The 56637-nt window shown below is 71.8% G+C and carries 52 protein-coding genes, 2 tRNA genes and 2 pseudogenes (2 of these 56 running past the window's edge); 28 read left to right on the top strand and 28 right to left on the bottom strand.

Annotated elements, in window-relative coordinates:
• The 6 genes from gyrA to AAH979_RS27975 form a co-directional block, all read left to right on the top strand.
• Window positions 1-447 carry the end of an intein-containing DNA gyrase subunit A gene (gene gyrA / locus AAH979_RS28000; protein ID WP_346261108.1) on the top strand. 3339 nt of this gene lie to the left of the window's left edge, so 447 of the gene's 3786 nt are visible here — the last part of the coding sequence; its start codon lies off the left edge, out of view; the stop codon is at window positions 445-447.
• A 3-nt stretch (window positions 448-450) separates the two neighbouring features.
• Window positions 451-1515, top strand: a complete 1065-nt coding sequence (locus tag AAH979_RS27995; protein WP_346261107.1) for a DUF3566 domain-containing protein — start codon at window positions 451-453, stop codon at window positions 1513-1515.
• A 169-nt stretch (window positions 1516-1684) separates the two neighbouring features.
• Window positions 1685-1758: transfer RNA gene (locus AAH979_RS27990), tRNA-Ile, on the top strand.
• Between the two features lie 42 nt (window positions 1759-1800).
• Window positions 1801-1929, top strand: a complete 129-nt coding sequence (locus AAH979_RS27985) for a DLW-39 family protein (protein WP_234359542.1) — start codon at window positions 1801-1803, stop codon at window positions 1927-1929.
• A 44-nt stretch (window positions 1930-1973) separates the two neighbouring features.
• Window positions 1974-2049 (top strand) — tRNA-Ala (locus tag AAH979_RS27980).
• A gap of 271 nt (window positions 2050-2320) precedes the next feature.
• Window positions 2321-2578, top strand: coding sequence for a hypothetical protein (locus AAH979_RS27975; RefSeq protein WP_346261106.1), 258 nt, complete (start codon window positions 2321-2323; stop codon window positions 2576-2578).
• A 15-nt stretch (window positions 2579-2593) separates the two neighbouring features.
• On the opposite strand, the gene AAH979_RS27970 is transcribed toward AAH979_RS27975, so the two are convergent.
• The 8 genes and pseudogenes from AAH979_RS27970 to soxR all read right to left on the bottom strand — a co-directional run.
• Window positions 2594-3226: a maleylpyruvate isomerase family mycothiol-dependent enzyme gene (locus tag AAH979_RS27970; RefSeq protein WP_346261105.1), complete on the bottom strand. Its 633-nt coding sequence runs from the start codon at window positions 3224-3226 to the stop codon at window positions 2594-2596.
• A gap of 105 nt (window positions 3227-3331) precedes the next feature.
• Entirely contained in the window at window positions 3332-4585 is a 1254-nt protein-coding gene (locus AAH979_RS27965; RefSeq protein ID WP_346261104.1) for a sigma-70 family RNA polymerase sigma factor, read from the bottom strand.
• 15 nt (window positions 4586-4600) lie between these two features.
• A complete protein-coding gene (locus tag AAH979_RS27960; protein WP_346261103.1) occupies window positions 4601-4999 on the bottom strand; it encodes a YciI family protein in 399 nt (132 codons plus the stop codon).
• A 135-nt stretch (window positions 5000-5134) separates the two neighbouring features.
• Window positions 5135-6880, bottom strand: coding sequence for a protein kinase (locus tag AAH979_RS27955; protein ID WP_346261102.1), 1746 nt, complete (start codon window positions 6878-6880; stop codon window positions 5135-5137).
• 73 nt (window positions 6881-6953) lie between these two features.
• Window positions 6954-7931: an aldo/keto reductase gene (locus AAH979_RS27950; RefSeq protein WP_346261101.1), complete on the bottom strand. Its 978-nt coding sequence runs from the start codon at window positions 7929-7931 to the stop codon at window positions 6954-6956.
• A 518-nt stretch (window positions 7932-8449) separates the two neighbouring features.
• A complete protein-coding gene (locus tag AAH979_RS27945; protein ID WP_346261100.1) occupies window positions 8450-10363 on the bottom strand; it encodes a PPC domain-containing protein in 1914 nt (637 codons plus the stop codon).
• 1639 nt (window positions 10364-12002) lie between these two features.
• A complete protein-coding gene (locus AAH979_RS27940; RefSeq protein WP_346261099.1) occupies window positions 12003-16550 on the bottom strand; it encodes a cation-translocating P-type ATPase in 4548 nt (1515 codons plus the stop codon).
• 288 nt (window positions 16551-16838) lie between these two features.
• Window positions 16839-17273 (bottom strand): annotated as a pseudogene (soxR, locus tag AAH979_RS27935) (redox-sensitive transcriptional activator SoxR); the annotation flags it as partial.
• 126 nt (window positions 17274-17399) lie between these two features.
• Between soxR and AAH979_RS27930 the strand changes: the two are divergent.
• The 3 genes from AAH979_RS27930 (at window position 17400) to AAH979_RS27920 (ending at window position 18838) form a co-directional block, all read left to right on the top strand.
• Complete coding sequence (locus AAH979_RS27930) at window positions 17400-17978, top strand: exonuclease (RefSeq protein WP_346261098.1); 579 nt, start codon at window positions 17400-17402, stop codon at window positions 17976-17978.
• A 30-nt stretch (window positions 17979-18008) separates the two neighbouring features.
• Window positions 18009-18203 (top strand): hypothetical protein, encoded by a 195-nt coding sequence (locus tag AAH979_RS27925; RefSeq protein ID WP_318399774.1) that lies wholly within the window; start codon window positions 18009-18011, stop codon window positions 18201-18203.
• Window positions 18204-18286: 83 nt separating this feature from the next.
• Window positions 18287-18838 carry a YbaK/EbsC family protein gene (locus AAH979_RS27920; protein ID WP_346261117.1) on the top strand — a complete coding sequence of 184 codons (552 nt, stop codon included), beginning with the start codon at window positions 18287-18289 and terminating at the stop codon, window positions 18836-18838.
• Here AAH979_RS27920 and AAH979_RS27915 read toward each other — a convergent pair.
• Entirely contained in the window at window positions 18767-19114 is a 348-nt protein-coding gene (locus tag AAH979_RS27915) for a hypothetical protein (RefSeq protein ID WP_346261097.1), read from the bottom strand. The genes AAH979_RS27920 and AAH979_RS27915 overlap by 72 nt on opposite strands.
• Window positions 19115-19829: 715 nt before the next feature.
• Here AAH979_RS27915 and AAH979_RS27910 point away from each other — a divergent pair.
• Entirely contained in the window at window positions 19830-20912 is a 1083-nt protein-coding gene (locus tag AAH979_RS27910; protein ID WP_346261096.1) for a helix-turn-helix transcriptional regulator, read from the top strand.
• Window positions 20913-21001: 89 nt separating this feature from the next.
• Here AAH979_RS27910 and AAH979_RS27905 read toward each other — a convergent pair whose 3' ends face one another.
• Window positions 21002-21433, bottom strand: a complete 432-nt coding sequence (locus AAH979_RS27905; protein ID WP_346261095.1) for a SufE family protein — start codon at window positions 21431-21433, stop codon at window positions 21002-21004.
• 22 nt (window positions 21434-21455) lie between these two features.
• Window positions 21456-21881 carry a CBS domain-containing protein gene (locus AAH979_RS27900; protein WP_346261094.1) on the bottom strand — a complete coding sequence of 142 codons (426 nt, stop codon included), beginning with the start codon at window positions 21879-21881 and terminating at the stop codon, window positions 21456-21458.
• Between the two features lie 162 nt (window positions 21882-22043).
• Here AAH979_RS27900 and rfbC point away from each other — a divergent pair, with 162 nt between their 5' ends.
• Window positions 22044-22673: a dTDP-4-dehydrorhamnose 3,5-epimerase gene (gene rfbC, locus AAH979_RS27895; RefSeq protein ID WP_346261093.1), complete on the top strand. Its 630-nt coding sequence runs from the start codon at window positions 22044-22046 to the stop codon at window positions 22671-22673.
• 118 nt (window positions 22674-22791) lie between these two features.
• Here rfbC and AAH979_RS27890 read toward each other — a convergent pair whose 3' ends face one another.
• Window positions 22792-24003, bottom strand: a complete 1212-nt coding sequence (locus AAH979_RS27890; protein WP_346261092.1) for an MFS transporter — start codon at window positions 24001-24003, stop codon at window positions 22792-22794.
• Window positions 24004-24126: 123 nt separating this feature from the next.
• Here AAH979_RS27890 and AAH979_RS27885 point away from each other — a divergent pair, with 123 nt between their 5' ends.
• Window positions 24127-25071: a LysR family transcriptional regulator gene (locus AAH979_RS27885; protein ID WP_346261091.1), complete on the top strand. Its 945-nt coding sequence runs from the start codon at window positions 24127-24129 to the stop codon at window positions 25069-25071.
• Here AAH979_RS27885 and AAH979_RS27880 read toward each other — a convergent pair.
• Entirely contained in the window at window positions 25068-26843 is a 1776-nt protein-coding gene (locus AAH979_RS27880) for a proline--tRNA ligase (RefSeq protein ID WP_346261090.1), read from the bottom strand. The two genes, AAH979_RS27885 and AAH979_RS27880, sit on opposite strands and share 4 nt — an antisense overlap.
• Window positions 26844-27025: 182 nt before the next feature.
• Between AAH979_RS27880 and AAH979_RS27875 the strand changes: the two genes are divergently transcribed.
• Window positions 27026-27811: an SGNH/GDSL hydrolase family protein gene (locus AAH979_RS27875; protein ID WP_346261089.1), complete on the top strand. Its 786-nt coding sequence runs from the start codon at window positions 27026-27028 to the stop codon at window positions 27809-27811.
• Window positions 27812-27829: 18 nt separating this feature from the next.
• Here the strand turns inward: AAH979_RS27875 and AAH979_RS27870 are convergent, their stop codons facing one another.
• The gene (locus tag AAH979_RS27870) at window positions 27830-28441 is read right to left on the bottom strand and encodes a pentapeptide repeat-containing protein (protein ID WP_346261088.1); all 612 of its coding nucleotides are present in this window, start codon (window positions 28439-28441) and stop codon (window positions 27830-27832) included.
• Between the two features lie 63 nt (window positions 28442-28504).
• Between AAH979_RS27870 and AAH979_RS27865 the strand changes: the two genes are divergently transcribed.
• Window positions 28505-29413, top strand: coding sequence for a sulfurtransferase (locus AAH979_RS27865; protein WP_346261087.1), 909 nt, complete (start codon window positions 28505-28507; stop codon window positions 29411-29413).
• On the opposite strand, the gene AAH979_RS27860 is transcribed toward AAH979_RS27865, so the two are convergent.
• From AAH979_RS27860 to AAH979_RS27850, 3 genes are all read right to left on the bottom strand, one after another.
• The gene (locus tag AAH979_RS27860) at window positions 29410-30564 is read right to left on the bottom strand and encodes a low temperature requirement protein A (protein WP_346261086.1); all 1155 of its coding nucleotides are present in this window, start codon (window positions 30562-30564) and stop codon (window positions 29410-29412) included. The genes AAH979_RS27865 and AAH979_RS27860 overlap by 4 nt on opposite strands.
• A gap of 69 nt (window positions 30565-30633) precedes the next feature.
• Window positions 30634-31998 (bottom strand): hypothetical protein, encoded by a 1365-nt coding sequence (locus tag AAH979_RS27855; protein WP_346261085.1) that lies wholly within the window; start codon window positions 31996-31998, stop codon window positions 30634-30636.
• Window positions 31999-32084: 86 nt separating this feature from the next.
• Complete coding sequence (locus AAH979_RS27850; protein WP_346261084.1) at window positions 32085-32339, bottom strand: flavin reductase; 255 nt, start codon at window positions 32337-32339, stop codon at window positions 32085-32087.
• Between the two features lie 289 nt (window positions 32340-32628).
• Here AAH979_RS27850 and AAH979_RS27845 point away from each other — a divergent pair.
• Together AAH979_RS27845 and AAH979_RS27840 are read left to right on the top strand one after the other, a co-directional pair.
• Window positions 32629-32775, top strand: a pseudogene (locus AAH979_RS27845) (Scr1 family TA system antitoxin-like transcriptional regulator); the annotation flags it as partial.
• Between the two features lie 99 nt (window positions 32776-32874).
• Window positions 32875-33063 carry a DUF397 domain-containing protein gene (locus tag AAH979_RS27840; RefSeq protein ID WP_346261116.1) on the top strand — a complete coding sequence of 63 codons (189 nt, stop codon included), beginning with the start codon at window positions 32875-32877 and terminating at the stop codon, window positions 33061-33063.
• A gap of 22 nt (window positions 33064-33085) precedes the next feature.
• Here the strand turns inward: AAH979_RS27840 and AAH979_RS27835 are convergent, their stop codons facing one another.
• Together AAH979_RS27835 and AAH979_RS27830 are read right to left on the bottom strand one after the other, a co-directional pair.
• Window positions 33086-33655 carry an NUDIX hydrolase gene (locus AAH979_RS27835; RefSeq protein ID WP_346261083.1) on the bottom strand — a complete coding sequence of 190 codons (570 nt, stop codon included), beginning with the start codon at window positions 33653-33655 and terminating at the stop codon, window positions 33086-33088.
• Between the two features lie 51 nt (window positions 33656-33706).
• The gene (locus AAH979_RS27830; RefSeq protein ID WP_346261082.1) at window positions 33707-34996 is read right to left on the bottom strand and encodes an MFS transporter; all 1290 of its coding nucleotides are present in this window, start codon (window positions 34994-34996) and stop codon (window positions 33707-33709) included.
• A 189-nt stretch (window positions 34997-35185) separates the two neighbouring features.
• Here AAH979_RS27830 and AAH979_RS27825 point away from each other — a divergent pair, with 189 nt between their 5' ends.
• The 6 genes from AAH979_RS27825 to AAH979_RS27800 all read left to right on the top strand — a co-directional run bounded on the left by AAH979_RS27825 (window position 35186) and on the right by AAH979_RS27800 (window position 43983).
• Window positions 35186-36979 (top strand): HSP90 family protein, encoded by a 1794-nt coding sequence (locus AAH979_RS27825; RefSeq protein ID WP_346261115.1) that lies wholly within the window; start codon window positions 35186-35188, stop codon window positions 36977-36979.
• A gap of 2 nt (window positions 36980-36981) precedes the next feature.
• Window positions 36982-40047, top strand: a complete 3066-nt coding sequence (locus tag AAH979_RS27820; RefSeq protein ID WP_346261081.1) for a hypothetical protein — start codon at window positions 36982-36984, stop codon at window positions 40045-40047.
• 144 nt (window positions 40048-40191) lie between these two features.
• Window positions 40192-40800 carry a helix-turn-helix domain-containing protein gene (locus AAH979_RS27815; protein ID WP_346261114.1) on the top strand — a complete coding sequence of 203 codons (609 nt, stop codon included), beginning with the start codon at window positions 40192-40194 and terminating at the stop codon, window positions 40798-40800.
• A 156-nt stretch (window positions 40801-40956) separates the two neighbouring features.
• Entirely contained in the window at window positions 40957-42333 is a 1377-nt protein-coding gene (locus AAH979_RS27810; RefSeq protein WP_346261080.1) for a biotin carboxylase N-terminal domain-containing protein, read from the top strand.
• 61 nt (window positions 42334-42394) lie between these two features.
• Complete coding sequence (locus AAH979_RS27805; RefSeq protein WP_346261113.1) at window positions 42395-43297, top strand: hydroxymethylglutaryl-CoA lyase; 903 nt, start codon at window positions 42395-42397, stop codon at window positions 43295-43297.
• Between the two features lie 38 nt (window positions 43298-43335).
• Window positions 43336-43983: an MBL fold metallo-hydrolase gene (locus AAH979_RS27800; RefSeq protein ID WP_346261079.1), complete on the top strand. Its 648-nt coding sequence runs from the start codon at window positions 43336-43338 to the stop codon at window positions 43981-43983.
• A 69-nt stretch (window positions 43984-44052) separates the two neighbouring features.
• Here AAH979_RS27800 and AAH979_RS27795 read toward each other — a convergent pair whose 3' ends face one another.
• Window positions 44053-44628 (bottom strand): snapalysin family zinc-dependent metalloprotease, encoded by a 576-nt coding sequence (locus AAH979_RS27795; RefSeq protein ID WP_346261078.1) that lies wholly within the window; start codon window positions 44626-44628, stop codon window positions 44053-44055.
• 207 nt (window positions 44629-44835) lie between these two features.
• Between AAH979_RS27795 and AAH979_RS27790 the strand changes: the two genes are divergently transcribed.
• Both AAH979_RS27790 and AAH979_RS27785 read left to right on the top strand, forming a co-directional pair.
• Window positions 44836-46368: an acyl-CoA carboxylase subunit beta gene (locus tag AAH979_RS27790; RefSeq protein ID WP_346261077.1), complete on the top strand. Its 1533-nt coding sequence runs from the start codon at window positions 44836-44838 to the stop codon at window positions 46366-46368.
• 114 nt (window positions 46369-46482) lie between these two features.
• Entirely contained in the window at window positions 46483-47631 is a 1149-nt protein-coding gene (locus AAH979_RS27785) for an acyl-CoA dehydrogenase family protein (RefSeq protein WP_346261076.1), read from the top strand.
• A 102-nt stretch (window positions 47632-47733) separates the two neighbouring features.
• Here AAH979_RS27785 and AAH979_RS27780 read toward each other — a convergent pair whose 3' ends face one another.
• The 4 genes from AAH979_RS27780 to AAH979_RS27765 form a co-directional block, all read right to left on the bottom strand.
• Window positions 47734-48285 carry a DUF1697 domain-containing protein gene (locus tag AAH979_RS27780; RefSeq protein WP_346261075.1) on the bottom strand — a complete coding sequence of 184 codons (552 nt, stop codon included), beginning with the start codon at window positions 48283-48285 and terminating at the stop codon, window positions 47734-47736.
• A gap of 146 nt (window positions 48286-48431) precedes the next feature.
• Complete coding sequence (locus AAH979_RS27775; protein ID WP_346261074.1) at window positions 48432-49217, bottom strand: MerR family transcriptional regulator; 786 nt, start codon at window positions 49215-49217, stop codon at window positions 48432-48434.
• A gap of 251 nt (window positions 49218-49468) precedes the next feature.
• On the bottom strand, window positions 49469-50737 hold the full coding sequence (locus AAH979_RS27770) for a serine hydrolase domain-containing protein (RefSeq protein WP_346261073.1): 1269 nt from the start codon (window positions 50735-50737) through the stop codon (window positions 49469-49471).
• Between the two features lie 152 nt (window positions 50738-50889).
• Window positions 50890-52131 carry a serine hydrolase gene (locus AAH979_RS27765; RefSeq protein WP_346261072.1) on the bottom strand — a complete coding sequence of 414 codons (1242 nt, stop codon included), beginning with the start codon at window positions 52129-52131 and terminating at the stop codon, window positions 50890-50892.
• 110 nt (window positions 52132-52241) lie between these two features.
• On the opposite strand from AAH979_RS27765, the gene AAH979_RS27760 reads away from it, so the two are divergent.
• Window positions 52242-52532, top strand: a complete 291-nt coding sequence (locus AAH979_RS27760) for a hypothetical protein (protein WP_346261071.1) — start codon at window positions 52242-52244, stop codon at window positions 52530-52532.
• Window positions 52529-52930, top strand: a complete 402-nt coding sequence (locus AAH979_RS27755) for a hypothetical protein (RefSeq protein ID WP_346261070.1) — start codon at window positions 52529-52531, stop codon at window positions 52928-52930. Before AAH979_RS27760 ends, AAH979_RS27755 begins: the two co-directional genes overlap by 4 nt.
• A gap of 56 nt (window positions 52931-52986) precedes the next feature.
• On the opposite strand, the gene AAH979_RS27750 is transcribed toward AAH979_RS27755, so the two are convergent.
• Window positions 52987-53454 (bottom strand): hypothetical protein, encoded by a 468-nt coding sequence (locus tag AAH979_RS27750; protein WP_346261069.1) that lies wholly within the window; start codon window positions 53452-53454, stop codon window positions 52987-52989.
• A gap of 175 nt (window positions 53455-53629) precedes the next feature.
• Between AAH979_RS27750 and AAH979_RS27745 the strand changes: the two genes are divergently transcribed.
• Entirely contained in the window at window positions 53630-54436 is an 807-nt protein-coding gene (locus tag AAH979_RS27745; RefSeq protein ID WP_346261068.1) for a helix-turn-helix transcriptional regulator, read from the top strand.
• Window positions 54427-54624 carry a DUF397 domain-containing protein gene (locus AAH979_RS27740; RefSeq protein WP_346261067.1) on the top strand — a complete coding sequence of 66 codons (198 nt, stop codon included), beginning with the start codon at window positions 54427-54429 and terminating at the stop codon, window positions 54622-54624. The genes AAH979_RS27745 and AAH979_RS27740 overlap by 10 nt, the downstream gene beginning before the upstream one ends.
• 133 nt (window positions 54625-54757) lie before the next feature.
• Here the strand turns inward: AAH979_RS27740 and AAH979_RS27735 are convergent, their stop codons facing one another.
• The 3 genes from AAH979_RS27735 to AAH979_RS27725 form a co-directional block, all read right to left on the bottom strand.
• Window positions 54758-55063, bottom strand: a complete 306-nt coding sequence (locus tag AAH979_RS27735) for a helix-turn-helix transcriptional regulator (protein ID WP_346261066.1) — start codon at window positions 55061-55063, stop codon at window positions 54758-54760.
• Window positions 55053-55433 carry a type II toxin-antitoxin system RelE/ParE family toxin gene (locus AAH979_RS27730; protein ID WP_346261065.1) on the bottom strand — a complete coding sequence of 127 codons (381 nt, stop codon included), beginning with the start codon at window positions 55431-55433 and terminating at the stop codon, window positions 55053-55055. The genes AAH979_RS27735 and AAH979_RS27730 overlap by 11 nt, the downstream gene beginning before the upstream one ends.
• A 90-nt stretch (window positions 55434-55523) precedes the next feature.
• Window positions 55524-56637: the 3' portion of a multidrug effflux MFS transporter gene (locus tag AAH979_RS27725; RefSeq protein ID WP_346261064.1), read on the bottom strand. The gene runs 191 nt beyond the window's last position; only the last 1114 of its 1305 coding nucleotides appear in the window; its start codon lies beyond the right edge, outside the window — the gene reads right to left on this strand; its stop codon occupies window positions 55524-55526.

Here is a 56637-nt window from a genome sequence, read left to right as displayed (position 1 = left end):
CGGTTCAACGCCACCGATGAGGCGCTCCGGCCGATGGGACGGGCCACCTCCGGCGTGATCGGGATGCGATTCACCGACGACGACGTGCTGCTGGCGATGGAGGTGGTCCGCGAGGGCATGGATCTGGATGTCCTCGTGGCGACGAACGGGGGTTACGCGAAACGTACCCCGATCGAGGAATACCCCGTGCAGGGTAGGGGAGGTAAAGGGGTGCTGACCGCGAAGATCACAGAGCGCCGCGGCGGTCTGGTCGGCGCGGTCGTCATCAGCCCGGACGACGAGCTGTTTGCCATCACCAGCAACGGCGGCGTGATCCGGACTCCGGTGAAGCCTGTACGCCGAACGCGTGACCGGAACACAATGGGGGTCAAACTGATGGACCTACCAGACGGCGTGACTATTGTGGCGATTGCTCGCAATGCCGACGAGCCTGACGAACAGGACTAGTTGATGACGGAGACACAGGCGAAGTCGGGGGCTGCGGGGACCTCGACCAACCCGGTCGACGAGGAGGCCGCCGCGGGCGGTGCACCAGCGACCGGCCGCGCGGCCGTCGGCCGGGCGATGGTCAGCGCCGACACGCCGTCCCCCAAGTTCACCCGGGCGCCGGGCATGCCGCCGCCACCCGACCAGCTGCCCGAGGAGTCGACCACGCCGTCGGCCGGGGCGGCCGAGGACGGAGAACCGGTGTCTGCCACGACGGAAGCCGCGACTGCCGCGACGTCTCCGGCGGCGACCGCCGCGGCTTCCCGAGGCAGTTCCGGGGTGAACCGCTCCGATCAGGCGGGCAACAGCGATGCGACCGTGACGAGCCGGCTGGACCAGCCCGGCGAGGCGGTCCGTACCGAGCGGATTCCCGGCCGGACCGACCGGCCGGGCTCCTCCGGTGCCGCCCCCGGCGCCGAGGCGACCCAGCCGATCTCCGGCGGCGCACCGCAGGGCGCGTTCCGGCCGGGTCGGGCCGGTGGGAGTGCCCAGACAACACCGGGCACCGGCCGGTTCGGCCTCGGCGGCGCGGCGGCGCGTACCGCGACCGGAGCCGCGGGCGCGGGTGCGCCCGGTGGCGCCGGCGCGGTCGGTGCGGCCCGGGTGACCGAGGCGGTCCGCGCCGCCCGCAGTACGGTCAGCTCCGCCGCCTCGCGTGGTCCCCGTCGGGCCCGGCTGAACCTCAAGCGGATCGACCCGTGGTCCGTGATGAAGTTCTCGTTCGCGGTCTCGCTGGTGCTGTTCATCGTGGTGATCGTCGCGACCTCCGTGCTCTACCTGGCGCTCGACGCGATGGGCGTCTTCGACAGCGTGAACGGCACGTTGACCGACATGATCAGCGCGAGTGGCGGGCAGGGCACCGGCGACACCTTCCAGATCACGGCCAAGGGCGTCATCCTTACCTCCGGTCTGATCGGGCTGGTGAACGTGGTGCTGTTCACCGCGCTCGCCACCCTCGGCGCGTTCATCTACAACGTCTGCGCCGACCTGGTCGGCGGCGTCGAGCTGACCCTCGCCGAGCGCGACTGAACGGTCGACAGCAGCTTCGCCGATGCCGGGGCGCCGCAAAGCGGTGGCCCCGGCATTCGCCGTTCCGGTACGGTCTGCGTCGTAGCTGGTACGACGGCTCGGGTCGGCGAACCGCCGCCCCGAGTTGGGATCGGCACCGGAGGTACGGTAACCTTGCTCGTCGCAACGGGGGGCTATAGCTCAGTCGGTTAGAGCGCAGAGCTGATAACTCTGAGGTCGATGGTTCGATTCCATCTAGCCCCACTTCATACCGTCCGACGGCTCGTCGAGCGTGAGGATACGTCCATGTTGAAGAAGATCCTGCTCGTTGTCGGCGTGGTGGGCGTCGCGGCCCTCGTCTACAAGAAGGTCAGGGAATCCAACGACGAGCGCGCCCTCTGGCACGAGGCCACCACCGCACCCGACCTGAGGTAGGGCGTCGACTGGACTGCCATCCCCGGGACGGCATCGTCCCGCCCGGGGCCGTAGCTCAACTGGCAGAGCACTGCCTTTGCAAGGCAGGGGTTAGGGGTTCGAGTCCCCTCGGCTCCACCAGCACGAATACCTGTCGACCTCGGTCCGGGTACGGCCATCTGCACAGCTCGTCTTCGCCAGGCGGAAGTGAACCAGTCCGCGCTCGGCGCGCTGTGGCGCCTGGGACCGGCATCGGTCAGCCGCCGAGCACACTGAGGTTGGCTGCCGGTGGCTGCCGAAAGAATCAACCACGGTGGTCGCCCTGGTACACGATGGGTTCATGACGGAATGTCGGCACTGCGGGTGGTCGGTCCCGCTCCGGCGGATGGCTGGGATCGGTGGCCCTACGGCGATGGCCCGTAGGAGGTCCGCCCTCGGCGCTGCCAGCCTCGGCGCATCAGCTGTCGGCGCGCTCGCCGTCGGCGCCGTCGCCGTCGGTGCGCTGGCCATCGGCCGGTTGGTGATCCGTCGCGCCGTCATGCGGGAGGTACGCCTCTACTCGGTACGAGTCGGCCGATTGGAGATCAACGATCTGGTTCTGGCACAGCAGGCGACCGGTACGCGTCCGATCGGGGAGTCCCCTGGTGACGTGGCTGCTCGGGCCGAGTAGACAAGAGCGCGCCGGCTATATGGTGGCGGCGATGCGTTCGGCGCCCCGGCCGGAGAGCGTGGCGAGGCCGGCGGCCCGCCCTGTGGCCAGCATGAGCAGGTCGGCGACGGGTCCGCGTACCTCGTCGGGGCCGTCGCCCGCCGACCAGTCCAGGTCGGTGGCGACCAGCCGGGTGCCCCGGAAGCGCTTGCGGGCACCGTAGAAAGAGCTGCGTCGGGCGTATTCGAGGCCGGCGAGCGCCGGCTCCAGCGGCATCGTCCGGACCCGGCCGAGTGGCCGGGCAATGTCCTGGCCGTGCACCAGCGCGTCGACGAGCGGATCCAGCGGCCCCGACCCGGGAGAACGCCGGCGGGAGCGGGCACTCTCCCGGAACTGGGCGACGAGTTCGGCGGGCCCGAACCGGGCGGCCCGCTCGCGCGCCATCCTGGCCTCCATCCTGTTGAAGCTGCCGCCCGAGCTGATCACGCCGACCAGGAGGTCACGGACGCTGGTCCGGGTGGAGAGCGTCAGGTGCGCCACCACGTCATGCACCGTCCAATCCGGGCAGAGCGAGGTCACCCGCCACTCGTGCTCGTCGAGTCCGTCGAGGAAGTCGGCGAGGCTGAGCCGTTCCGCGACCGTCCACTCGAAGATCTTTTCCGGGTCCATCCGCCACTTCCCCCCTCGGGGCGTACGCCTTTCGCAGAGGTCGGAGCGGTCCGTCCCGGCTCGACATGCCGCACGAACCAAATCACCGGAATCTCCGGCCGGGCACTACCGGCCGTCCGGGGTCAGCCGGGCCGCCCGGTTCTGGAGGTACTCCTGTTCGGGCAGGCTGGTGGTCAGCCGGGCGGCGGTCAGATAGCAGCTCCGGGCGCCCTCGCGGTCACCGGCCAGCTCCAGCAGGTGGGCCCGGACCGCGTGCAGCCGGTGGTGCCGGGCCACCCGATTGTCGGCGTCGAGCGGTGCGAGGAGAGCCAGTCCGGCCTGCGGACCCTGGGCCATCGCCGCCGCCACGGCGTGGTTGAGCGTCACCATCGGGTTCGGCGCCAGGCGTTCGAGGAGCTGGTAGAGCGCGAGGATCTGCCGCCAGTCGGTCTCCTCGGCCCGGTCCGCCTCAGCGTGTACGGCGGCGATCGCGGCCTGGAGCTGGTACGGCCCGAGCGGCGCACGGGAGAGCGTACGCGTGATCAGCGCGACCCCCTCGTCGACGTACGCCCGGTTCCACCTGCTCCGATCCTGCTCGGCCAGCGGCACCAGGCCGCCGTCCGGACGGGTACGCGCCGGGCGCCGCGCGTCGGTGAGCAGCATCAGCGCGAGGAGCCCGGCGGCCTCGCCGTCGTCGGGCCGGATCCGGGTGACGGTCCGGGTGAGCCGGATCGCCTCGGCGGCCAGGTCGGCACGGTGCACCTCCGGTCCGGCCGTGGCGGTGTAGCCCTCGTTGAAGATGAGATACAGCACGTGCAGCACCGCCCGGAACCGTTCCGTCCGCTCCGCCTCCGGCGGTGGGTGGAACCGGCCCCCGGCTGCCCTGATCCGCTGCTTGGCGCGGCTGATCCGCTGCGCCATGGTCGCCTCGGGGACGAGGAACGCCCGGGCGATCTCGGCGGTGGTCAGCCCGCCGACGGCCCGCAGGGTCAGCGCGATCTGGGAGGCCGGGGTGAGGCTGGGATGGCAGCAGAGCACCAGCAGGGTCAGCGTGTCGTCCGCACCCCGGAGGTCGGCGGCGTCGGCGGCGGGCGCGAACAGCTCGTCCGGCACGGACCGGGCCGCGACCGTCGCCTCCCGGCGCCGGCGGGCCAGCTCGCTGCGCAGCTCGTCGGTCAGCCGGCGCGAGGCGACCCGAATCAGCCAACCCAGCGGACTCTCCGGTACCCCGGTGCCGGGCCACTGTGTCGCGGCGGCCAGCAGCGCCTCCTGGACGGCGTCCTCGGCGGCCTCGAAGTTCCCGTAGTGCCGGACCAGCGCGGCCAGGGCCCGCGGCGCCAGCCGGCGCAGCAGGTCCTCGGTGCCGTTCTCGGGCCGCACGGCCGGGTCAGGTCCTCACATCTCCTGGCCGGACCGCTCCATGATCGCGCGTACCTCCACGGCGCCGCCGAACCGGGTGTCAGGGAACCGGGCGGCGATCTCCGTCGCCCGTTCCAGGCTCTCGCAGTCGACGATGAAGTACCCGGCGAACTGCTCCTTGGCCTCGACGAACGGACCGTCGGTGACCGCCGGTACGCCGTCGCGTACCCGGACGGTCCGGGTCTGGGCGGGGTCTGGCAGCGCCTCGGCGCCCACCAGCTCACCGGACTCGTGGATCTCCGTGAGCAGCGTCTCGAACTGTCGGGACAGCTCGGCCCGCTCCTCGGGCGACATCGCCAGCGCCTCCGCGGTACGCAGGAAGGTCGGATGCCCCCAGTTCTGCGGGTTGGCGTGGATCAGCAGCATGTACTTCATCCTCGACTCCTCACCTCACAGCCGACCCGGCCACCCGGCCCGAGGTCGGCCACCTTCACCCCCGGAGATCGGAGCGGAGCGCCCGGCCTCGACAATTCTGGCCGATCGGGGTCGGCGGAGTCGGTACGACCGATCTCAGTCGCAGTGCTCGAAGGGACTGTGGTAGCTGACCCCGCCGGCCGACCCGCCCCACCTGACGCAGGTTCCGGCCGCCTTGGCCCGTACCGGGCCCGCGTAGTACTCGTACGCGCCGCCGTCGGTGTGCCGGCTGCCGCCCTGCACCTCCAGGTACGCCAAGACCTGGCTCGCGGCGCCGACCGAACTGGTCTTGATGGCGACCGTGCAGTTGTTGCCGTTGCTGTTGTTGTAGAGCAGGTACACCCGGGCCAACTGGGCCCCGTTCGGGCCGTTCAGGGTCGCCGAGTCGATGATCTCGTACCCGCTGCCGCAGACCTTGCCCGGGGTGTGCGGGTTCTTCTCCGGCTCCGGACGGGTGGCACCGGGCTTCGGGTCCGGCGCGCCGGCACCGCCCGGCTGACCGGGGCGGGCCGCCGCCGAGCGGTCCGGCCCGCCGGGTGTGCTCGCCGACGGGTTCGGCCCGGCGCTCGCGCTGGCCTGGGCCGCCGGCTCGGTCTCGTCGACCCCGGTCCCCGGGTCGCCGCTGGTCGACGTGCCGACCCGTACCCGGTTCTGCGGCCCCGCCGTCGACTCCTCCGGCCCGGGCTGCAGGACCAGCAGCGCGACCAGGCCGACCACCGCGACGGCGACGGTGGCCGCCACCCCGGCCAGTACGGCGGTGCGGCGCCGGTTGCCGCCGGTGGTCGCCGAGTCGACCGGGCCAGGCCGGACGGGCAGGGTCGGCCCGGTGTGCCCGGGCCCGCCCGGCCAGCCCGGCGGAAACGTCGACGGCGAAACCCCGGCCGGCGGCAGCGGTCCGGCTGGCAGCGGCATGGTGGACTGCGGACCGGAGGGCAGCGCCCCGGGCGGCGGCAGCGGCATGGTCGGCTGCGCGGGTGGGCCGGAGGGCAGCCGCACCGTCGAGGAGGACGAGACGGCGTGCCCGGCGGCGCGGGCGGCCTCGGCGAACGCCGCCGCACTCGGGTACCGGTCGGCCGGCTCCTTCGCCAGGGCCCGGTTGATCAGCATCGCCACCGGGGCCGGTACGTCCGGCGGCAGCGCCGGCGGCGCGTCCTGGAGGTGCTGGGTCACGATGTGCAGCGGGTTGCTGCCGGTGAACGGCGGCCGACCGGTCAGGCAGGAGTACGCGACCGCGCCGAGCGCGTACACGTCGGTCGCCGCCGAGACGGGGCGGCCGGCGATCTGCTCCGGGGCCATGTAGTGCGCCGAGCCCAGCACGATGTTGCTGGCGGTGATGCTGGTTACGTTCGCCGACCGGGCGACCCCGAAGTCGACCAGTACGACGGAACCGTCCGGCTGGACCAGCAGGTTGCTCGGCTTGACGTCCCGGTGCACGATGCTGGCCTGGTGCGCGACGTGCAGTGCCTGCGCGGCCTGGGTCAGCACGGAGAGGGTCTCGGCGACGCCCAGTCGGCCCAGCTCCCTGATCCGCTTCGACAGCGACGTCCCGTCGATGAACTCCATCACCAGGTAGTCCACCCGGCGGCCGTCGACCACCGCGTCCTCGCCGTAGTCGTAGACGCCGACGATGCCGGGGTGCCGCAGCGCGGCCATCAGCCGGGCCTCGGTGCGGAACCGGGTGATGAACTCGGTGTCCGAGACCAGCGCCGGCAGCAGCACCTTCACCGCGACCCGTCGCTTCAGCAGGGTGTCGGTGGCGGACCAGACGTCTCCCATGCCGCCGGTCGCGATCCGGTTGCCGAGCAGGTAGCGGTCGTTGAGCACGACTCCCGGAGACAGCATTCGATCACGGTACCGGTCGCCGGACGGCCGGTCCGGCGGCGGTTACCACCCGGCCCGACCGTCCGGCGACCGGTCAGAAGCCTTCCGGGGCGTGCGGTACGTAGTGCTCGCCGAGCCGGCGCAGTTCGTCCTCGCCGAGCGACAGGTCGACGGCAGCGACCGCGTCGGTGATGTGTTCCGGCTTCGTCGCCCCGACGATCGGGGCGGTCACCGCCGGCTGGTGCAGCAGCCAGGCGAGCGCCACCTGGGCCCGGGGAACCCCGAGCGCGCCGGCCACCTCGGCGACCGCGCCGACCACCCGCCGGTCGGCCTCCTCGGCCTGCTTGTAGAGGGTGCCGCCGAAGTTGTCCGTCTCGCTGCGGGCGGTGGTGACCTCCCAGTCCCGGGTCAGCCGGCCCCGGGCCAACGGGCTCCAGGGCAGCACCCCGACGCCCTGGTCGAGGCAGAACGGAAGCATCTCCCGCTCCTCCTCCCGCATGATCAGGTTGTACTGGTCCTGCATGGACACGAACCGGGTCCAGCCGTGCAGGTCGGCGGTGTACTGCGCCTGCGCGAACTGCCAGGTCCACATCGAGGAGGCGCCGAGATAGCGCACCTTGCCAGCCCGTACGAGGTCGTGCAGCGCCTCCATCGTCTCCTCGATCGGCACGTCCGGGTCGTACCGGTGGATCTGGTAGAGGTCGATGTAGTCGGTGCCGAGCCGGCGCAGGCTCTCGTCGACCTGGGTGAGGATCGCCGCCCGGGACAGCCCGCCGCCGTTCGGCCCCGGACCCATCCGGCCGTGCACCTTGGTGGCGATGACCACCTCGTCCCGCCGGGCGAACTCGCCGAGCAGCTTTCCGGTGATCTCCTCGCTGGTGCCGAGGGAGTAGACGTTGGCGGTGTCGAAGGTGGTGATCCCGGCCTCGATCGCCTGCCGGACGAACGGCCGCGCCTCGTCCAGCCCGACCGACCAGGGGTGGGTGCCGCGCTGCGGGTCGCCGAAGCTCATGCACCCGAGGACGACGCTCGACACTTCCAGTCCCGAGCCGCCCAGCCGTACGTACCGCATCAGTACTCCTCGCCTCGTCCGTGGTCGTGCGCGACGACCTCGGCACACCGCACCGGCGAGCCGTCGATCACCGGCTCCAGGCAACGTACCGGCGGGCGGGGCGACCGGGGAACCCGCGCGTGACCATGACGGCGGACACCATCATGACCGGCTCCGGAACGATACGGTCAGCCCTCCGGATCGCCGGCCGGCACCGGGAGCCGCTCCGTGCAGGCGGCGGCCCGCTCGCGCAGCAGGCTCCGCTCCCGGCCGTTGCGGGTCAGCGAGGCAGTCCGGCTGAACCCGGCCCGCGCCTCGGCGCCACGTCCGCCGGCCCGCCCGGCTCACCGCCGGTCGCCCGGCCGGTCGGGTACGCCGGTCAGTCCGGCTCGGCGACCTCCCGCACCTCGACCGTGGCCGGGAATTTCTCCGCCGGCCGTGCGCGCCGGGCGGATCCCCCCCCGGACAGCCGGCGGCCCCTCCCGGTCGGGTGTGACCGGGAGGGGCCGCCGGGAACGGTCGACGGTGCTAGTCGGCGCTCACCGGGTGACGCCGAAGACGATCCGGCTGAGGGTGTCCTCGGTGCCGGTGAAGCCCTCGCCCGGGTTGAAGGTGTCCTCGCCGAAGTCGACGTCGGGGTCGTCGGCGGTGCCGCCGACGCCGTCCGGGCCGACCCCGAACATGAGCGGGAAGTTGCCGCCCTGGTCCATCAGGTTGGCGTGGTCGTTGAACTGGTCGACGTGCCAGTCGCCGAAGAAGTGCCCGGCCTCGTGCGCGGTCACGTTGCCCACCGCCTGGCCGACGAAGCCGATCCGGTCACTGGCCCCGGTGAGGTACGTGTTCAGCGACGCATCGTCACCGGCCGGGTCGCTCAGCACGTCCAGCAGCACCAGGGCGGAGTCCTGGGTGCCGAAGTTGCCCGGGTCGATGAACTGGGCGATCCCGATGGTGGGTACGCCCGACTCGTCGATGCTGCCGCCGATGATGATCCGGCTGACGTTCGCCTGCCCGAACGGGTCCGCGTGGTCCCGGCTGTTCAGGATCCGGATGTCGAAGCGCTGGTTGAGACCACTTTCGATCATGTCCCGGCGAAGGTTCTCCCGGACCTCGGCGACGATCGCGTCGATCACCGCGTCCTCGTCGGCGGCGGTCAGCCCCCAGCGGCCGAGGAAGGCGCGCATCGGGCTGAGGGTGCGTACGCCCGGGCCGCCGAAGATGGCGGTGTTGATCCGCGCGCCGTCGAAGTCGAGGAAGAGCGTCTGCCGCGGCTGCTGCCCCGGCCGGTACGCCTCGACCGTGATGTCGTACATGCCGTCGCCGAGGTTGACGCCGACGTAGTGCCAGCCGGCCTCGTCGGCCACGTGCTCGGTGACCGCGTTTCCGCCGCCCGGGAGCGGGCTGTTCGGCGGATAGAGGGAGGACCCGTCCTGGTCGGAGCCGTGTACCTCGTGGCCCTCCGGGTCGTAGACCGTGATCTTGGCGGCCGAGCCCTCGACCGAGGCACCGAGTACGTCACCCGGCCGCAGCTTGACGGCGAAGAAGTCGGTGTCCTGCTCGGCGGTCCCGATGGTCACCTGGTACGGCCCCTCGCTGCCGGCACCCGCACCGCTGGCCGAGTCGAACGGGTCGTCCGGAATCGTCGGGAAGCCGACCACCGCCACGTAGTAGGTGCCGTCGGCGGCGAACTGGTGCACCAGCAGGCTGTCCAGTCCCTCCGGGCTGTCGTCGTTGAGCGCGAGCAACTCGCCCTCCGCGTCGTAGAGCAGCACGACCGAGTCGAGTTCGCCGGCCGGCGTGTCGATGTCGACCGTCAGGGTCCGGCCGGCGGTGCCGGTCACCTCGTAGAAGTCGAAGTCACCGCTGCCGCTGCCCGCACTGCCGTGCGGGCCGTCCCCGATCGCCGCCGTGGTGGTGACGGCCTGCTCGGCCGCACCGACCCCGGTCTCGCCGGCCAGCGGGATGGCGCCGTCGTCCTCCGGGTTCGGCTCGATCTCCGTCGCGTCCACTGCCTCCGGAGAGAGGGTGCCGAGGATCCGCAACCGGGGATTGTCCTTGCCGGCCGTACCGAATCCGGTGATCCGCTGCGCGGTGGCCGGGGTGTCGTTGCCGCCCCGGATGCCGGCCGGTTCCTCCTCGTCGGCCAGCACCGGCGCGGCGGCTACCGCCCGCTGCTGCGCCCGCAGCCCGGCCCGCTGGTCGCCCTGCTTCGCCAGCCAGTTCTTCCACCCGACGTAGTCCGCCTTGGCGGGATCCGGCAGCAGCGCGAGGAACGGGTTCGGCCCGGCCGGCCGCTTCGCGGCGCTCGGCTTCACCGTGGCGAGGCCGATGGGTGGGGCGCTGGTGGCAGCGCCGCTGGTGCGCTCGTCGGCACCCGGCCGGGCCTGGGCACCGGTGGGTGTCAACCCTGCGGCCACCAACGTTCCGGCGGCCAGAATGGCGATCGTTCGACGCATATGTCCCCCTCCGTCTGCCATCTCTTGGTGGCCCCCGCCACCGATGGCTACCGTGACGCTACTGATCTCGAAGGGAAATTAATAGAAGTAGCGACATATCTGAGTGTGTCGTCGTGTATCTCCGGGGTGTCGTTCCCACCTGTGGCGGTTCGTTGAGGATCAGCCGCTGTCACAGCTGGCGGGCGGGCGGTTGGATGCGACCAAGTGTTCGGCGCCTCTTGGGCCCAGCGGCACGCGGGTGCTGGCCAGTGTGGACAGCGGTTCGGCCGCGTACAGCTCGTGAGCCGGAGCCGGGTGCTGGTCAAATTGGGTGCCTGGGTGTAGAGCGGTGGCCAGCGGTCGGGGCACCGGCCGAAAACTGACCGGTACGCCGTCGACGCTGCGGATGTCGCACAGCGCGGCGAGGACCGCTTGCGCGATGATCTTCGCTTACCCGGCGATACGTTTGTGACCAGGCACGTTGTACATCATCCCGACGGACGCAACCTGCGGAGTCCTGCTGTCGGCTCCTCTTGCCGCGCTTCCCGGGCCCGCGATGGAACATGGGGCACAAGGCTTCCGTGTCGTGGTTATACGTCCGGGTGATCTGCAGAAAGAGGCTTTATGAGCAGAAATCTGGTATGACCAAAAAGTAACGTCTACAGCAGAGAGAAGCGCCTTCATCACTGTTGGTGATGGAGCTGTCAGGGGAGTTGTCGATGTAGGCCGCCGCAAGCCGTCGCTCGGGACCGGCTCGAACATGAACATCTACCAGGATCTACACACGCGACGGTGCGCGAGCCCAACTCTCGCGACTGGTCCACGTAGAAAACGTTGTTACGGCCTACCGCGAGACGCAGCGGACCTAGCGTCACCGCTGTGTGGTTGCGGCGCCGCAAAGCGGCTTCCTCTTTCCCTGGCTATGGGCCATGATCTGTTGCGGCAGATGCCTCCCGATGTCGCATTCCCTCGGGCGGCAATGGAGTGACTGCCGGTCGAAGTAAGCATCGACCTGACAGTGTTTCCGTCCATCCGACAGGAGATTGTGTGGTGCCCAAGAACTCCCGAGCACGCAAGCTGTGCATGCCGAAGAGATTCCTGGCGGGACTGCTGACGGCATTTCTAGCCACCGCCGGCATCAGCGTAGTAACCGCCGCACCGGCGTTTGCTGATCCTTACTGGCAAACGTACTCCAAAACGGGGACCTGGCACTGCGGGGAGTATGTGACCTGGGGTGATGTCGGGCAGTTGTGGGAACAGAACGCAGCCGAGGCGTGCATTGTAGTAAATGGCAACCTGACGCAAGCTGTCGTCATTGCACATAACTACGGTCCGGGAGGGAATGATATTTGGGCCGAGGAGGTTAAACTATGGAAAGATGGCAGCCTCATATATAATCGATTCTGTTACGTCAGTTGGTTGAATACCGGAGCCTCGCGAGCATGCATGGCTCCGACTAATTCCTATCCATGCACAAGCAACGTCCAGGCGCAGATAACTATGCACCACGGGACGTATGTAAAGAACCTGTGGAGCCCGACAACAAGGATGTGTACGACCTAGCATAGGAGGCTACCTGAGACCGCCTAATCGCATCTGATCGAACAGGCGGCGGTCGAAGAAAGCCGTAGTACCGGTTACCACGGAAGGTCGGCCCGGCTCAGCCGCCGGGTCGGCTGGCGCCGGTGGTGCCGTCGTGATTCGCGGCGGTACCACCGGCCGGCGCCGTACCGCCGGTTCCGTCGGGATGCTTGATCCCGTTGGCGTGTCCGTCGGCGGCCGGTGGGGCGATCAGCCGGTCGACGGCGGTGTTGGTGAGGGTGGCGCTCAGCGCGCTGCCGGCGGCGATCCCCCAGCCGACCGGCCCGAGCGGGGTGCAGCCGAAGAACTGGCTCAGCCCCGGGGTCTGGATCACCCCGGCGAGTACCGCCAGCGAGACCACGGTCGAGGCCAGCACACTCGGACTCGCTCCACCGTCCAGCAGGGTCTGGCCGAGCTGGGTACCGACCAGCGAGGCGAGGGCGACCGTGCCCGCCCGGCGGCGGGTGCCGGTGTAGCGGGCCAGGGTCCAGCCGGTGGTCGCACCGAGGGTCGTGGTACCGGCCCGGAGCGCGATCTCCCGGGTGAGGGTGGCGCCGAGGGAGGTCTCCGGCCCCTCGGTGAGCAGGCCGTCCATGCTCTCCTTCCGGGGCGCCCGGACCGCGATCGCCATCGCCGGCGCCAGGTCGGTGAGCAGGTTGACCAGCAGCATCTGCCGGCCGTTCAGCGCGGACCGGCCGGTCAGCGCGGCGGTGAGCACGCTGAACGCGATCTCGCCGAGGTTGCCGCCGACCAGGATGCTCAGCGCGTGCCGTACCGAGGACCACATCGCGCGTCCCTCGACCAGGGTGGCGATGATCGTTTCGAGCCGGTCGTCGGTGACCACCAGGTCGGCGGCGGCCCGGGCGGCCGGGGTGCCCCGCTGGCCGAGCGCGATGCCGACGTCGGCGAGCCGGATCGCGGGCGCGTCGTTGGCACCGTCCCCGGTCATCGCCACCGTACGGCCGCACTTCTGCAACGCCCGGATGATTCGTACCTTGTGCGTCGGCGTGCACCGGGCGACCACGTCGGTCCGGGCCAGCCGCTCGGCGAGCGCGTCGTCGTCGAGCCGGTCGAGCTCGGTGGCGGTGACCACCCGCTGGTCGGTGCCGTCGGTGCTGATGATCGCGGCGATCGCCTCGGCGGTGGCCGGATGGTCACCGGTGATCATGATGGTGTGCACCCCGGCCTGCCGGATCCGGCGTACTGCCGGGGCGGCGCTCTGGCGCACCCCGTCGGAGAGGGCCAGGAAGCCGACGAAGGTCAGCTCCTCGACGTCGGCCTCGGTGACCGTGTCGCCGGGCAGTTCCCGCTCGGCCACCGCGAGTACCCGCTGCCCGGCCCCGGCGTGCCGGTCCAACGTCTCCTGGACGGCCCGCCGGCCGGCCTCGTCCAGGTCCCGGTCGCCGTGCCGGGTGCACCGGGGCAGGATCGTCTCCGGGGCGCCCTTGACGCTGAGCAGGTGTTGCCCCCGATGCCGGCCGACCGTGGCGTGGTAGCCCCGGGACGGCTCGAACGGCAGCGCGTGCTCCTGCTGCCAGGGGTGCGTCCGGGTGCCGGTGCCGACGCCGGCCCGGCGAGCGCCGGTCAGCACCGCCCGGTCGGTCTGCTGATTGACCTCCTCCGGGCAGTCGGCCGCCGGGGTGGCCCGCAGCGCCGCCGCGAGTACGCCACGCAGCGGCTTGTCCAGCGCGTCGAGGTCGGCGTACCGCTCGCCGTCGCCGACTCCGGCCAGCATCAGCTCGCCCTCGGTCAGGGTGCCGGTCTTGTCGAAGCAGAGCACGTCGACCCGGCCCAGCGCCTCGATGGTGCGCGGGTTGCGGACCAGCGCGCCGTGTTCGGCCAGCCGGCGCGCGGCCGCCAACTGCGCGGCGCTGACCAGGAACGGCAACCCCTCCGGTACGGAGGCGACCGCGAGGTTGGCGGCGGTGCCGGCCGACTCCACCAGTGGTACGCCCCGGAGCAGCCCGGCCCCGGCGACCGCCACCGCCGAACTCGCGGCGAGCGGGATCGACAGCTTGGTCAGCCGGCCGAGCCGGGCCTCGACCCCGCTGGTCGGGGCGGCCTCGCCGGCCAGCGCCATGCCCCGGCCGACCTCGGTGTCCGCCCCGGTCGCCACCACCACGGCGAGGCCCCGCCCGGCGGCGACGGTGGTCCCCTCGTAGAGCATCGACCGGCGGTCCGCGACCGCGCCGGCCACCACCGGCTGGCTGGTCTTCGCCACCGGCAGCGACTCCCCGGTCACCGACGACTCGTCGGTTTCCAGGCCGACCGCCTCGACCACCCGGCAGTCGGCCGGCACGGCGTCACCCGGGTCGAGCGCCACGATGTCGCCGGGGACCAGTTCGCCGGCGGCGACGACCCGCTCGGTGCCGTCCCGCCGGACCCGGGCGGTCACCGCCGACCGGGACAGCAGTTCGGCCAGCGACCGTTCGGTGGAGACCCGGTGCGCGGCGCCGATCAGCGCGGTCAGCCCGATCACCCCGCCGACCAGCGCGGCGTCCGCGATCGAGCCGACCGCGGCGGAGAGCCCGGCACCGCCGGCCAGCACCGGGGTGAGCGGGTTCGCCAGCTCCTCGACGAACGCCCGGGGCAGGTCGAGGGTGTCGGCCGGGCCGGTCGCCGCCGTCCGGCCGCGCCGCCCGACCTCCTCGGTGGAGAGGCCCGCCTGGTCGGTGCCGAGCCTCTCCAGCACGGTGCGTACCGGCATCAGGTGCCAGGGCGTCGGCGGGGCCGCGGTCGAGGTACGCCGCTGCGGCAGCCGGCCCGCCCGCCAGACGCCGTGCCCGATCGCCAGTCCAGCGGCGGCGTTGACCGCCGCCATGGCCCGGGCCGGCAGTTGCGCCGGTGCCGCGGTGAACGCCGCCACCGCGCCGAGCCCGCTGCCTCCGGCGGCCAGCGCGATGCTCTGCCGGGCCACCGTACGGGCCAGTCCGGCGGCCTCGACCACCAGCGCCGCCACCCCGAGGTCGGAGCCGACCAGCAGGTGGGCGCCCCACGGCGGCGGCTCGTCGGTGTGCCACATCCCGAGTCCGCAGTCGGCGGCGGCCAGCGCACGAGGATCGCTGGAGACCAGGGCGACCACCGCCCCCTCGGACTGCAACGACCGGATCGACCCGGCAAGTCGTGGCCCGCCGGGCAGGTGCCCGTCCGCGAAGTCGTGGTCGTCACCGTCACCGTCGACGTCGACGGCGACCAGCAGGCGCAGGCCGGCCCGCCGGGCCGCGGCCGGCAGCGCGTCGATTCCGGGGGCGGGTTCGGCGGCCACCCGGACCACCGCCGCGAGCCGGCCGTCGGCGGTCAGGCCGAGCAGGGTGCCACCGTCGGGGCGGAGCCGTGCGATCTGCTCGGCACCGACCCCGGCGGGCAGCCGCAGCGCGTCGAGCGGGCCGAGGGTCCAGCCGTCGGCGTCGCGTACCCGGTCCGGGACCTCCGGGTCGAAGAGGTCGAAGGCCCGTCCCGCCGCCTCCTCGGCATCGACGTCAGGGAGCGGTAGCAGGTCGGTGAGGACGCCCCGAGCGGAACGCAGCGCGGCGGCGTCCAGCACCAACACGTCGAGGCGCTCCAGTTCGCGCAGCACCGTACGGTCCATGGCGATCACGCCCCGGCGGGCGAGCAGCCAGCCGAGCCGGGCCGCGTACGCCTCCCGGCCGGCGACGGCCGCGCTCGGGATGCTGGCCAGGGCCAACGCGGCCGCCCGCTTGCGGCCGGCCATCCAGAGCGCGGCGGCGCCGGCGACGGTGCCGGACTCGAGCACCCGGGCCAGATACCGCTCGACCGGGCCGTCCGGCTTCGGGCGTGGTCGCTCGTCCGGCGGCGGTGCCGCCCGGGCCCGTTCCGGGGTGCCGGCGAGCAGCGGCTCGGTCTTTTCCCAGGCGGCCAACTGGGCCCGGGCCTCGCCCCACTGCAGGACCCGCTGGGCGCCGTCGAGCAGGATCCCGGCCCAGCCGCCGGTCAGACCCTGAGCCAGCACGGTGGCGAGCGGCAGCCAGGAGTCGGCCCGCTGGTCGCCGCGCAGCCCCCGTCCGGCCAGCGCGTGCAGCCTCGGGTGCAGGTCAACCGCGCGGAGCAGGCCGGCGAGTTCGCCCGGTGCCCGGGTGAACGGCATGATCCGGACCGCCGCGGACAGGCCGAGCCCGAACGCGTCCGTGGCGATCCTGGTCATTGCCCGCCGGGTCCGCGGGCCCTCCTCCGGGGGATGCGGTTCCGCGCAGTCCGGGTCGGGCTCCCGTCCGTCGGTACGCTCCACCGCGGCGATCACCGCGATCAGCTCCCGCAGTCGCGGCGCGGGCGGGCCGACCGCCACCACCACCCGCCCGGAGGGGGCGTTGATCCGGGCCCACTCGACCCCGGGCACCTCCTCCAGTGCCTGTTCGATCTGCTTGCCCAGCCGTTCACCGCCGGGCTGGGCGATCCCGCGCACCTCGATGTGGTGCCGGCCGGGCCGGGACCAGACCGCCCGGCGATCGAGTCCGGCGGCCCGGGCCGCCCGGGTCACCATCGACTCGGCGTTGTGCGCGACTCCGGCGACGAGTTGCGGCACGCTGTGCGGCGAGAGGGCTTCGGGCAGGGTGGGCAGGTGGACGCGGCGCAGGTCCACGCCGGGGATCCTCAACCCGAGTCGCGTCATCGACCGGAGCCGCCGGCTGGCCGGCCGCTCCGCCCGGCGGCGGGGCGGCTGTCGCTGGCCGCACTCGGGTACCGCATCTCACCCTCCCAGAGCCGTAGATCGGCCCTGCGTTCCCGGTCAGCGCGGCCTTATACCCTATTCCGGCATGAAATCTCCCTGCCGTCAGACCTGGGCCATCGCGGGGCCGGCGGAGTCCTCCGGGGTGCAGACGTCCGGTCCGCCGCAGGTCCCGCCCGGGGCGTCGACCGGGCCCTCGGGTGCGGGTGCCGGCCCGGTGAGGCCGGCGAGCAGGTGGCGCGGCCCCGGGCCGGTGCTGGCCATCACGTCGTCGGGGTTGGAGAGCGCACACCGGTCCAGGGACAGGCAGCCGCAGCCTATGCAGTCGGAGAGGTCGTCGCGGAGCCGTTGCAGGGCGACGATTCGCTCGTCGAGCTGGCCGCGCCAGTTCGCCGAGAGCCGGGCCCAGTCCGCCCGGGTGGGTGTGCGCTCCTCGGGCAGGCTGGCCAGGGCCTCCCGGATCTGGGCCAGCGGCACACCGACCCGCTGGGCGAACCGGATGAAGGCGACCCGCCGCAGGATGTCGCGGCCGTAGCGGCGCTGGTTACCGCTGGTCCGGGTACTGGTGATCAGCCCCTTGGCCTCGTAGAAGTGCAGGGCCGAGACGGCGACACCACTGCGCTCGGCGAGCTGTCCGACGGTGAGGGTGTGTGCGGGTTCGGTCACAGGTCGAGGGTATCCCCGAATACCTCAACTATTGTTCAGGTGTGGCGTGTCCCGCAGTCGGGTCGCCCGTTGGCTTCCGGCCGGAATTCGGTGGACCGCTCCGGTCGGGCACCGGAAGCTGGTCCCGTGGCTGATCTTCCCGAGCTGTACGTCGCGGTCGACATCGAGGCGGACGGGCCGATCCCCGGGCCGTACAGCATGATCTCGCTGGGCATGGCGGTGGCCGGGCGCCCCGAGCTGGCCTTCTACACCGAACTGCGCCCGATCTCCGACGAGTTCGTGCCGCAGGCGCTCGCCGTCTCCGGCCTGGACCGGGAGCGCCTGCTCCGGGAGGCGCCGCCGGCCGAGGTGGCGATGACTGCGGCGGCGAGGTGGGTGAACGGGCTGCGCAAGCAGGGCCGGCCGGTCTTCCTGGCCGCTCCCGCCGTCTGGGACGGGATGTTCGTGCACTGGTACTTCGTCCGGTTCACCGGCCGGAGCCCGTTCGGAGCGACCGGTTCCGGAGTGGACCTGCGCAGCTACTGGATGGGACGGACCGGCAGCGAGTGGGCCGGTACGCACAAGGGCAGGATCAAGCACGCCCTCGGGCTGACCGGGATCCCGCACACCCACCACGCGGGCGAGGACGCGGCGGAGCTGGCCCAGGTCTTCGACGCCGTACTGCGGCACCACCCGAGCGGGCGATCGCGTCCGGAAAGCGAATAATTTCCAGCTTCGGCGCCTAGGCTCGAACGCATGATCTACATGGCTCTGGCCGCGATGATGTACGTCTGCGGCTTCGTCTTCCTCTACGGCGTGGTCCGGTTCGCCGTCCGGCACGCCATCGAGGACGTCGAGCTGCAGCGGGAGCGGGCCGCCCAGGCACCCGAACGGGACCGGCTCCGCGAGCGCACCCTGGTGCCGGACAACGCCTTCCTCGCCGGTAGCTGACCGGCGTCACCGCCGTCGGTCGACGCACCGGCACGCGGGCGGTGTGCCTGGCCGGGGCGGGCGGTGCGAGGATCACGGGCGTGATGGGAACCCTGAAGACGGAGCCGGCCCGGACCCGCCAGGACCTGCTCGCCCCGCCGGTCACCGAGGCCCTGCACCGCTGGCCCGCCGACTCGCCGGTCGGCGTGGACGACATCCTGGTCGCACCGATCGACGCCACTCTGGCCGACACCGCCGCCTTCTGCGCCGCGTACGACGTCGGGCTGGACGTGTCGGCGAACTGCGTGGTGGTGGCTGGCAAGCGGGAGGGGGCGGTCCGGTACGCCGCCTGCGTCGTACTGGCCACCACCCGGGCCGACGTGAACGGGGTGGTGCGCCGCCACCTCGACGTACGCAAGGCGAGCTTCGCCCCGATGGCCGAGGCTGTCGAGCTGACCGGCATGGAGTACGGCGGCATCACCCCGATCGGGCTGCCCGGCCAGTGGCCGATCCTGGTCGACTCGCGAGTGGTCGGCACGCCGTACGTGATCATCGGGTCCGGCGTCCGGCACAGCAAGATCGCGCTACCCGGTGCCGCCCTCGGGCTTCTGCCGAACGCCGAGGTCGTCGAGGGGCTTGCCCGGGAGGTCGGCTGACGGCTGCCCCGACTGGTCGGCCGGCTTCGGCCTGGACGGCTCGGCCGGCTTCGGCCTGGACGGCTCGGCCGGCTTCGGTCTGGACGGGTCGGCCGGCTCCAGGTCGGCCGGCTCGGTCGAGCGGTCCGGCCAGCAGGTCCGGCATCCGCAGAGGACGATCCGGACCTGGCCGGTGCCGGAGACCAGGCGTACCTGCCCGGGGCAGTGGTGGGGCGGTGCGGTCACCGGCGGGCGCAGCGCGAGCGCGCAGGGTAGGCACAGCGTCGTCTCGCTCATCCGGGACACTCCCCTTCGCCCCCGTCGACCGGCTCGCCGCCGGTCACCCCCGTCCAGGGGCAGCACAGCTGTCGATGTCTACCACATCGGCAACCGGATGTGCGGGTACGAATGGATCGTTCACCATTTCTAAATAACCGCGTACCTTCGCCGGTGCCCGGCAACCCGGCGGTTTGCGGATAGCCGACCGCCGGGGTCGCGGCCGGTGTGCGATCAGGATGAGTGAACCTATTCAGCCGGACGGCGCGGCGGTTCGCCCGGCTTTTCACCTGCGGCGCCGACGGACCGCAAGGGGAGGTTGAGGGGGTTCGGCGCACGCCTCGGGTAGCACCCCAACCGCATTGGCGAGTCGCCTCCTGAGCTGCCCGGGAAGGTGCGGCGGTCGCCGGCACGACCGCCGCACCCGGTGGGGCGCTTGCCCGCTTCCCAGGGGGAAGAGAGCGGGTACGCGCCCCGGTCCCGCGCGGACCGATCACGAGCCGACCTGGAGGCCGACGAGGTCGAGCCGTGTCATACCCGCGGGCCGTGGAACTCCCGTCCCGGCACCGATCCCGAGGTCATCCCAGGCTTACGTTCTGGGCCCGGAAGCGGTAGAACATTGATCGGTGCCACATCGAACTGGAGCGATCCACATCCCCACATTCCCGTAATCAGAGAACTACCGATAGTAGGCGCGGTTTTCAGGTGTTTTCCGGAGCGCACAGGCGGTAGACGGATGGATCACGTCGGCGCAAGGCTGAGGGTGGCGCGTACGGACGCCCAGGTCACCCTGACCCAGATGGCGGCCCGTACCAACTACAGCAAAAGTCATCTGTGCAACGTCGAGCTCGGCAAGCGACCGGCCACCCCGGACCTGGTCCTCGCCTACGAGCGGGTGTTGGGAGACAGCGTGAACCGCAGAGGTGCCCTCGCGCTCGCCGCGACCGTCGTCGTCTCCTCCGCCGTGGCCGAGCTGGTCCAGCACGGGTTCGCCGCCGCCATCGGGCCACGTCGGGACGTCGACGAGTGGGTCGCCCGGGCCGAGGCGTACGGGCAGGACTACATGTCGCTCGGCGCCGCCGAGTTGCAGGCCAGGCTCGCCGCCGACCTGGTGGTGCTGCAACAGGAGCTGGACAGTCCACACCTGTGGGGCGTGGCCGCCCGGTTGATGACGGTGCACGGCAAGACCCTGCCCGGCAACGACGGTGGCCGGGGCGCGATCCGGTCGTACGAGATGGCGGCGATCGCGGCGGACCGCTCCGGCGACCTGGAGACCCGGGTCTGGGTACGCGGCCGTGCCGCCCTGGCGCTGGCGTACGAGGGGGCGCACCTGCCGGTCGCCGCCCGCCTCGCCGAGCAGGCCGTCGCGCTCTCCGACCGGCCGACCCTGGGTCGGTTGAACGCGCTGACCGCGCAGGCGCACGTCGCCGCCTGCCGGGGCGACGCCGCCACCGGGCTGGCCAGGCTGGACGACGCCCGCCGGGTCTTCGACACCGCCGGCAGTTCCGAGCAGATCTCCGACTTCGCGGTGCCGCGGTGGAGGTTCCACACCTTCGAGTCGATGCTGCTGTCCCGGCTCGGCCACCCCGGAGCGGTGGCCGCACAGGATGCGGCGGACCGCATCCGCCCGGACAGCCTGCCCCGGTTCGCCACCCACATCGAACTGCACCGGGGGCTGATGATGGCCTCCGCCGGAGATGCGGCCGGCGGTCTCGGCCACGCCCGGCGGGCGCTCGACCGGTTGCCGCCGGAGCGGCACAGCCTGTCGCTGCGGCTGATGCTGGCCGAGGTGGAACGGGCGGCCGGAGCGGCGCACTGACGGACCGCCCTCCGGCGGCTCCAGAGCGACGTCTGTCGATGTTGTTGCACGTGAAACGTTGCCGTACCCCGGGTTTCGGCGCTGTGCGGTCAGTCGATCTGCTCCCGGACCTGCCGCTTGAGCCGGGCCAGGATGGCGTTGCCGCCGCGTACCCGCAACGGGCTGATCGCCTGGGCCAGCCCCATCCGCTGGTAGAGGTCGTCCGGTACGGCCAGCACCTCGTCGGCGTTCGCCCCGGCCAGCCCCTCGGCCAGGATCCCGGCGAAGGCCCGGGTGGTGGGCGCCTCCGGCGGGCAGTCGAACCAGGTCGTCACCGTGCGGTCGGCGGCCACCTCGGCCCGCAGGAAGAACGCGGTCTGGCACTCCGGGACCTGCTCCATCCCGGCGTGGCCGGTCAGCTCCGCCGGCAGCGGCGGCACCGCGTCGGAGTACTCCAGCAGCATCTCGAGGACCACGTCCCGGGGAGCGGCGGCGAACTCCGCCACGATCTCGGCGAGTTTCGGTGGCATCGACTGCGGCATGGACCCAGGCTACCGAGGTGCCTCACAGGCGCGGACTGGCCTTGCTGATCTCGCTCAGTGCCGGCGACGGGTCCAGGCGTACCGCCAGATCGCCCAGGGAGACGATGCCGACCAGTTGCCGGTCGTTGTCACAGACCAGGATCCGGCGTACCGCCCGATCCCGCATCAGGGCAGCGGCCTCGGCGGCGGTGGAGTTCTGTTCGATCATCACGATGTCCCGGGAGGCCACCGAGCCGATCGTGGTCTGCCGGGCGTCCCTGCCCTCGGCGACGGCCCGGATCACGATGTCCCGGTCGGTCACCATGCCGAACAGGTTCGGCCCGTCCGTCACCACCACGTCGCCGATGTCGGCGTCCCGCATGGCCCGGGCGGCCTCGTCCAGAGTGGTGGCCGCAGGAAGATAGACGATCCCCCTGGTCATGACGTCGCGGACTTTGACCTCAGTCACGGTGTGCCTCCGAACCCCCGGTTTTGCCGATACCACCTGCTACCCCCTGCCCGGCACGCTAACACCGTGTCGGGTTTCCGATCGGCCACTCCGGCCGTCGGACGGTACGGTGCGGTTGATCCCGATAAGCCGGAGAGATCCGAGCGACTCTGTGAGGTGCGAGTGAAGGCCACCGAGCTCTCCATCCCCGGCGCCTGGGAGTTCCTCCCGCAGCAGTTCTCCGACGACCGGGGCCGGCTCGTCGTCTGGTACGACGCGGCGGTCTTCGCCGACGCGCTCGGCTTCGAGCTGGCCGTGGCGCAGGCCAACCAGAGTGTCTCCCGGCGGGGCGTGATCCGGGGGGTGCACTGGGCCGACGTGCCGGTCGGCCAGGCGAAGTACGTCTACTGCCCGCGCGGCGCCGTACTCGACATGGTGGTCGACCTGCGGGTCGGTTCGCCGACCTTCGGCCGGCACGAGGTGACCCGGCTGGACACCATCGACAACCGTGCCGTCTATCTGCCCGAGGGGGTCGGCCACGCCTTCGTGGCGCTGGAGGAGGAGAGCATCGTCAGCTACCTCTGCTCCGCCCGGTACGCCCCGGCGCGGGAGCGGATCGTGCACGTCCGGGACCCGGAGTTGGCACTGCCCTGGCCGGCCGACCTCGACCCGATCCTCTCCGAACGCGACGCCGACGCGCCCGGCCTGGCCGAGCTGCGCGCCGCCGACCTGCTGCCCCGGTACGCCGAGTGCCAGCGGCTCTACCAGGCACAGCGGTCCCGCCGGGCCAGCCAGCCGACGGACCAGGCGTAGCAGGCCGGGACGCCGCCGGCACCGCGGCCACGTTGTGCAGCGGGTGGCTCGCCGTCATGGGCGCCGTCAGGTCGGTGGTAGTGGTGTGCGGATTCCACGTGCTCGGTGCGTCGCGGGTTCAGGGTCGGACAGGGTGCGTCCGGTTCGGCAGCAGGAGCGGGGTGGCGAGCAGGAGAACGCCGGAGATGGTGATCGCGGCGAGCGGGCTGGTGAGGGTGGCGAGGATGCCCCAGATCACCATGAGGGTGGCCTGGACGAGTTTGCTGCTGACACTCCAGGTGCTGAGCACCCGGGCGACATGATCCGCGGGGGTCCGTTGCAGGCGTTCTGTGGCGTAGATCGGGTTGAAGACGCCCATGCACGTGATCAGCAGGCCCTCGACGACGATCACGGTGAGGAGTCCGGCGATGCCGGGCTGGAGGAACGCGAGACCGAACGGGAAGAGCGATCGCAGCCAGCCGGAGACGGTCATGACCGGGTGCCGGCCGTAACGCCGCACGAGGCGTGCGGAGAGGCGGGCGCCCACGAAGCCGCCGAGTGCCGGGATGCCGAAGGCAAGACCGTACTGCCAGGCCGGGAAGTGGTATTCGCCCAGCAGAAGGACGGCCAGGAGCGGGGCGGTGGCCATGATCAGGCCGCTGACCAGAATCGAGTTGAGGAACAGGCACCGTAGTGCGCGGTCGTGCAGGATGAACCGCCAGCCACCGAGAAGGTCGGCTCCGCGCAGCCTGTTGGCCGGGTCGCGGGGTGCCGCGACGTCGCCGCCGCGGATGCGGAGGATCCCGAGCGCGGACAGCAGGTAGCTGACGGCGTCGGCCGTGACGGTGATGACCGGGCCGAGCAGCCCGATGAGCGCGCCGCCGAGCGGCGGTCCGGCCGCGGTCGCCAGCCAGTTCGTGCCCTCGAATCTCCCGTTCGCGGTCAGCAGGTGATCACTGCGGACGAGGTGTTTCAGGTACGCGCCGGATGCGGCGGTGAAGGCGATGCTCGCGGCTCCGGAGATGACCGAGACGACCAGCAGTTGGCCGTAGGACAGCAGGCCGAGGAGGTACGCGACCGGAACACTCGCCATCGCGAGGAACCGAGCCAGGTTCATCGTGATCATCACCGGGCGCTTGGACCGGTGGTCGACCCACGGCCCGAGCGGGATCGCGATGATCGCCGCGACGGCAAGCCCGGCTGCCTCCAGGAGCGCAATCGCGAATGCCGACGAGTGCAGCACTCGAACCGCGATGAGCGGGAACGCTCCGAAGGCGACCCACGTGCCGTACGTGCTGACGGCATGGGCCGACCACAGCCAGCCGAAACCGGGCCCCAATTTCCCGCGCACCTGACTCCTCCGCGACAACCGATGTTTGGGTCCGGTGCATCACATCGGCCGCGCGAGGGCAGGATCAAACAACCGCCTTTCGGCGAGCCACAACGATACGTTGGGCGGGCCTAGGCTGGACCGGTGGATACCGAGGCGGTGCGATCGTTCGTCCGGGCGGCCGAGCTGGGACAGTTGCAACACGCGGCCGACGAACTGGGCGTGACGCAGCAGGCGGTCTCGAAGCGGGTCGCCACCCTGGAGCGCGAGCTGGAGGTCCGCCTGTTCACCCGTACCGCCCGAGGGGTCGAACTGACACTCGACGGCCAGGCATTCCTGCCACACGCCCGGAACATCGTCGCGGGTGTCGATCGCGCCGTCACCGCGGTCAGGCCGGGCTCGCGGGCCCAACGGATCGACGTGCTGGGCCTGCGAAGCGCGCAGGCCGTCGTCCTGCACGACTATTGGCGGTCGCATCCCGAAACCGACCTCGACGTGGTGACCCTCAGGGTCGACGACCCGCACCTGGCGGCCGCCGCCGTCCAGGCCGGCGATGTCGACGCCTCGTTCCGCACCGTCACCGATCCGGCCACGCTGCCGCGCGACGTGCGAATGATCCACGCCTTCGACTCCGCGCTGGAACTCCTGGTCGGCCCCAGGCATCCGCTCGCCTCCGCACGAACAGTGACACCACCCCAACTGCGCAAACTCCGGATCTGGGTGCCGGGCATCGTGCCCCGGAGCGAATGGGCAGAGTTCTACGATCAGCTCGGCACCGCCTTCGACCTCCGCATCGACGCGGCAGGCCCGAACTTCGGTAACGAGGTACTCCTCGACGTCCTCGCGGACTCCGCCGACGTGGCCACCCTCGTCGGCGCGCGCGACCGGTACATCTGGCCGGCGAACCACGACCTACGCCGTATCCCGATCGTGAACCCGACGCTCGCCTACCCGCTCTTCCTCATGTTTCCCAGAACGAGTCCGCACCCGGGACTTCGGGCGATCATCAACCACTTCGCAAGCCTGCCCCCGCTTCCCGAGGCGGCCTGGCTCCCGTCCTGGGCAACGACACCGCGAGACGGCCACTAGCTCGCCGGGAGGCCGCCCGATCCGGGACGGGCCGGCTCGGTCAGCCGTGCCAGCAGCTCCGCCGCCGGCAGCTCGGTGCGGTCTCCGGTGGCGCGGTCGCGCAGTTCGACGTACCCGTCGGCCCAGCGGCGGCCGACCACGACGGCGCGCGGGATGCCGATCAGCTCGGCGTCGGCGAACTTGACCCCGGCCGAGACGTGCGTCCGGTCGTCGACCAGCACCCGCAGGCCGCGCCCGGCGAGTTGCCCGGCCAGCTCCAGCGCCGCCTCCACCTGCGGCCCCTTTCCGGCCGCTACCAGGTGTACGTCGCACGGCGCCACCGCCGCCGGCCAGACCAGCCCCCGGTCGTCGTGGTGCTGTTCGGCGATCGCCGCCACCGCCCGGGACACCCCGATGCCGTAGCAGCCCATGGTCAACCGGACCGGCTTGCCGTCCTGGCCCAGCACGTCGACCCGGAACGCGTCGGTGTAGCGCCGGCCGAGCTGGAAGACGTGCCCGATCTCGACGCCCCGGCGGATCGTCAGCACCCCCGGGCGGCAGGCCGGACACCGGTCGCCGGCCCGGACCTCGGCCGCCTCGATCGTCCCGTCCGGGGTGAAGTCCCGCCCGCAGACCACATCGGTGGCGTGCCGCCCCGGCTCGTTGGCGCCGGTCAGCCAGGCGGTGCCGGGCGCCACCCGGGGGTCGACCAGATAGCGGATGCCGAGCTTGGCCAGCAGTTGCGGGCCGATGTAGCCGCGGACCAGCTCAGGCCGGTCGGCGAAGCCGTCGAACATCGACACGGTGGCCGGGCTCAGCACTGCGGCGAGCCGCTTGAGATCGACCTCGCGGTCCCCCGGCACGCCGATGACCAGCAGTTCCGGCTCGTCCGAGCCGGGCCGGCGCAGCTCGACGACGACGTTCTTCAGGGTGTCGGCGGCCGTCCAGTCGGTCCGGCCGCCGAGGTGTCGGGCGTTGGCGAGCGCGACCAGGGACTCGATGGTCGGCGTCTCCGGGGTGTCGTACACCTGCGCCGAAGGGTGGGCGTGCACGTCCCCGGCCGGTGCCGGCGGGGTGGTCACCGCCTCGGTGTTGGCCGCGTAGTCGCAGGCGGTACAGCCGACGAAGGTGTCCTCACCGACCGGGGTGGCGGCGAGGAACTCCTCGGAGGCGGAGCCGCCCATCGCGCCGGAGGTCGCCGCCACGATCGTGTACGCCAACCCGAGCCGGTCGAAGATCCGCTGGTACGCCGCCCGGTGCCGGCCGTACGCCGCCGCCAGCCCCGCCCGGTCCAGGTCGAACGAGTAGGAGTCCTTCATCAGGAACTCCCGCCCGCGCAGCAGCCCGGCCCGGGGCCGCGCCTCGTCGCGGTACTTCGTCTGCACCTGGAAGATCGAGACCGGGAAGTCCCGGTAGGACGTGAAGGTGTCCCGGACCAGCAGGGTGGCCATCTCCTCGTGGGTGGGGCCGAGCAGGTATTCCGCGCCCCGGCGGTCCTTCAGGGTGAAGATGTCGTCGCCGTACTCGGTCCACCGGCCGGTCGTCTCGTACGGCTCCCTGGGCAGCAGGGCCGGAAAGAGCACCTCCTGGCCGCCGATCGCGACCATCTCCTCCCGGACCACCTGGGTGATCCGGTCCAGCACCAGCCGGCCGAGCGGCAGCCAGGTGTAGCCGCCCGGGGCGGCGCGACGGACGTAACCGGCCCGGACCAGCAGCCGATGGCTCGGCACCTCCGCGTCGGCCGGGTCCTCGCGCAGCGTACGCAGAAACAGCGTGGACATCCGCAGCAACATCCGGGCAGCGTAGACCCGGGGCGGTAGCGAGGCATCGGAATTGTCGCCCGTCGCCGGCGCGCCGTGCCGGCGCTCGTGCGGTCCCGGTCACCTTCCGGCGCCGGGCGTGCCCGGAACGGGGTCGTGCTGACAGACTGACCCCCGGTCGGTGGGAGTGGGGAGTAGTGCAGGGGAGGCCCGACATGCGCTGGCGCAACTTCGTGGCGGTCGGAGACAGTTTCACCGAGGGACTGGACGACCCGTATCCGGACGGCAGTTTCCGGGGCTGGGCCGACCTGGTGGCCGCGACGCTGGCCGCCGAGGCCGGGCCGGATTTCGGGTACGCCAACCTGGCGATCCGGGGCCGGCTGTTCGGGAACATCGTGGCCGAGCAGGTGCCCGCCGCGCTGGAGATGCGCCCCGACCTGGTCAGTTTCGCGGCCGGCGGCAACGACGTACTGCGTCGCAACTTCGACCCGGGCGCCCTGGTGGAGCGCTTCGACCAGGTGGTCGCCGAGTTCCGGGCCACCGGGGCGGACGTGCTGCTGTTCCGGTTCGCCGACGTGATGTCCCGGCTCCCCGGGCAGCGGCTCGTGGCGCCCCGGGTGCAGATGCTGAACCGGGCGGTCGGTGAGACGGCGGAGCGGCACGGCGCCATGCTGGTGGACCTCTTCGCCGACGACGTCTTCGGGCACCCGCTGCTGTGGAGCACGGACCGGCTGCACCTGTCGGCGGCCGGACACCGCCGGGTCGCCGGCCGGGTGCTGGCCACCCTTGGGGTGGCGCCGGACGAGAGCTGGTTGGTGGTGCCGCCCCGGCCGGCCCCGACGCCGTGGCTGGCGGCCCGGGGCGCGGACCTGCGCTGGGTCGGGCAGCACTTCGCGCCCTGGATCAGGCGCCGGCTCACCGGCCGGTCGTCCGGCGACACGATTACGGCCAAGCGCCCGGCGCTGGCGCCATACGCCCAGCGCCAGCCCTTCGTGGACTGACCCGATCCGGAAGGATGCTCAGCCGACCTGGAAGCCGAGGGCTTGGGCGAGCACGATGGTCTGAGCAGGGTCGACGATCGCGCCGGAGCGTTCGACCGTGGTCGGGTCGAGCGTGCTGAGATCGCTGCCGCGCAGGTCGGACCGGACGAACCGGGCCCCGCGCAGTTGCGCACCGGAGAGGTCGACGTTGGTCAGGATCGCGTCGGTGCAGTTCGCGCCGGTCAGGTCGGCCTCGCGCATCCGTACGCCCTGGATGGTGACGCCGCGCAGGTCTGCGCCGGAAAGGGCCACGAACGACCAGTCCCCGCCGAGCACGGTGAGCGGCCGGACCGCCGAGTCGGCGAAGGTGCTGCCGACCAGCTTGCAGCCGGCGAACTCGGCCTCGAAGAAGTTGCACCGGGTGAAGGTGCAGCGCAGGTACGCCGAGTCGGTGTGCCGGGAGGCGTTGAACCGTACGTTGCCGAAGACGCAGTTGGTGAAGCTGACCCGTTCCAGGGTCGCCTCGGTCAGGTCGACGTCGAAGAACTCGCAGTCGACGTACTCGTGTTCGACGAACTCGTCGCCGTACCAGTCATCGCGTCGGAAGGTCCGACCCTCGTGTCGTACGCCTGTGCGGGCCGGCTCCGTCATGTGACGACGCTAACCGAGGAGAGCCGGCCTCCTCCAGCAGGCGCCCGGCGTACCGTGGAGATCATGCCGATCCCGAGCGATCCCGCACCGAGCCTTCAGGGTTACGCCGACCCGCAGCGCCTGGTCACCACCGAGTGGCTGGCCGAACATGTGGGCCAGCCGGGCCTGGTGGTGATCGAGTCGGACGAGGACGTGCTGCTCTACGAGACCGGCCACATCCCCGGCGCGGTCAAGGTCGACTGGCACCTGGAGCTGAACGACCAGGTGACCCGGGACTACCTGGACGCCGAGGCGTTCGCCCGGCTCTGCGCGGCCAAGGGGATCGGCCGGGACGACACGATCGTCTTCTACGGCGACAACTTCAACTGGTGGGCGGCGTACGCGCTCTGGGTCTTCACGCTCTTCGGACACCCCGACGTACGGCTGCTCGACGGTGGCCGGCAGAAGTGGGTCGCCGAGGGGCGGGAGCTGACCCGGGAGAAGACCGCGCGGCCCCCGGCCGACTATCCGACGCCGCAGCGGGACGACGCGCCGATCCGGGCGTACCGGGACCAGGTGCTGGCGCACATCGCGGCGGCCCGGCCGCTGGTCGACGTCCGCTCCCCGAAGGAGTACACCGGGGAGCTGACCCACATGCCGGAGTACCCGCAGGAGGGCGCGCTGCGCGGCGGCCACATCCCGGGCGCGCTGAGCAAGCCGTGGAAGTCGGCGGCGAACGACGACGGCACCTTCAAGGGCCCCGACGAGCTGCGGGCGATCTACGCCGACCAGCTCGGGCTGTCGCCGGACGACGACGTGATCGCGTACTGCCGGATCGGCGAGCGGTCCAGCCACACCTGGTTCGTGCTGCGGCACCTGCTCGGCTACCCCCGGGTGCGCAACTACGACGGCTCGTGGACCGAGTGGGGCAACCTGGTCCGGGCACCCGTGGTCAAGGGCGACCAGCCAGGCGGGCTCACCCCGCAGTCCTAGCCCGCTCCAACCCCTTCGGTGCTCGCCCTGTTCCGGTGTCCGGTCAGGGCGAGCATCGCGACGATCACCGCGATCACCGCGACCAGTTGCAGCCAGGCGCTCACGACGGTGCCGAGCGGCACGGTGCCGAGTACGATGCCGGCGGTCACCCAGCGGCTCCACCAGAGCGGGACGTGCAGGGACTGCCGGGCCACGGCGATCCCGGCCAGATAGAGGGCTACTCCGCCGGCCAGGGCCAGGGCCGCGTGCACCGACGCCGGTTCGCCGGGGTGCGCCACCACGGAGTGGATCCCGGCGGCCGCGACCACGATGCCGAGCAGCAGCGGGATGTGCGTGAAGCCGATCCGGAGCGCCAACCGGGCCCGGGGCCCGCGCTCGGCCCGCTCCAGCGCCGCCTCCGTCGCCCCGGTCTCGGTGAAGTACGTCCACCAGAGCGCGAAGGGCAGGGCCAGCGCCGCGACCGTCACGGCGACGGTGCCGGCGGTGAGGTGTGCGACGTCCACGCTGATCCCGATCGCCACCACCGACTCGCCGAGCGCGACGATCAGCAGCAGGCCGTGCCGCTCCACGAAGTGCCGTGCGGCGATGTGGAACGAGGCGATGACGCTGACCCAGGAGAGCCGGGGTACCAGGTAGGGGACGACCGACTGGAGGGCGAAGGCCGCCAGCCACAGCTCGTACCGGGCCGCTCCGTCGGCGAGCCCGCCGAGGACGACCAGCAGGGCGGAAGCGACGTTGTAGACCGCCAACCAGAGCAGGGCGATGCCGATCCCCGCCTGGGTGAAGAGCAGCAGGTGGACGCAGATCACCACCAGGTATCCCACGCCGAAGACCAGACCGGTGCGGCCGAACGCCTCCGGCACCCCGACGGCGGCGACGAGGAAGCCCGCCATTCCCGCGAACAGCAGCAACTTCTGGGTGGCCCGGCGGGGCGGCACGCTGTTGGGCAGCCAGACATAGCCGGTGACCATCCACCACAGGATCCCGAACAGCAGCAGTACCCGGCCGAGGCTGGGCAGGGAGAGGTCCGCCTCCAGGATCCGGGTGAGCTGGGTCAGGGTGAAGACGAAGACCAGGTCGAAGAAGATCTCCACCGGGGCCACCCGGTCGGCTGGCCGGCGGTCCCCGCCGCGCCAGGCAAGACGGCTCATAACCAGCGAGCGTAGGGCGGCCGGCGGGAGCGCGTCCGGCGGTCGCCCCGAGGCGAGTACGGCCGGGGGTCAGCCGGGTACGACCACCTGACGCAGCGCCACCAACCCGGGTACGTCGATACGTTGCCGTACTGCCCCGGTGCCGGGGTCGACCCGGAGTACGGCGTCGGGCTGGCCGACGTAGAGCCGGGAGCCGTCGGGCGGGCCGGCGAGGCCGCGTACCTCGGCCGGGGTGGACCAGCGCGGCGCCGTGCCCCCGCCCGTGCTGGCCGCCATCCCGGCCACCTCGCGGCCGGCCCCGACCAGCAGTCTCCCGGCACCGTCGAAGCTCGCGGCGGCAGCGGGTGCGGCGTTACCCGACCCGGCGGTGCCGGCCAGCGCGTCGAACCGGACGGTGTCCATCACGGTCAACCCGTCGGGGTCGATCGTGGCCAGCGCGCCGGTACCGGTGTCCGCCACGTAGAGCCGGCTGCCGTCCCGGCTCAGCGCGATCGTGTGCCCGGTCGCCGCACGCTCGCCGAACGGCGCCGGCAGGTCGACGCAGAACGCCCAGCGTTCGGTCAGGTCGAGGGTGTGCACGAAGGCATGCACATGCGGGGCGTCCTCGCGCGCCCCGGCGCCGTGCGGGTCCCCGGCAGCGGCGATCCGGTCCCGGGTGTGCACATGGTCCGGCTGGTGCGTGTAGAGGGTGAAGAGCCGGTTGCGCTGCGAGTCGTACACCGCCTGCCGGCCCTCGCCGCGCATCTCCTCCTCGGCACCCTCCGGCACCACCGCCTTGACCCGGGTCAGCAGCGGTTCCACCCGCCCGGACGCGATGTCGACGACCCGTACCCGATAGCGGTCCGGTGCGGTCGGCGGCAGGTAGTCGAGGACGAAGAGTGCCTGGCGGGACGCGTCGAACGCCTCCGGTTCGAGGTTGCCGGGCAGTTCCAGCCGGCGCCGCTGCCCGGCACCGTCGGCGACCACGATCGTGGTCCGCTCCCGTGGCCCCGGCCGGTAGGGCGAGTGCCCCGGCCCGGCGTCGTCGGCGAGCGCCACCAGGCCGCCGTCGGCCGAGGTGGTGCGGACCGCGAGCGCGCCGGTCAGGGTGCCGGCGCTGACCGCCGCGCCGTCCGGCAGCCGGTGACTGGTCACCCGGGTACCCCCGTCCGGGCGCTCGACCCGGACCAGCCGGCGGCCGTCGCCGCTGACCACCGCGGGGGCGGGCTGGACCAGCATCCGTCCGGTGGCCGCGTCGACCACCGCCAGCTTGCCGTCGGCCAGCTCCACCACGAGCGCCTCACCTGTAGCCAGCTTGCGGCGGGCGGCCTCCGCGTCCTCCCGGTCGCCGGACCGGAACTGGCAGCCGGCGCTGGCCGCGACCGCACCGATCCCGGCGGTACCGGCCAGCAGCGCGCCGGTCAGCCGCAACACGTCACGCCTCGTCGTCGTCATGCCGGGTAGAGCCGTGACACCCACCACCGGTTCCACCGTCACCGCTCCGGCCACGCCCGGACAGTTCTTGGTGGTCCCGCTCGTCGTCAGCGTGGGCGCGAGCGGGGCAGCCAGTAGACGATCCGGGTGGCGAGTTCACGGGGGTCGGTAGTGGGCAGGTCCTGTAGCGCGCGTTGCAGTTGGCCGGCGAGGTAGACCAGCAGCCCGATCCGGTCGTCGCGGTAGGCGCGGAGCAGGCCGAGCCGGGCGGGTTGGCAGGGCCAGGGTGCACCGCAGGTCCGGCAACGGAACGACGGGCGTGCCGGAGTGTGCGGGCGGAACCGCGCGTCGGGGCCGTACACCGCGCTTTCCCGGTCATCGGTACTCGACCTGCCGGGTGCGGCCGGTCCGGTTATGGTGTCCGACCCCGAGGGTCGTTCTCCAGGCCGGGCCGGCGTTGGTGTGCCGGACCCGGGCCGATGGTGGTGGTGACCCGACGGTACGCGGGCAGCGCCAGCGGCGACCACAGGAGCAGAAGATCCAGAGGAAGTACCAGGCACGGTACTGCCGAATGGGTAGGCAATGGCGTCTGGGCATTGATTATCCCTTCTTACCTGTCCTCATGACGGAATTGGATGTGGGGTCGTTCCGGTGCCGCAGCTCCGGCTTCAGATCGTGCCGACCGGCGTCGGCGCGTACGCCGGGTTGACCGGTCCGTTCGTCGTCGCCTCGCTGCCCGGCAACGAGAATCTGGCTTTCCTCGACAACTACCTCCAAGGCATGGTGGTGCACGACGCGTCGGAAGTAGCGTGGATTTGTCAAGGCATGGGAGTCCATTCGAAGCGAGGCGCTACCGCACCACCAGTCCACCAAGTTGATATTGGAAGTGGCGGAGAGATGGAGTTGACCGGGGCGGCTTGGCGTAAGAGCACCCGCAGCAACGGGCACAGTGGCAACTGTGTGGAGGTCGCGGACAACCTGCCGGGGGTGGTCGGGGTGCGGGACAGCAAGGATCCGGCGGGTCCTGCGCTGCTCTTCAGCGCATCCGCGTGGCGTTCGTTCGTCGGGCAGGTCCGGGCGCGCTGACTGCCAGCGCGCCGTACCCGCCTCAGCAGCGCATCTGCTGGAGCTTCGAGCAGAAGCGGGTGAAGTGCGGGTCGAAGCGGGTCGGGTCCGCGTCATGTACCTCTGCCGGCGACCACCAGCGGGCCTCCCGGAACTCGCCACTGTCCAGTGTGAGCGGTTGTTCCCGGCCGAGCCTGAGTAGGAACCACAGGCTCACGTCGGTGTGTCCGGCGTCGATCCCGACGGTACGGGTCACGGTGACGAACACCGGCTCGTCCCCGACGAGGCCGCTCTCGACCGGCACGCCCAACTCCTCGTACGCCTCCCGGCGAGCCGTCTCGGCGGGGTCCTCGTCCGGGTCGACGTGCCCGCCCGGCGGTAGCCACAACCCGGCGTTGACGTGGTCGACCAGCAGCACAGCACCGTCGGCCGGATCGACCGGCACCACGTACGACACCAGGTGCCGGGGCGGGGTGGCCGGTTTCACCCGCCGGAACACGTCGTCGGTGCTCCGCAACCACTCCAGGGTCTCCGCTCGGTGGCCCGCCTCCACCTCGTCGCCGGGCACGATCCCCGCCACCACACCCCGCACCACTCCCACCGACGCCCGCACCCACGCATCATGTCAGGACGTAGCGTTCGGCCGGCTATAGCGAGCCGAACGCTACGCGCTGACGATGGTCCGTTCGCGGGGTCGGAGGGAGTGCCAGGAAGCCATCGTGAGCAGGGCGAAGATGGCGGTGGCGGCGTACAGCACCGGGGGCAGGCCGGCGGTGGCGCCGAGCACTCCGGCCAAGGTCGCGCCGACCGGGGCGGCAAGCAGGCTGACCGTACGCTGGGCGCTGCCGACCCGGCCGAGCAGTTCGGCGGGGACGTTCCGCTGCCCGTACGCCGACCAGAGCGCGTTCCAGATCGCGGTGCCAGCCGAGAAGACGGCGAGTGCGACGGCGCCTGGCACCGGGTTTCGGGCTACCGCCAGCGTGGCTACCGCCAGCGTCTCGGCGACCAGCACCCAACGCAGCCCGGGCAGGGTGCCGAGCCGGGTGGCGACCTGCCCCGCGCAGAGTCCACCGGCCAGTGCGCCGAGCACGGCCGCCGACATGAACAGGCCGTAGCCGGCGGCGGGCACCGCCAGCACCTCCAGCGCGTAGAGCACGATGATCGCGATCAGGCCGCTGGTGGCCAGGTTGGTGACCACGGTCAGACCGGTGATCCGGCGCAGTGTGCGGTCCTGCCAGATCCAGCGCAGCCCGGCACCGGCCGCCCGCCAGGCGGCACGTGCACCGGCTGGTCGGGCGCGGGGTGTCACGGTGGCAGGGCTCGACTTCAGGGCGGACGATTCGACCTGGGTCGGGCGCAGGGTCAGCGCCAGCACGGCGGCGACCGCGAACGTCAGCGCGTCGACGGCGAACGGCAGGGCGGCCGAGAGCGCGAAGAGCACCCCGGCCAGCGGTGCGCCGACGAATCCACCGGCGACGGCGGTACCGGCCTGGAGGCGACCGTTCGCCACCGCCAGCCGTTCGACGGGCACGATCCCGGGGAGTACGGCGAACGCGGCGGCGTCGAAGAGTACGCCGAGGATGGCGAGCAGGAAGGCGCAGCCGACGAGCGCGACGATCCCGACCTTGCCGGTGACGACCAGCAGTGCGAAGCCGGCGACCAGGACGGCACGCAACCCGTCCACCGTGGCCATGGTTCGGCGCCGGTCCCAGCGGTCGGCGTAGACGCCGCAGAACAGGCCGAACAGCAGCGGCGGGAGTTGCCCGGCGGCCACCACGGCCGCGATCGCCCGTGGATCCCGGGTCACCGACGCGGCGAGCAGCGCGAGAGCCGGGGTGCGCAGCGCGTCGCCGAGCCGGGACACCACCGATGCCGTCCACAGTGTCCGGAAGCCACCAGCCCGAAGACGGCCGACGGATCCCGCCGCCGCCCTCGCCGCTGTCGTGTCGGACATCGGTGACCGCCTCTCCTCGACTCGCCGTACCGGTCCCGGACCGGGCCGAGCCTGCGGTCTCGATCGGGTCGAGGGTCAAGCCGGCCGCCCGCCGTCTGCGGGGAAAGTCGGCGGAAAAGCCGGACGCGGCGGGTCGCCCCGGGCCGGTACCGTGAGCGCCGTCACCGGACAGGAGTGAGTGAAGCGATCGTGGACCGGACCTTCCAGGTCGACCTCCGTGGCGTGGTCGATCTGCTCAGCCATCACCTCTACGGCAGTCCCCGGGTCTACGTCCGGGAGCTGTTGCAGAACGCGGTGGACGCGATCACCGCCCGGCGGGCCACCGACCCCGGCGCCCCGGCCGTGGTCCGGATCGAGCCGCCGGAGCTGACCGGCGACGGCACGCTGCGGGTGCACGACACCGGCATCGGCCTGACCGAGTCGCAGGTGCACGAGTTGCTCGCCACCATCGGTCGCAGCTCCAAGCGGGACGAGCTGGGCTTCGCCCGCCACGAGTTCCTCGGCCAGTTCGGCATCGGCCTACTCTCCTGCTTCCTGGTCGCCGACGAGGTCCGGGTCCGCACCCGGCACGGCGACGAGCCGACCGTGCTCTGGACCGGTTACGCCGACGGCCGCTACCGGGTCGAGCCGGCTGCCGCCGACGCACAGCGCGCCGAGCCGGGCAGCACCGTCACGCTGGTCCCGCGCCGCGACGCCGAGCAGTGGTTGACCCGGCCGACCGTGACCGAGTTGGCCCGGCTGTTCGGCTCGCTGCTGCCGATCCGGGTGCTGGTCGGCGACGTCGAGACCACCACCGGGCCGCCGCCGTGGTCGGCCTCCGCCGGCACCTCGCCGTCCGCCCGCCGGGACAATCTCATCGGGTACGCCCGCGAGGTGCTCGGCTTCACCCCGTTCGACGTCGTACCGCTCTCGGTGCCGGAGGCGGGGCTGACCGGCGCGGCCTTCGTGCTGCCCACCCCGGTCAACCCGGCGGGCCGGGCCGGTCATCGGGTCTATCTGAAGCGGATGCTGCTCACCGAGGGCGCCGAGGGACTGCTGCCGGACTGGGCGTTCTTCGCCCGCTGCGTGGTCGACTCCACCGAGCTGCGCCCGACCGCCAGCCGCGAGGCCCTCTACGAGGACAGCCTGCTGGAGGCGACCCGGGAGGCGCTCGGCGACCAGCTCCGGGGCTGGCTGGTCCGGCTGGCCGGTGGTGCGCCGCGCCGGCTCGCCGAGTTCCTCCAGGTGCACCACCTGGGGGTGAAGGCGCTGGCGCTGCACGACGACGAGATGCTCCGGCTGGTCGAGCGCTGGTGGCCGATGGAGACCAACACCGGGCAGACCACCCTGGCCGAGTTCCGCGAGCGGCACGGCCTGATCCGGTACGCGGCCAGCATCGACGAGTTCCGCCAGCTCGCCGGGGTGGCGGCGGCGCAGGACCTGGCGGTGGTCAACGCCGGTTACACGTACGACACCGAGATCATCGAGCGGTTGCCGACGGTGGACCGGTCGGTGCTGGTCGAGCGGCTGGAGCCGAACGATCTGACCACCCGGTTCGACGCCCTTGACCCGGCGGCGGAGCTGGCGCTGCGGCCGTTCGTCGTCGCCGCGCAGCGTGCCCTGGACCGGCTCGGTGTCGAGGTGGTGCTCCGCTCCTACGCCCCGGCGTCGCTGCCGGCGCTCTATCTGGTGAGCCGGTCGGCGGCCTTCGAGGAGCAACTCCGGTCGACCCGGGAGCGGGCCGACGAGACCTGGGCCGGGGTACTCGACGCGCTCGCCGCCTCCGGCCCGGCCGAGCGCCCGCAGTTGGTGCTCAACCACCGCAACCCGCTGGTCCGCCGGGTCAGCGCGCTCGGCGAGCCGGCGCTGGTCGGGCTCGCCGTCGAAGCCCTGTACGGCCAGGCGCTGCTGCTCGGCTACCACCCGATCCGCCCCGCCGACGCCGCCCTGCTGAACAGCTCGTTCCTCGGCCTGCTCGGTCGGGCCGTACCAGGACAGGAGTGAGGATGGACCGGGACACCGACGACCTCTGGCGGACGATCGACCGGGTCGGCGAGATGCCGTACGGCAGCGGTCAGGTCGCCGCCGCCGAGCAGCTCATCCGGCAGGTGGACGCCACCGGTGACGAGCAGCTCGCGTTCGCGGCCCGGATGCTCGCCACCGCCGCCTACTACTACGGCGGCGAGCCGGCCCGGTCGTTCGTCACCTTCTCCTGGTGCCTGGCCGAGTTCGACCGCAACCCGAGGCCCTATCACCAGCGGCACCTGCACACCCTGCTCTGGTACTTCAAGCACATGGTCAGCGGCCTGCTCGAATTTCCCGAGGTGCCGCTGGACCGCACCATGGCGGTACTCGACGACATGGAGCGCCGCTACCGCGACGGTGGCCACAGCCTCCAGATGGTCTACAAATACCGGCACCAGGTGGCGGTGCACGTCGGCGCGGCGGAGGAGGCCGCCGAGTGGTACCGCCGGTGGACCACCGCGCCCCGGGACGACCTCTCCGACTGCGCCGGCTGCGACCCGACGGACCAGATCGAATACCTCGCCTCGCTCGGCCGGCACGAGGAGGCGGTGGCAATGGCCGAGCCGGTGCTCGCGGGCCGGCTGGGCTGTGTCGAGCAGCCGCAGTGCGTACTCACCGCGCTGATGCTGCCGTACCTGCACACCGGCCGGCGGGAGCAGGCGCGGGACGCACACCTGCGGGCGTACCGCCGGCACCGGACGAACATCGCGAACATGTCGCTGGTCGGTGAGCACCTGACCTTCTGCGCGCTGACCGGCAACGAGGCGCGCGGGCTGGAGTTGCTGGAACGGCACCTGGGCTGGTTGGACGAGGCGCCCTCGCCGGCCGACGCGATGGCCTTCGCCGCCAGCGGGGCACTGCTGCTGCACCGGCTGGCCGCCGAGGGCCACGGGGAACTGCCGGTGCAGCGCCGTGGCCACCTGGAGCGCCCGGCGGCCGAGGTGTCGGTGACGGTGCTCGCCACCGAGCTGGCCGGGACGGCCCGGGACCTGGCCGCCCGGTTCGACGCCCGGAACGGCACCGGGGCGCAGTCGGCGATCGTCGCCGAGCTGCTCGGCCGGCAACCGGTGGGCGGGTACCTGCCGCTGTCGCCGACCGCCCGCCGCCGCCCGGCCCCCGCCAGTACGTCCCCCACCGCCGCCCCCGCCCAGGCCAGCCGGCCCGGCGGCAGCACCTCGACCGACGAGGGCAGTGGCGCGTCGACCGGCGAGGACAGTGGAGCGTCGACCGGCACGGCCGGGTCCGTTCCGGCCGCCGAGCCGGGTGGAGCCTCCGCAGGGTCGGCCCGGCCACCCGCCCGGCCCGACGTACCGCCGGACGCTAGCCCGGAGCAGTTGCTCGACCTGGCCGAGGCGGCCTGGCGTACCGAGCGCGACGGCGACCTCTTCGCGGTACTGGCGGTCTTCGACGAACGGTTCGCCGGGCAGGCGCAGGGGCAGTCGGTCGCCGCCCGTCGGGCCGAGTTCCGGGCGGTCGAGCGGCAGGTGGCCGGCGACGTGGCCGGAGCGGTGGCGGCGGACCGGGAGGCGCTGGCGCTGCACCGGCAGGTGCCGGATCCGCTCCGCGCCCAGGTGGTGGCCGGCCGGCTGGGCGTACTGCTGGTGATGTCCGGTGAGCCGGACGAGGGGGTGCCGCTGGTCCAGGAGTCCGCCGACTACCTGATGGTGCACGGTGACGCCTGGCATCGGGCCGCCGCGCAGGACCGGTTGGCGATCGCGTTTGCCGAGCGGGGTCGGGGTGCCGAGGCGCTGGCGGCGGTGGACCGGGCGTCGACCGAGGCGGCCGGTGCCGGAGACCGCTATCTGGTGGCACGGATCGCGCTGACCAGGGTCCGGGTCCTGGAGTTGCTGGACCGGGGCGCCGAGGTCGGCGAGGCGGCGCTGCGGGCCCGGGACCTCTACGACGAACTCGGCCTGCCCGATCACCGGGCGGTCGCCAGCCTCGGCTACGCCAACTCGCTCGACGACCCGGAGCAGGCGGTCTCGGCGTACGACGAGGCGGTGCGGCTCGCCACCGGCAAGCTGGCGCTGCCGGCCCGGACCGGGCGGGCCCGGGCGCTGGTCGCCGCCGGCCGCCCGGGTGAGGCGGTCGACGACCTGGTGGAGGCGGTCGCGCTCTGCGTCGAGCGCGGCATCGTGGACGGCGCTGCCTACCTGCGCTGGGAGCTGGCCGACGCCTACCGGCGGGCCGACCGGGCGGTGGAGGCGGCCGAGGCGGCGGAGGAGGCGGTCGGCGAGCTGGACCGGCTCGGCCGGCAGGCCGACGCGGACCAGTGCCGGCACCTGCTCGCCACCGTCTACCGGTCGCTCGGCGAGGACGGCCCCGCCCTGGCCCTGCTGGACGAACTCGCCGACAACCTCGACGGCCCGGACAACCTGCCTGCCCGGGCCGGGGTGCTGGAGGAGGCCGGCGAGCTGCTCTACGCCCAGGACCGGGACAATCTCGCCGCGCAGCGGTTCGGTGCCGCCGCGACCGCGTTCCAGCTCGCCGGGCTGCCCCTGGACGAGTTGCGGGTCCGGCGTCGGGAGGTGGCCGCCCAGCACTGGGCCGGTGACCCGGCGGCGGCGCTGGCCGCGCTGGAGGTGGCCGACCGGGTGGCGGCGGCCCTGCCGGGCGGGTCCGCAGACTCGGCACCACCGGCGGGGTCCGGATCTGGTACGCCGGATTCCGGCGACGCCGAGGTCGAGCCGGCGGTGCACTGGGAGCGGGCGATGCTGGCCGATGTCGCGGCCCGGGCGCTGCTCGGCGCGGACCGGCCGGACGAGGCGCTGGCCCGGTTGGACGGCGCCGCCGACACGCTGCGGTCGATCCAGGCCTTCGGCGAGGCGCTCCTGGTGGACCTGCTGACCGGGGAGGTGTTGCTCCGGCTGGACCGGCCGGCCGAGGCCGAACCGCTGCTCCGGAGCACCCTGAACAGCCTGCCCGAGCACTCCGAGCCGGTACGCCGGACGGCCTGGCTGCTCGCCGTCGCGCTCGCCGCGCTCGGCCGTACGGCGGAGGCCGACGCCCTGCGCGCCAGCTACGACCTCGACCCCGACGACGAGTAGCCGGCCCGATCCCGCCCGCCGGATGGGGCACCGGTCCGGGCGCGGATCGGACGGACCCGTCCGCCCAGTGGCGGCCGACACTCGGCAGGGAGCCAGCGATTGACAGCTGACTAGGCTGGTCGGGTGACGGTGGAGGAGCAGGTGATGGCGACGGAGGCCGGCGCGCCCGCCAGCGGCGTGCGGCGACGGCGGTCCCGGCGCGAGGAGATTCTGGAGATCGCGGTCGGCCTCTTCGCGGCCCGCGGCTATCACGGGGTCTCGATGGACGACATCGGGTCGGCCGCCGGGGTGACCGGTCCGGCGCTTTACCACCACTTCGCCGGCAAGGAGGCGATGCTCGTCGCCGCGCTGATGCCGGTGAGTGACGGGCTGCTGGCCGGCGGGCGGCAGCGGGTCGCGGAGCATCCGGAGAACTCCCGGGCGGCCCTCGAATCCCTGATCGACTTCCATGTCGAGTTCGCCCTGGCCAACCCGGCGGTCATCGCGCTGCACCTGCACGAGCTGGACCGGCTGCCGGAGGAGCCCCGCCGGCAGATCCGGCGGCTCCAGCGGCTCTACGTCGAGGAGTGGGTGGGGGTGCTGACCGCGCTGCACCCGAAACTGTCGGCGGGCGAGGCGCGGGTGCTCGCCCATGCCGCGTTCGGTCTGATGAACTCCACGCCCTTCCTCGGTGGCGAGGTGGACCGCCAGCGCCGGGCCGCGCTGCTCCGAGCCGCTACCCTGGCTGCGCTGCTCGCCGACCCGGACGACTGAACCTTTCGACCTGAACCGCGTGGCGCTCGGGCACCGCGTCCGACTTGCGGTCCGCCGGACCGCAGGGGGAGGTTGAAAGAGGTTCACTGAGCCGGGCCGCGGACGGCCGTACAACGAGGTGCGGCCGCTTCGAGTACGGAGAGGTAGAACACGATCATGATCGAGTCCCTGCTCGTCGCGAACCGTGGCGAGATTGCCCGCCGGATCATGCGGACCGCCCGGCGACTCGGCGTACGGACTGTCGCGGTCTACTCCGAGGCAGATGCCGACCTGCCGTTCGTCCGCGAGGCCGACGAGGCGGTCTGCGTCGGCCCGCCCAACCCGGCGCAGAGCTACCGGAACGCCGAGGTCATCCTCGCCGCCGCCAAGTCGACCGGTGCGCAGGCGATCCACCCCGGGTACGGCTTCCTGTCGGAGAACGCGGACTTCGCCCGTACCGTCGAGGCGAACGGCCTGGTCTGGGTCGGGCCCGGCGCCGACGCGATCACCGCGATGGGCGACAAGATCAATGCTCGTAACCTGATGGCCGCCGCGGGCGTCCCGGTGGCACCCGGCACCACCGACCCGGCCGGCACGGTCGAGGCCGCGCTCGCCGCCGCCGGGGAGATCGGCTTCCCGGTCATGGTCAAGGCCGCCGCCGGGGGCGGCGGGATGGGCATGGCGGTCGCCGCCGACGAGGCCAGCCTGCGCACCGAGTACGACAAGGTGCGCGCGTTCGCCGAGCGGATGTTCGGGGACGGCTCGGTGCTGATCGAGCGGTACTTCCCCCGGGTGCGGCACGTCGAGGTGCAGATCCTCGGCCTGGCCGACGGCCGGGTGGTGGCGCTCGGCGAGCGGGAGTGCTCGGTGCAGCGGCGCAACCAGAAGGTGGTCGAGGAGTCGCCCTCGCCGGCCGTCTCCGCAGAGCTGCGGGAGCGGCTGCTGGCGGCGGCGGTCCGGGCCGGCGAGGCGGTCGGCTACCGCAACGCCGGCACCGTGGAGTGCCTGCTGGTCCCGCGCCACCGGGACCTGCCGGGTGCCGGCCCCGACTCCGATGAGTTCTTCTTCCTGGAGATGAACACCCGGCTCCAGGTGGAGCACCCGGTGACCGAGCTGGTCTACGGCGTCGACCTGGTCGAGGAGCAACTCCGGGTGGCCGCCGGGCTGGCCCCGAGCTTCGACCCGGACGCGCTCGCCCCGCGCGGGCACGCCATCGAGCTGCGGGTCAACGCCGAGGACCCGTTGCGGTTCCTGCCTGGCCCGGGTGCGGTGACCGCGTGGACGGAGCCGACCGGCGAGGGGGTCCGGGTCGACTCCGGATACGCCCTCGGCACCACCGTCACCCCGTTCTACGACTCGCTGATGGCGAAACTGATCGTGTACGGCGCCGACCGGGCCGAGGCGATCGACCGGGCCCGTACGGCGGTGACCGGCTTCGAGATCGCCGGGCCGAAGTGCAACCTGCCGTTCTTCGCCGAGCTGTTCGACAACGCCGAGTTTCTCGGCGGTGACTACGACACCGGCATCGTCGGCCGGATGCGGGCGAAGAAGTGACCGGCCGGATGGGAGCGGAAAACGTGGGCGGGCGGAACGAGGTGGCGGCATGACGAACGACCTGCCGGGCGCGGTCTCGATCCGGGAGGTCGGACCGCGCGACGGCCTGCAGAACGAGGACCCGGTCCCGTCCGACGGCAAGGTACGCCTGCTGGACCTGCTCGGCACCACCGGCGTACGCCGGATCGAGGCGGTCTCCTTCGTGCACCCGAAGGCGATCCCGCAGATGGCCGACGCCGACGAGGTGTGGGCGCGGGCGACGAGGACACCGCAGGTGCGCTATTCGGCGCTGGTGCCGAACTCGAAGGGCGCCCAGCGGGCCCTGGCCGCCGGGTTCACCGAGATCGAGGTGGTGGTCTCGGCCAGCGACACCCACAACCGGCGCAATGTCAACCGTTCCACCGCCGAGTCGCTGGACGACATCGCCGGGCTGATCTCGCTGTTGCACGAGGCGGGGGCGACCGCCGAGGTGATCGTGGCGACCAGCTTCGGCTGCCCGTACGAGGGGGACGTCGACCCGGCCCGGGTGGCCGGCATCGTCGACCGGGTGGTGGCCGACGGGGCGGACCGGGTGGCCTTTGGCGACACCACCGGGATGGCGACCCCGCGCCGGGTCCGGGAACTCCTCACCGCGGTCCGGAACCGGCAGCCCGACATCCCGGTGCTGCTGCACTTCCACAACACCCGGGGTACGGCGCTGGCGAACCTGCTGACCGCGCTCGAACTCGGCGTCACCGAGTACGACGCCAGCGTCGGCGGGCTCGGCGGCTGCCCGTACGCCCCGGGGGCGAGCGGGAACGTGGCCACCGAGGAGGTGGTGCACATGCTGCACGACATGGGCATCGAGACCGGTGTCGACCTGGACGCCCTGCTGGAGGCGGCGGCCTACGCCGAGCAGCTCGTCGGCCGGGAGTTGCCGTCCGGGGTGCTCCGGGCCGGCCCGCGCAGCAGACTGGCGGCGTAACGGCCGTAAGCACCGACAAACCGGGATAAGCTCGGCAAATGCGGTTGATCAAGTACACCCACGCCTGCGTACGCCTGGAGGCGGACGGGCGGTCGCTGGTGATCGATCCGGGCATGTGGACCGAGGCCGAGGCGCTGGACTCCGTCGACCACGTGCTGGTCACGCATGAGCACCCGGACCATCTGGACACCGAGCGGATCAGTGCGGCGGTGGCCACCAACCCGGCGTTGCGGATCTACACCCACGCCGACGTGGCCGGGCAACTGGCCGATCTCGGTCCGGCGGTGGTGCCGGTCGCCTCCGGCGACGAGTTCGACGCGGGCGGGTTCCGGGTGCGGGCGGTCGGTCGGGACCACGCCGAGATCTACCAGGGGCTGCCGGGAATTCCGAACCTCGGCTTCGTGGTCGACGTCGGGACGACGGGTGGCGGGCTCTACCACCCCGGCGACGCGTTCTTCGTACCGGACCTGCCGGTGGCGACGCTGCTGGTGCCGACCAGCGCGCCATGGTTGAAGGTCGCCGAGTCGCTCGACTTCGTCCGGGCGGTCAAGCCCCGGCGGGCGTACTCGATCCACGACGCGGTGGTCAGCGAGCGCGGGGCGCCGATCGTGGACCGCTGGTTCGCGCAGAAGGCCGAGACGGAGTACGCCCGGATCCCGCCCGGGCAGTCGGTCACCTTCGACTGACCCGGCCCGCCGGAAGGGGCCGGCGGTTCGCCGGCCCCTTCGTGGTACGTCCGCTTCTCGGCCGGCGGGTCAGCCGATCGGGGCGAGCATCGTCGCCGGCCAACTGTCCGGGAAGACCTGGCCGCCGACGTCGTCGGCGCGCTCCGGCCCGACCCGGGTACCGGCGAAGAGCTGGGTGACCCGGCTGGCCTCCGCGCTGCTCGGGTACGGGTTGGTGCAGCTCGTGCCGGCACTGCCACCCGACATCAGCAGCGCGCAGTTGCCGTTGTAGTTGTCCGGCAGCCCGAGGATGTGCCCGATCTCGTGGCTCATGATCCGCAGCGGGCTGTACTGCTGCGCCTGCTGGGTGTCGATGTAGACCCGGCCGTTGCCGAGGCTGGTCCGCACCGCGTACGAGCCACCGCCGGTGATCTGGTAGATCCGCAGGTTGGAGCCGCAGTTGGCCGAGAGGGTCAGGTTCGACGTGGCGTTGTTCCAGATCGAGGCGGCCTGGTTCGCGATGCTGACGTAGCTCGGCGCCTGGCTGGTGTTGTAGCAGATGGTCATGGCGGCGGACGCGGGCGAGGGGTTGGCCAGCGTGATGCCGAGGGTGGCACCCGTCGTTGCGACGAACGCGACCAGTAGCCGGCTGATGCGTGAGGTCATGGCTCACTCTCCGATCCGGTGGTCGATGGGAGGGGGTGCCAGCAGCCTAGTATAGACAAATGTCAATTACACCATCCTGTCCAGATACGTGGTCGTTCGTTATGACAGCGGTCGAGTGGCCCGGAGCGGCTCGGATGCAGTAGCCTAACGATCGTTCAGGTCGGTTGGGGTGGGACCGCGAGTCCCGGTGCGACGAGGGGGGTCGGCGTGACGCTCGACGATGCGGCGCTGGAACAACTCGGCAAGCGGGTCCGGGCCGGCGGTGCGGAGAAATACCACGCCGCCAACGCGGCCAAGGGCAAGCTCTTCGCCCGGGAACGGATCGCGCTGCTGGTCGACGAGGGATCGTTCGTCGAGGACGGGCTCTACGCGAACGCGCTCGCCGACGGGCTACCCGCCGACGGCGTGGTCACCGGCCAGGCCAGCATCGACGGCCGGCCCGTCTGCCTGATGGCCAACGACTCCACGGTCAAGGCCGGGAGCTGGGGTGCCCGTACGGTCGAGAAGATCATCCGGATCATCGAGCGGGCGTACGCCAACGGCCAGCCGATGGTCTATCTGGTCGACTCGGCCGGTGCCCGGATCACCGACCAGGTGGACCTCTTCCCCGGCCGGCGCGGCGCCGGAAAGATCTTCTGGAACCAGGTCCGCGCCTCCGGCTCGATTCCGCAGGTCTGCGCGCTGTTCGGGCCGAGCGCGGCCGGCGGGGCGTACATCCCGGCGTTCTGCGACGTGGTGGCGATGGTGGACGGCAACGCCAGCATGTATCTCGGCTCCGACCGGATGGTCGAGATGGTCACCGGGGAGAAGACCACACTGGAGGAGATGGGCGGGGCCCGGGTGCACTGCGCCGAATCCGGTGTCGGGCACTTCCTCTGCAAGACCGAGGCGGACGCGCTCGACGTGGTCCGCCGCTACCTCTCCTACCTGCCGGCGAACTGGACGCAGTCGCCGCCGGCCGCGCCCGCCGTCGCCGCCCCGGACAAGGTCGACCTGGCCGCGCTGGTACCGGCGAGTGAGCGGCAGGCGTTCGACATGCGCCGGTACGTCAAGGGCCTGCTCGACGCCGACTCCTTCCTGGAGATCCAGGCGCTCTGGGCCAAGGAGCTGACGATCGGCTTCGGCCGGCTCGACGGCCAGGCCGTCGGTGTGGTGGCGAACAACTCGATGTTCAAGGGCGGGGTGCTCTTCGTCGACTCGGCCGACAAGGCGACCCGGTTCGTGCAGCTCTGCGACGCGTTCAACGTGCCGCTGCTCTTCCTCTCCGACGTGCCCGGTTTCATGGTCGGCACGGCGGTGGAGAAGCAGGGCATCATCCGGCACGGCGCCAAGATGATCACGGCGATCAGCGAGGCGACCGTACCGAAGATCTGCGTGGTGGTCCGCAAGGCGTACGGTGCCGGGCTCTACGCCATGGCCGGCCCCGGCTTCGAGCCGGACGCGACGATCGCGCTGCCCACCGCGAAGATCGCGGTGATGGGCGCCGAGGCGGCGGTGAACGCGGTCTACGCCAACAAGATCGCCGCGATCGAGGACCCGGACGAGCGGGCGGCCTTCGTCGCCGAGCGGCGTACCGCCTACGAGCAGGACATCGACATCGTCCGGCTGGCCAGCGAGCTGGTCGTGGACGCGATCGTCGAACCGGCCGACCTGCGAACCGAGCTGGTCCGGCGGTTCGCCGCCGCCCGAGGAAAGGACCGCACCTTCTCCCGGCGCCGGCACGGCGTCACGCCTGTCTAGGAACCGGCCCGGCGCTCCGACCGTTGCGGAGATCGGAACGCCCGGCTCGCCACCCGCGGCCCCGCCCGTCGCGCCACGAGCGTTCCCGGCGGACCCGACCCGATGGAGGAACCCATGGACTTCCGGCTCAGCGAGGAGTACGAGGCGCTGCGATCGAGTGTGCGGTCCTTCGCCCACGAGGTCGTCGCGCCGGCCATCGCCGACCACTACGAGCGGCACACCTTCCCGTACGAGATCGTCGCGCAGATGGGCAAGATGGGGCTGTTCGGCCTGCCGTTCCCGGAGGAGCACGGCGGGATGGGCGGCGACTACTTCGCGCTCTGCCTCGCCCTGGAGGAACTCGCCAGGGTCGACTCCAGCGTGGCGATCACGCTGGAGGCGGCGGTCTCGCTCGGCGCGATGCCGATCTACCGGTTCGGCACCGACGAGCAGCGCGCCCGCTGGCTGCCGAAGCTGGTCACCGGCGAGGCGCTGGCCGGGTTCGGGCTGACCGAGCCGGGCTTCGGCTCCGACGCGGGCGGCACGGCGACCCGGGCGGTTCTGGACGGCGACGAGTGGGTGATCAACGGCTCGAAGGCGTTCATCACGAACTCGGGTACCGAGATCACCACCCTGGTCACGGTCACCGCTGTCACCGGCACCAACCCGGACGGCTCCAAGGAGCTCTCCACCATCATCGTGCCCTCCGGTACGCCGGGCTTCACCGTCGCGCCGGGCTATTCCAAGGTGGGCTGGTGCGCCTCGGACACCCACGAGCTGACCTTCGACGACTGCCGGGTGCCGGCGGAGAACCTGCTCGGCCAGCGCGGCCGGGGCTTCGCCCAGTTCCTGCGGATCCTCGACGAGGGGCGGATCGCGATCGCCGCGCTGGCGGTCGGCCTCGCCCAGGGCTGCGTCGACGAGTCCATCCGGTACGCCAAGGAGCGGCACGCCTTCGGTCGGCCGATCGCCAACTTCCAGGCCATCCAGTTCAAGATCGCTGACATGGAGCGGCGGGCGCACACCTCCCGGCTGGCGTACTACGACGCGGCGGCCCGGATGCTGGCCGGCGAGGACTTCAAGCGGCACGCGGCGATCGCCAAGCTGCACGCCAGCGAGTGCGCGGTGGACAACGCCCGGGAGGCGACCCAGATCCACGGCGGGTACGGCTTCATGAACGAGTTCGCCGTGGCCCGGTTCTGGCGGGACTCGAAGATCCTGGAGATCGGCGAGGGCACCTCCGAGGTGCAGCGCATGATCATCGCCCGCGACCTGGGGCTGTAACCCGGAATGCTCCGGCCGGCCGGCTCACGGCTCGTTCGGCCGGCCGGTCAACTCCGGGCACCTGCCGACCTGCCGGGTCGCGGCAACCTCACCCGACTCAGCTCAGTCGGTCGCGGTCAGCTCGGCCAGGGCCTTGACGGTCTTCCAGTTCCGGGTGGTCGAGGCGACGCCGAGTCGCTTCTCCAGGTAGGCGTTGCTGAACCTGCTGCGGCCGTACCCGTCCGGGTAGTGCAGGTAGAGGTCACGGCCGGTACCGGCGAAGGCGAACCCGGCGGCCTCGGCGCCCGGCACGGACAGCTCGGCCACCCGGTCGGCCTCCGGCGGCTGCGCCAGGAACGCCACCAGCAGCTTGACCTCGTCCGGCTGGGCGGGCGCGTACGGGTTGCCGGCGGTCAGCTCCGCCAACTCCGGGCCGGAGCGGACCATGACCGCCACGTCGATGGTCAACTGGTCGGCGAGGGCTCGCCGGAGGTCGCCGGCCAGCCGTTCCGGATCGGCGCCGTTCCCGGCTCCGAAGACCACGTTGCCACTCTGCAGGTAGGTCTTCACGTCGTCGTGGCCGAGGTCGGTGACGATCCGGCGCAGGTCGGCCATGCCGATCCGGTTGTGCGAGCCGAGGTTGACGCCCCGCAGGAGCGCGGCGTACCGGCCCATCCCGCCTCCTCGATCAACCGTTTCTGACGGTCAGGAGCCTATCCCGGCCGGCCGGGCCCTGGAGGTCTCGTCTCCGGGGGCGAACCCGTTCGTCCGGCCAAGGAGTAACTGAGCCGCCTCTCGCGAAGGACCGGAGCACGGCGCGGTCAGTGGGAGTCCGGTCTGGGGATATGGACGCCGGCGGCACGGAGCTTGGTTTCGACGAGCGCGGCCAGCCGGGCCGCGCCCGGTGCCTGTTCCTCGCCGTGGTGGGCGATCAGGTTGTACCGGGTCGCGGTCTCGGTGCGGGCTTGCAGGCCGGTCACGATTTTCAGCTGTGCGGGGTTGGCGAGGTAGTGGTCGGCCATGGCGGTGGCGAGTTCGGCGATGCGGGGGTCGTCCGGTTCCCAGGCCGCGGATTCGGCGGCGCGCTTGCTCAAGGCGACGAACCGGGGGTCTTGCAGGGCGTGCTCGACATGGGTGAGGTAGTCGTCGAAACCTTCGGGAACCAGGGCCCTGGCGAGCACCAAGCCCTCCCGGGCGGCCGCCACTTCGTCCGTGCTGAAGCCGAGGGCGGGCATCCGCTCCAGCAGTGCCACAGCGCGCTCGGGCAGCAGCGCCCGGTTGCCGTCGGCGAGCCGGTGCAGTGTGTCGCGCCGGCTGATCAACTCCTTGATCCGTTCGGTGAGCTGCCGCTCGACGTCGGCGAGTGCGGCGGCGAACTGCGCGGCGTCGGCGGCGAGCAGGGGCCCGATCTCGGCCAGCGGCACCCCGGTGGCGGCCAGCGTGCGGACCTGCACCAGCCGCAACAAGTCGGCCGATCCGTACCGTCGGTAACCGGAGCTGTCGCGTTCGGGCTCCTCGACCAGGCCGAGCTTGTGGTAGTGCCGCACCGTCTTCACGGTAACGCCGGCAAATGCCGCTGCCTGCCCGATCGTGACTCCGTTCCTCATCTGCTCAGCCTGCCTTGTGCTCGGGCTGGACCACCAATGAACCTTTTTCAACCTCCCCTTGCGGTCCGGCGGACCGCAAGGTCGGACGCGGTGCGTAAGCGCCGCGCGGTCCAGGTTGAAAAAGGTTCAATTCGCACACCTCCACCGAGCGTGTGGACGGGCCACGCCGAACTCGGCGTGGCGCCCGTTCGCGTGCCACCTGATACAGGACCGGAAGGTGCCGGCCCTCAAAGCGCGTGGGTCACGGGTGTTCAGTCCGTCGGCCGAGCCGGGTCGGCCTGCCCGCCGCAGAACACCTCGTCGACGAGCCGCTGCGTCGCCTGCTGGAACGCCACGGCCAGGGACAATGCGGCGTCGTCCACATAGTTCAGCGTGGCGGTCAGGGTCTTGCTGCCATCGGGCGTGCTGAACATCAGCGCGGCGTGCCCGGCAGCGCCGCCGTTGTGGGTGATGACGGTGCCGCCACAGGGCGTGTCCTGCACGAACAACCCCAGTCCGTAGCCCATGCCCGGAATGGGCGTCGGGTGCGGGGTGCACATCTCGGCCAGCAACGGGGCCGGCAGGAGCTTGCCGCTCACCAGCGCGGAGATGAACGTGTGCAGGTCCTGGCTGGTCGAGATCATGTCACCACCGCTGGAGATCCAGGAGGGATTCTGGCTGGTGACGTCGACCGTCTTCTCCTCACCGGCGTCCTCGTACCGGTAGTAGGCGTGGGCGTGCGGCTCGGCGATTCCCGTCTGGGTGGTCGGTGCCACGGTGCCGGACAGCCCGAGCGGCCCCAGGATCAGCCGCTGCATCTCCTCGGCGACCGAGCGGCCGGTGACCTGCTCGATCAGCAGCCTGGCCAGCACGTAGTTGGTGTTTGAATAGCTCCAGTCCGTCCCCGGCTCGAACCGTGCCGGCTTGGACAACGCCAGCCGCACCAGATCCGCTGGCTGATAGGTCTTGAAGCGGTTGTCCACCCACTCCTTGCCTGCGGTGGTAGCGGGGATCCCCGGCACCACCGTTCCGTCCTCGTAGTACTCACCGGTGAAGTTGAACACGCCGCTGGTGTGCTGTAGCAGCATCCGCACCGTGATCCGCTGGTCCAGCCCGAACTCGGGCAGATAGTCGGCGACCGGGGTGTCCAGCCTGATCTTGCCCTCGGCCACCAGTTGCAGCACCAGGGTCGCGGTGAAGGTCTTGGTGTTGCTGCCGATCCGGACGTGCCCGTTCGTCGGCGGTTTCGTCGCCTCCCCCAGCTTGCTCACCCCGGCGCTGCCGACCCACTCGCCCCGCTCATCGTGCACGCGAAGCGTAATTCCGGTGAGACCGGAATCGACGATCTCATCCAGGGCCTTCTGGAGTTCCGGGCGATCCTGCCCGGCAGCAGCAGCTGGCACGGCTCCGCTGTCCGAGGTGTTCACCCCTGCGGCGTCGAGGGCTGCGGTGGGCGTGCCGGTGGCGGCCATCAGCGACACGGCCCCGTGCGCGACGGTCCCCAGGGTGCTCTTGTCCTGGTCGGGAAGGGTGCTGGACATGGTTGCTCCTCTGAATCTGCTCTGCCCGGATCGGCGTCCGTCGTGGCGTGCCGACGCGACGAGCATGCACCCTGACCTAAGGTCAACCTAAAGCATGATCTAGCTCACGCCTGTCGCCGGGGAGGCAGCTTCGGGGCATCTCGCAGATGTGGTCACCGTCCGGCCCGTCGGCGGGCGGCCCGGCGCCGCTGCCGGACCAGGAGCGCGAGCAGGGTGCCGACCAGGATCACCGGGGCGACCGTGCCGAGCAGCCAGTCGATGCGGAAGCCCCGGTCGGGACGCACCTGGGTCGCGCCGGCGGCCGGTGACGAGACCTGGTTGCCGGAGTCGGCCCGACCCGGTGCGACGAGCTGGCCGACGGTCGCGTCGGCGGGCAGCCCGAATCCCCAGTCGAGCAGCGCCGCGCCCTGCTCCCAGCCGCGCTGCGGCTGCGACTCCGCGCCGAGCAGGGTGACCAGCAGGGTACGACCGTTCCGCTCGGCCGCCCCGACGAAGCTGTGCCGGGCCAGGTCGGTGTACCCGGTCTTGCCGCCCAGCGCCCCGGGATAGCGGTGCAGGAGCTGGTTGTCGTTCCAGATCGGGTACCCCTTGGTGTTGTTCGCCGCCTGGGCCGGCACCTGCGCCATCTTCGTCGCGGCGTACCGGCGGAAGTCGGGGTGCCCGAAGCAGGCGCGGGCGATCAGCGCCAGGTCGTAGGCGCTGGTGTACTGGCCGGGTCCGTCCAGCCCGGAGGGTGTGGCGGCGTGCGTCTGGTGCGCGCCGAGCCGGGCCGCCTCGGCGTTCATCGCCGCGACCCCGCCGGCCTGGCCAGCGGCACCGCCGCCGAGCCGGGCCAGCACGTTCGCCGCGTCGTTGCCGGAGTTGAGCATCAGGCCGAGCCAGAGCGTCTCGACCGTGTACCGGCCGCCGCGTACCAGCCCCACCGCCGAGCTGCCCGGCTCGAAGTCGAGGTCCGACTCGGTCACCTCGACGACCCGCTGCGGGTCGAGATGTGGCAGTACCGCCGCCACCAGCAGCAGCTTCTGCACACTCGCCGGCACGCCGTACTCGTGTGGGCCGCAGCCGCCGAGCACGGCGCCGCTGGCCAGGTCGGCGACCAGCCACGAGGTGGCGGTGACCTTGGGTGGCTCGGCGGCGCCGGACGGGATGACCAGGCCGGTGGTCGCCAGGGCCGGGCCGCCGACTGCCGCCTTCGCCGGGTCGAGCGGTGGCGGCGCTGGCCGGGTCGGCCGGGCCACCGGCGGGCTCGGCGCCGGACAGGGCCGAGACGGCGTACTCGCTCGGGTCTGGGCCGGAGTCCTCGCCACCGTAGCTCCGGGCGCACCGGCCGTTGTCACCGACGGCAGCACCAGGAGAGCGGCGGCTACTCTGAGTGCAAACAACCCGCGGGCCATACTCCGGAGAGTAATCGTTGTCATCCGTACGGATGGCAGATTCGGATATCGGGGCCGCCGTGCCGGTGAGCTGCTCCGGACGCCGGTATACCGTCGGTATACTTCCGGCCGTGGACACGACGATCAAGGTGGACGCGGTGGTCCGGGACCGGCTCGCCACGATCGCACGGGAGCGGGGCATGACCGTGCGGGACCTGGTCGCCGAGCTGTCCAACGGCACACCCACCGCAGCCGAGCTGCGGGAACGCGCGGCCAGTGCGGCCCGATACCTGCGGTCGCGGATCGGTGTCGACCTCGACGGCGACGACGTCCGCGCCGGTGAAGACTTCTGGCGGGACGTCGAGTCGGGAGCCGTACCCTCCACTCTCGACCCGGCCGGCTCCGACGAGCCGAGGGCGTGACCACCCCGCTCGCGGCGGTCGTCTTCGACCACACCGCCCTGCTCGCGCTCGGCGCCGGCCACCGGCTGCTCTCCGGGTTGGTCGCGGCGGCGCACCAGGAGGCGGGGCGGCACATCTACGTCCCCGCACTCTGCCTGGCCGCCGCCTCGGCCGACCGCCCGGCGCTCGGCGAGCACGTCGGGGCGTTACCGGCGATGGAGGTCGTCGAACTCGGCTATTCGGCGGCGACCGCGGTCGGACGGCTCGTCGCCGGCACCGTCGACTGGCGGGCCGCGCACGCGGTCGTCGTCGCGAGGCCGGACGCCGAGTGGCCGACCGGCCGCTCGGTGCTCACCGAGCGTCCCGACGTCTACCGGCGGCGCGGCCTCACCGCGATCGAGCTGCCTCCGCCCCGCTGACAGTGCTCTCCCGTGCTGGGCTGACAATGCTCGTTGGATCGAGCGGGGCCAGCCGATCAGGGACGAGGGCGGACCCAGCCGAGAAAGCGGGCGTGCAGTGCCGCCGGGTCCGGTCCCGGATTCGGGTTGAGCCGGTGCAGGTCGGCGGTGGCGGCGTAGAGCGCCGAGCCGAGATAGACGTGCAGCCCCACCCGGTCCTCCCGATAGTCGGAGAGCAGCGTCAGTCGGGCGGTGGCACACGGCCACGGGTGCCCGCATCCCCGGCAGATCCAGAGTGGACGCAACGGCAGGTGCCGCCAGGTCGGGCCGCGGTTCGTCGGGCGCTTGCGCGGAAACCGGGGCGGCAGGTTCGCGCCGATCCGCGCCATCGGGTACGGCGGGACGAGCGGTGGTGGGTTGAACCGGTCCGGGCACGGCCAGCGGTCGCCGCAGCGACAGTGCCGCCACCAGAGCCGTCGCCAGTCGCGTCGGTGCTGCGGGGAGTACCGGACGGGTTGGGGTTGCCCCCGAAACAGTGACCACATCGGAGCGTTACCTCCCTGGGGCGGTCCGGGACGCCCACCCGGGTCAGGTCCCGGTCTGCCGATGGGCGCGTTTCCGGTCCCCAGTCTCGTGACCGGGCCACTACTCTCGGAAGTGTTGTCCGGGCGACCCGAGCCGTTGTCCGGGGTCCACAATCCGCAGGTAAGGAGCCTGTCCGTGGCCGAACCGACGACACTGGGTCTGTTCGCCGGCGAGTTACGCCGGTTCCGTGGTATTGCCGGACTCTCCCAGGACGGTCTGGCACAGCGGATCAACTTCTCCTCGGCGCTGATCGCCAAGATCGAGCTGTGTCAGCGCCGCCCGACCCGCGAGTTCGCCAAGCGCTGCGACAACGTACTGGAAACCGGCGGCCTCCTCGAACGCATCCAGGCAGTGATCGGTGTCGGGCCGGTCATGCCGTGGTTCCGGCACTGGGTCGTGGTCGAACAGGAGGCGACCGGCATTCGCTGCTTCCAACTGTCGGTGATTCCTGGCCTGTTGCAGACCGAGGGATATGCCCGAGCACTGCTGGCCAGCGGTGGACTGCTCACCGCTGACCAGGTGGAGCAGCAGGTGGCTGCGCGGCTTGCCCGGCAGGAGATCCTGACCCGGCCGGATCCGCCGCTGTTCACCGCCGTCATCGACGAGCGGGTGCTGCACCAGCCGGTCGGCGGCGCCGAGGTGATGCGCGACCAACTCCGGCACATCGTCAAGCTCTGCGCCGAACAGCCCCGGGTGCGAATCCAGATCGTTCCGACCAGTGCCGGCGCGTACGCTGGGCTCAACGGCCCCTTTGTGATCGCGACCCTCCCGGACGGCGACGACGTCGTCGTCTATCTCGATGACCAGCTCCAGGGGCGGTTCATCGAGCGTGCCGAGGACGTCAAAGCCATCCAGAAGCTCTGGGACTCGATCCGTAGTGAGGCGCTGTCCCATCAGCAGTCGATCGAGATGATCCGGGAAGTGGCGGAGTCATGGAACTGAGCGGTGCGGTGTGGCGGAAGAGCAGCCGCAGCAACGGTCACGGTGGTGAGTGCGTCGAGGTGGCCGGGAACTTGCCCGGGGTGATCGGGGTGCGGGACAGCAAGGACCCGGCCGGTCCGGTGCTGACCTTCGCGCCGGCCGCCTGGCGGTCGTTCGTGGATACCATGCGGACCCGCCAGGTTCTGTGAAGGCTCTGGCGCCGGATCATGTAGCGCGTGGATCGACCTGCCAGTACCTCCCCGGCTGCCGCGTGCCGCAATCAACGGCAACCTCAGCCGTTGGCAAAGATCCGCGCACCTTCGATGGCCCCTAACGGCCTTGTCAACCGAGGACCAACTTCTCGTCGCCAAAGTCAGCCACGATTGTCAACTGGCCACCGAGGGCGGCAATGTATTTGCCGATCGTGCCGACCTCGGTGGCAGGTAGTTCGCCCTTCTCGATGGCGGACACACGAGCCTGGGATACGCCCATCCGGTCGGCGACCTGCTGCTGGCTCAGGTCGTGACGCTTGCGGATGTCCGCGAGCCGAGCAGCACGGACCTCGGCGACCAGGCGGTCTCTGTGCTCGGCGACCCGCTTCTCGTCAAGGTTGGCGCGGGCGCGAACGTCCTTCCAGCTATTCGCCATGATGCTGTCCCTTCAGCTCGGCGAGGTGGTTGTCGTACGCCTCATCAGCCAGTGCAACGTTTTCCTTGTACCATTCTTTCCATTTCCCAGCCTTGTCGCCCGCTATCAGCAGGATTGCCGACCGCTCGGGATCGAACGCGAACAGGATGCGGATCTCGGAGTTGCCGGTGGAACCCGGGCGCAGTTCCTTCATGTTCTGGTGTCGTGATGCTTTGATCTGGTCAACCAAAGGGCGCCCCAGTGTGGGTCCCACTTCCGAGAGCATGTCGATGGCCGCTGCGACCTGGTTGGCGCAGTCGGGGTCATCCTTGGCGAGTTCGAGGAACCAGTCTTCGACCTGTGCGGTCAGGTTGATGTCCCAGGAGCCCACGGATCAACTATAACGCTGGCGTTGTATTGCCTGCAAGGTAATGCCGGGTCGGCGGCATCGGCGGGCCGAGGGTGGTCGAGGGCATCAGTGTCAGGCAACCGACCCGTCGGGCGCACCGGTCCTGACCGGCGGCCGGTCGCTCGGGGGCCGCTCTGCGGATCGGGTGAGCAGCAGCGCGAGGCAGGCGACCGCGACGCAGACGGTCATGCCCAGGAACAGCGCTACGGCGTTGTCCCGCCCACCGAGCCCCATCAGCGGGGCCGCCACCGCCGCGAGTACGCCCTGGAGGGTGCCGAGCACCGCCGATCCGCTGCCGGCCGCCTTCGGTACGCGTTGGATCGCCAGCGCGGTGGCATTCCCCATGATCATGCCCAGTCCGACGAAGAAGAGCAGCAGCGCGACCGCCACCGTCCGGTCGAGCTGACCGGCGAGGGTGACGGCGAGCAGGCCGCCGGTGGTGGCCAGCATGGTGGCCAGGCCGATCCGGAGCAGTACCCCCGGGGAGGCGCCCCGGCCGACGACCCGGGCGTTGACCGCGCTGCTCAGGGTGGCGATCAACGCACCGGCGGCGAAGGCGACGGCGGCCTGCCGGACGGAGAGCCCCAGGACGTACTGGAGGAAGAAGGGTGACGCGGCGATGTAGCAGAACAGGGCCGCGAACCCGAAGCCGAACGCGAAGGTGTAGCCGAGATAGACCCGGTCGGTCAGCAACGAGCGCGCGGTGGCCAGGGTGGCGCGGAGCCCGCCGGCGTGCCGGCGGTCCGGCGGCAGACTCTCGGGTACGCCGACCAGCGTGACGAGCAGGGTGAGCAGCAGTCCGGCCGCGAGGGTGAACCACACCGCGCGCCAGCCGGCGGCACCGGTCACCACACCCCCGATCAGCGGTGCGGTGATCGGGGCGATGCCGCTGAGCGCCATCAGGATGCCGAACATCCGGGCGGCGGCCGGCCCCTGGGCGGTGTCGGAGATGACGGCCCGGCCGACCACCACCCCGGCGGCCGCGCTGAACCCCATCACGAACCGGAGCGCGGTCAGCGTCTCCAGGGTGGGTGCGAAGGCGCAGGCGGCGGCGGAGGCCGCGCAGAGCGCCGTACCGGCGAGGATCAGCAGCCGGCGACCGTACCGGTCGGAGAGCGGCCCGAGCACGAGCTGACCGAGGGCCAGCCCGATCACGAAGGCGGTGAGGGTGAGCTGGACTCCGGAG

Origin of the sequence: Plantactinospora sp. ZYX-F-223 (genome assembly GCF_039649625.1) — a bacterium.
In the GTDB taxonomy this organism is placed as follows: Bacteria; Actinomycetota; Actinomycetes; order Mycobacteriales; family Micromonosporaceae; genus Plantactinospora.
The sequence above is the reverse complement of the archived record's forward strand: the minus strand, read 5'-3'. Positions and strand labels throughout refer to the sequence as shown.

Coding starts and splice junctions, on each gene's coding strand:
- AAH979_RS27995 (WP_346261107.1), top strand. CDS start 451: ATGACGGAGACACAGGCGAAGTCGGGGGCTGCGGGGACCTCGACCAAC.
- AAH979_RS27985 (WP_234359542.1), top strand. CDS start 1,801: ATGTTGAAGAAGATCCTGCTCGTTGTCGGCGTGGTGGGCGTCGCGGCC.
- AAH979_RS27975 (WP_346261106.1), top strand. CDS start 2,321: ATGGCCCGTAGGAGGTCCGCCCTCGGCGCTGCCAGCCTCGGCGCATCA.
- AAH979_RS27970 (WP_346261105.1), bottom strand. CDS start 3,226: ATGGACCCGGAAAAGATCTTCGAGTGGACGGTCGCGGAACGGCTCAGC.
- AAH979_RS27960 (WP_346261103.1), bottom strand. CDS start 4,999: ATGAAGTACATGCTGCTGATCCACGCCAACCCGCAGAACTGGGGGCAT.
- AAH979_RS27955 (WP_346261102.1), bottom strand. CDS start 6,880: ATGCTGTCTCCGGGAGTCGTGCTCAACGACCGCTACCTGCTCGGCAAC.
- AAH979_RS27950 (WP_346261101.1), bottom strand. CDS start 7,931: ATGCGGTACGTACGGCTGGGCGGCTCGGGACTGGAAGTGTCGAGCGTC.
- AAH979_RS27945 (WP_346261100.1), bottom strand. CDS start 10,363: ATGCGTCGAACGATCGCCATTCTGGCCGCCGGAACGTTGGTGGCCGCA.
- AAH979_RS27940 (WP_346261099.1), bottom strand. CDS start 16,550: ATGACGCGACTCGGGTTGAGGATCCCCGGCGTGGACCTGCGCCGCGTC.
- AAH979_RS27925 (WP_318399774.1), top strand. CDS start 18,009: ATGATCTACATGGCTCTGGCCGCGATGATGTACGTCTGCGGCTTCGTC.
- AAH979_RS27920 (WP_346261117.1), top strand. CDS start 18,287: ATGGGAACCCTGAAGACGGAGCCGGCCCGGACCCGCCAGGACCTGCTC.
- AAH979_RS27915 (WP_346261097.1), bottom strand. CDS start 19,114: ATGAGCGAGACGACGCTGTGCCTACCCTGCGCGCTCGCGCTGCGCCCG.
- AAH979_RS27910 (WP_346261096.1), top strand. CDS start 19,830: ATGGATCACGTCGGCGCAAGGCTGAGGGTGGCGCGTACGGACGCCCAG.
- AAH979_RS27905 (WP_346261095.1), bottom strand. CDS start 21,433: ATGCCGCAGTCGATGCCACCGAAACTCGCCGAGATCGTGGCGGAGTTC.
- AAH979_RS27880 (WP_346261090.1), bottom strand. CDS start 26,843: ATGTTGCTGCGGATGTCCACGCTGTTTCTGCGTACGCTGCGCGAGGAC.
- AAH979_RS27875 (WP_346261089.1), top strand. CDS start 27,026: ATGCGCTGGCGCAACTTCGTGGCGGTCGGAGACAGTTTCACCGAGGGA.
- AAH979_RS27870 (WP_346261088.1), bottom strand. CDS start 28,441: ATGACGGAGCCGGCCCGCACAGGCGTACGACACGAGGGTCGGACCTTC.
- AAH979_RS27865 (WP_346261087.1), top strand. CDS start 28,505: ATGCCGATCCCGAGCGATCCCGCACCGAGCCTTCAGGGTTACGCCGAC.
- AAH979_RS27860 (WP_346261086.1), bottom strand. CDS start 30,564: ATGAGCCGTCTTGCCTGGCGCGGCGGGGACCGCCGGCCAGCCGACCGG.
- AAH979_RS27855 (WP_346261085.1), bottom strand. CDS start 31,998: ATGACGACGACGAGGCGTGACGTGTTGCGGCTGACCGGCGCGCTGCTG.
- AAH979_RS27840 (WP_346261116.1), top strand. CDS start 32,875: ATGGAGTTGACCGGGGCGGCTTGGCGTAAGAGCACCCGCAGCAACGGG.
- AAH979_RS27830 (WP_346261082.1), bottom strand. CDS start 34,996: ATGTCCGACACGACAGCGGCGAGGGCGGCGGCGGGATCCGTCGGCCGT.
- AAH979_RS27820 (WP_346261081.1), top strand. CDS start 36,982: ATGGACCGGGACACCGACGACCTCTGGCGGACGATCGACCGGGTCGGC.
- AAH979_RS27815 (WP_346261114.1), top strand. CDS start 40,192: ATGGCGACGGAGGCCGGCGCGCCCGCCAGCGGCGTGCGGCGACGGCGG.
- AAH979_RS27810 (WP_346261080.1), top strand. CDS start 40,957: ATGATCGAGTCCCTGCTCGTCGCGAACCGTGGCGAGATTGCCCGCCGG.
- AAH979_RS27800 (WP_346261079.1), top strand. CDS start 43,336: ATGCGGTTGATCAAGTACACCCACGCCTGCGTACGCCTGGAGGCGGAC.
- AAH979_RS27795 (WP_346261078.1), bottom strand. CDS start 44,628: ATGACCTCACGCATCAGCCGGCTACTGGTCGCGTTCGTCGCAACGACG.
- AAH979_RS27785 (WP_346261076.1), top strand. CDS start 46,483: ATGGACTTCCGGCTCAGCGAGGAGTACGAGGCGCTGCGATCGAGTGTG.
- AAH979_RS27780 (WP_346261075.1), bottom strand. CDS start 48,285: ATGGGCCGGTACGCCGCGCTCCTGCGGGGCGTCAACCTCGGCTCGCAC.
- AAH979_RS27775 (WP_346261074.1), bottom strand. CDS start 49,217: ATGAGGAACGGAGTCACGATCGGGCAGGCAGCGGCATTTGCCGGCGTT.
- AAH979_RS27770 (WP_346261073.1), bottom strand. CDS start 50,737: ATGTCCAGCACCCTTCCCGACCAGGACAAGAGCACCCTGGGGACCGTC.
- AAH979_RS27765 (WP_346261072.1), bottom strand. CDS start 52,131: ATGGCCCGCGGGTTGTTTGCACTCAGAGTAGCCGCCGCTCTCCTGGTG.
- AAH979_RS27750 (WP_346261069.1), bottom strand. CDS start 53,454: ATGTGGTCACTGTTTCGGGGGCAACCCCAACCCGTCCGGTACTCCCCG.
- AAH979_RS27740 (WP_346261067.1), top strand. CDS start 54,427: ATGGAACTGAGCGGTGCGGTGTGGCGGAAGAGCAGCCGCAGCAACGGT.
- AAH979_RS27735 (WP_346261066.1), bottom strand. CDS start 55,063: ATGGCGAATAGCTGGAAGGACGTTCGCGCCCGCGCCAACCTTGACGAG.